Annotated in this window: 50 protein-coding genes and 1 riboswitch (1 of these 51 running past the window's edge); of the genes, 49 read left to right on the top strand and 1 reads right to left on the bottom strand. The window is 72.5% G+C overall.

Features of this window, described 5'->3' with window-relative positions; genetic code table 11:
* Window positions 1-885: 885 nt before the first annotated feature.
* The 13 genes from Manayef4_RS12410 (at window position 886) to nusB (ending at window position 14052) form a co-directional block, all read left to right on the top strand.
* Window positions 886-2343: a replication-associated recombination protein A gene (locus Manayef4_RS12410; protein WP_083282432.1), complete on the top strand. Its 1458-nt coding sequence runs from the start codon at window positions 886-888 to the stop codon at window positions 2341-2343.
* A 144-nt stretch (window positions 2344-2487) separates the two neighbouring features.
* Window positions 2488-3018 (top strand): DUF948 domain-containing protein, encoded by a 531-nt coding sequence (locus Manayef4_RS12415; protein WP_070131704.1) that lies wholly within the window; start codon window positions 2488-2490, stop codon window positions 3016-3018.
* Complete coding sequence (locus Manayef4_RS12420; RefSeq protein WP_011437600.1) at window positions 3019-3375, top strand: hypothetical protein; 357 nt, start codon at window positions 3019-3021, stop codon at window positions 3373-3375.
* Window positions 3376-3498: 123 nt separating this feature from the next.
* Window positions 3499-6144 (top strand): alanine--tRNA ligase, encoded by a 2646-nt coding sequence (gene alaS, locus Manayef4_RS12425; protein ID WP_070131727.1) that lies wholly within the window; start codon window positions 3499-3501, stop codon window positions 6142-6144.
* A complete protein-coding gene (gene ruvX / locus Manayef4_RS12430) occupies window positions 6141-6734 on the top strand; it encodes a Holliday junction resolvase RuvX (RefSeq protein ID WP_070131705.1) in 594 nt (197 codons plus the stop codon). Before alaS ends, ruvX begins: the two co-directional genes overlap by 4 nt.
* 20 nt (window positions 6735-6754) lie before the next feature.
* A complete protein-coding gene (gene mltG / locus Manayef4_RS12435; RefSeq protein WP_070131728.1) occupies window positions 6755-7996 on the top strand; it encodes an endolytic transglycosylase MltG in 1242 nt (413 codons plus the stop codon).
* Between the two features lie 120 nt (window positions 7997-8116).
* Complete coding sequence (locus Manayef4_RS12440; protein WP_108913579.1) at window positions 8117-9088, top strand: shikimate dehydrogenase; 972 nt, start codon at window positions 8117-8119, stop codon at window positions 9086-9088.
* 2 nt (window positions 9089-9090) lie between these two features.
* On the top strand, window positions 9091-9756 hold the full coding sequence (locus tag Manayef4_RS12445) for an A24 family peptidase (RefSeq protein WP_023841493.1): 666 nt from the start codon (window positions 9091-9093) through the stop codon (window positions 9754-9756).
* Between the two features lie 99 nt (window positions 9757-9855).
* Complete coding sequence (aroC, locus tag Manayef4_RS12450) at window positions 9856-11040, top strand: chorismate synthase (protein WP_011437594.1); 1185 nt, start codon at window positions 9856-9858, stop codon at window positions 11038-11040.
* A gap of 42 nt (window positions 11041-11082) precedes the next feature.
* Window positions 11083-11724, top strand: coding sequence for a shikimate kinase (locus Manayef4_RS12455; RefSeq protein WP_023841494.1), 642 nt, complete (start codon window positions 11083-11085; stop codon window positions 11722-11724).
* A gap of 2 nt (window positions 11725-11726) precedes the next feature.
* Window positions 11727-12815 carry a 3-dehydroquinate synthase gene (gene aroB / locus Manayef4_RS12460; RefSeq protein ID WP_070131706.1) on the top strand — a complete coding sequence of 363 codons (1089 nt, stop codon included), beginning with the start codon at window positions 11727-11729 and terminating at the stop codon, window positions 12813-12815.
* A 212-nt stretch (window positions 12816-13027) separates the two neighbouring features.
* Entirely contained in the window at window positions 13028-13591 is a 564-nt protein-coding gene (efp, locus tag Manayef4_RS12465) for an elongation factor P (protein WP_011437591.1), read from the top strand.
* The gene (nusB, locus tag Manayef4_RS12470; protein ID WP_082456765.1) at window positions 13588-14052 is read left to right on the top strand and encodes a transcription antitermination factor NusB; all 465 of its coding nucleotides are present in this window, start codon (window positions 13588-13590) and stop codon (window positions 14050-14052) included. Before efp ends, nusB begins: the two co-directional genes overlap by 4 nt.
* 179 nt (window positions 14053-14231) lie before the next feature.
* On the opposite strand, the gene Manayef4_RS12475 is transcribed toward nusB, so the two are convergent.
* Window positions 14232-14729 (bottom strand): transcriptional regulator, encoded by a 498-nt coding sequence (locus Manayef4_RS12475; protein ID WP_070131707.1) that lies wholly within the window; start codon window positions 14727-14729, stop codon window positions 14232-14234.
* A 427-nt stretch (window positions 14730-15156) separates the two neighbouring features.
* Between Manayef4_RS12475 and pyrR the strand changes: the two genes are divergently transcribed.
* The 36 genes from pyrR to argH all read left to right on the top strand — a co-directional run.
* Entirely contained in the window at window positions 15157-15777 is a 621-nt protein-coding gene (gene pyrR / locus Manayef4_RS12480) for a bifunctional pyr operon transcriptional regulator/uracil phosphoribosyltransferase PyrR (RefSeq protein WP_070131708.1), read from the top strand.
* A 49-nt stretch (window positions 15778-15826) separates the two neighbouring features.
* Entirely contained in the window at window positions 15827-16750 is a 924-nt protein-coding gene (locus Manayef4_RS12485; RefSeq protein WP_023841496.1) for an aspartate carbamoyltransferase catalytic subunit, read from the top strand.
* Window positions 16747-18123, top strand: a complete 1377-nt coding sequence (locus Manayef4_RS12490; protein WP_175443375.1) for a dihydroorotase — start codon at window positions 16747-16749, stop codon at window positions 18121-18123. Before Manayef4_RS12485 ends, Manayef4_RS12490 begins: the two co-directional genes overlap by 4 nt.
* On the top strand, window positions 18120-19175 hold the full coding sequence (locus Manayef4_RS12495) for a hypothetical protein (RefSeq protein WP_070131710.1): 1056 nt from the start codon (window positions 18120-18122) through the stop codon (window positions 19173-19175). Before Manayef4_RS12490 ends, Manayef4_RS12495 begins: the two co-directional genes overlap by 4 nt.
* Window positions 19176-19210: 35 nt before the next feature.
* Window positions 19211-20437, top strand: a complete 1227-nt coding sequence (gene carA, locus Manayef4_RS12500; RefSeq protein WP_175443377.1) for a glutamine-hydrolyzing carbamoyl-phosphate synthase small subunit — start codon at window positions 19211-19213, stop codon at window positions 20435-20437.
* The gene (gene carB / locus Manayef4_RS12505; RefSeq protein WP_070131712.1) at window positions 20424-23831 is read left to right on the top strand and encodes a carbamoyl-phosphate synthase large subunit; all 3408 of its coding nucleotides are present in this window, start codon (window positions 20424-20426) and stop codon (window positions 23829-23831) included. The genes carA and carB overlap by 14 nt, the downstream gene beginning before the upstream one ends.
* The gene (pyrF, locus tag Manayef4_RS12510) at window positions 23828-24652 is read left to right on the top strand and encodes an orotidine-5'-phosphate decarboxylase (protein ID WP_011437582.1); all 825 of its coding nucleotides are present in this window, start codon (window positions 23828-23830) and stop codon (window positions 24650-24652) included. The genes carB and pyrF overlap by 4 nt, the downstream gene beginning before the upstream one ends.
* A 227-nt stretch (window positions 24653-24879) precedes the next feature.
* Window positions 24880-25197, top strand: coding sequence for an integration host factor, actinobacterial type (gene mihF / locus Manayef4_RS12515; protein ID WP_011437581.1), 318 nt, complete (start codon window positions 24880-24882; stop codon window positions 25195-25197).
* A 250-nt stretch (window positions 25198-25447) separates the two neighbouring features.
* Window positions 25448-25993, top strand: coding sequence for a guanylate kinase (gene gmk / locus Manayef4_RS12520; RefSeq protein WP_035733409.1), 546 nt, complete (start codon window positions 25448-25450; stop codon window positions 25991-25993).
* Window positions 25994-26148: 155 nt separating this feature from the next.
* The gene (gene rpoZ, locus Manayef4_RS12525; RefSeq protein WP_023841498.1) at window positions 26149-26433 is read left to right on the top strand and encodes a DNA-directed RNA polymerase subunit omega; all 285 of its coding nucleotides are present in this window, start codon (window positions 26149-26151) and stop codon (window positions 26431-26433) included.
* Between the two features lie 18 nt (window positions 26434-26451).
* Window positions 26452-27762, top strand: a complete 1311-nt coding sequence (gene coaBC / locus Manayef4_RS12530) for a bifunctional phosphopantothenoylcysteine decarboxylase/phosphopantothenate--cysteine ligase CoaBC (protein WP_139140077.1) — start codon at window positions 26452-26454, stop codon at window positions 27760-27762.
* Window positions 27763-27803: 41 nt separating this feature from the next.
* Window positions 27804-29000 (top strand): methionine adenosyltransferase, encoded by a 1197-nt coding sequence (gene metK / locus Manayef4_RS12535; RefSeq protein WP_070131714.1) that lies wholly within the window; start codon window positions 27804-27806, stop codon window positions 28998-29000.
* Window positions 29001-29128: 128 nt separating this feature from the next.
* A complete protein-coding gene (locus Manayef4_RS12540; RefSeq protein WP_023841499.1) occupies window positions 29129-31375 on the top strand; it encodes a primosomal protein N' in 2247 nt (748 codons plus the stop codon).
* 293 nt (window positions 31376-31668) lie between these two features.
* The gene (gene fmt / locus Manayef4_RS12545) at window positions 31669-32682 is read left to right on the top strand and encodes a methionyl-tRNA formyltransferase (RefSeq protein ID WP_070131715.1); all 1014 of its coding nucleotides are present in this window, start codon (window positions 31669-31671) and stop codon (window positions 32680-32682) included.
* Window positions 32679-34154 carry a transcription antitermination factor NusB gene (locus Manayef4_RS12550; RefSeq protein ID WP_011437574.1) on the top strand — a complete coding sequence of 492 codons (1476 nt, stop codon included), beginning with the start codon at window positions 32679-32681 and terminating at the stop codon, window positions 34152-34154. The genes fmt and Manayef4_RS12550 overlap by 4 nt, the downstream gene beginning before the upstream one ends.
* Window positions 34155-34187: 33 nt before the next feature.
* Window positions 34188-34898, top strand: coding sequence for a ribulose-phosphate 3-epimerase (gene rpe / locus Manayef4_RS12555; RefSeq protein WP_070131716.1), 711 nt, complete (start codon window positions 34188-34190; stop codon window positions 34896-34898).
* A gap of 69 nt (window positions 34899-34967) precedes the next feature.
* Window positions 34968-35097, top strand: a riboswitch (FMN riboswitch).
* Window positions 35098-35224: 127 nt separating this feature from the next.
* A complete protein-coding gene (locus Manayef4_RS12560; protein ID WP_070131717.1) occupies window positions 35225-35932 on the top strand; it encodes a riboflavin synthase in 708 nt (235 codons plus the stop codon).
* On the top strand, window positions 35929-37449 hold the full coding sequence (locus Manayef4_RS12565; protein WP_070131718.1) for a bifunctional 3,4-dihydroxy-2-butanone-4-phosphate synthase/GTP cyclohydrolase II: 1521 nt from the start codon (window positions 35929-35931) through the stop codon (window positions 37447-37449). The genes Manayef4_RS12560 and Manayef4_RS12565 overlap by 4 nt, the downstream gene beginning before the upstream one ends.
* Complete coding sequence (gene ribH, locus Manayef4_RS12570) at window positions 37446-37928, top strand: 6,7-dimethyl-8-ribityllumazine synthase (RefSeq protein WP_011437570.1); 483 nt, start codon at window positions 37446-37448, stop codon at window positions 37926-37928. Before Manayef4_RS12565 ends, ribH begins: the two co-directional genes overlap by 4 nt.
* A 731-nt stretch (window positions 37929-38659) precedes the next feature.
* Complete coding sequence (locus Manayef4_RS24215) at window positions 38660-40234, top strand: hypothetical protein (RefSeq protein WP_175443376.1); 1575 nt, start codon at window positions 38660-38662, stop codon at window positions 40232-40234.
* A 10-nt stretch (window positions 40235-40244) separates the two neighbouring features.
* The gene (locus Manayef4_RS12580; RefSeq protein ID WP_011437568.1) at window positions 40245-41138 is read left to right on the top strand and encodes an SseB family protein; all 894 of its coding nucleotides are present in this window, start codon (window positions 40245-40247) and stop codon (window positions 41136-41138) included.
* 343 nt (window positions 41139-41481) lie between these two features.
* The gene (gene infC, locus Manayef4_RS12585) at window positions 41482-42072 is read left to right on the top strand and encodes a translation initiation factor IF-3 (protein WP_083282430.1); all 591 of its coding nucleotides are present in this window, start codon (window positions 41482-41484) and stop codon (window positions 42070-42072) included.
* Between the two features lie 97 nt (window positions 42073-42169).
* Window positions 42170-42364 carry a 50S ribosomal protein L35 gene (gene rpmI, locus Manayef4_RS12590; protein ID WP_011437566.1) on the top strand — a complete coding sequence of 65 codons (195 nt, stop codon included), beginning with the start codon at window positions 42170-42172 and terminating at the stop codon, window positions 42362-42364.
* A gap of 125 nt (window positions 42365-42489) precedes the next feature.
* Window positions 42490-42870, top strand: coding sequence for a 50S ribosomal protein L20 (gene rplT / locus Manayef4_RS12595; protein WP_011437565.1), 381 nt, complete (start codon window positions 42490-42492; stop codon window positions 42868-42870).
* Window positions 42871-42962: 92 nt separating this feature from the next.
* A complete protein-coding gene (locus Manayef4_RS12600) occupies window positions 42963-43784 on the top strand; it encodes an RNA methyltransferase (protein ID WP_235187097.1) in 822 nt (273 codons plus the stop codon).
* The gene (locus Manayef4_RS12605) at window positions 43784-44929 is read left to right on the top strand and encodes a PAS domain-containing sensor histidine kinase (RefSeq protein ID WP_011437563.1); all 1146 of its coding nucleotides are present in this window, start codon (window positions 43784-43786) and stop codon (window positions 44927-44929) included. The genes Manayef4_RS12600 and Manayef4_RS12605 overlap by 1 nt, the downstream gene beginning before the upstream one ends.
* A 165-nt stretch (window positions 44930-45094) precedes the next feature.
* The gene (gene pheS / locus Manayef4_RS12610; RefSeq protein ID WP_070131730.1) at window positions 45095-46198 is read left to right on the top strand and encodes a phenylalanine--tRNA ligase subunit alpha; all 1104 of its coding nucleotides are present in this window, start codon (window positions 45095-45097) and stop codon (window positions 46196-46198) included.
* A gap of 3 nt (window positions 46199-46201) precedes the next feature.
* Window positions 46202-48748: a phenylalanine--tRNA ligase subunit beta gene (gene pheT / locus Manayef4_RS12615; protein WP_070131720.1), complete on the top strand. Its 2547-nt coding sequence runs from the start codon at window positions 46202-46204 to the stop codon at window positions 48746-48748.
* 64 nt (window positions 48749-48812) lie between these two features.
* A complete protein-coding gene (gene argC / locus Manayef4_RS12620) occupies window positions 48813-49841 on the top strand; it encodes an N-acetyl-gamma-glutamyl-phosphate reductase (protein ID WP_070131721.1) in 1029 nt (342 codons plus the stop codon).
* A 140-nt stretch (window positions 49842-49981) separates the two neighbouring features.
* Window positions 49982-51148 (top strand): bifunctional glutamate N-acetyltransferase/amino-acid acetyltransferase ArgJ, encoded by a 1167-nt coding sequence (argJ, locus tag Manayef4_RS12625; protein ID WP_070131722.1) that lies wholly within the window; start codon window positions 49982-49984, stop codon window positions 51146-51148.
* Complete coding sequence (argB, locus tag Manayef4_RS12630; protein ID WP_070131723.1) at window positions 51145-52260, top strand: acetylglutamate kinase; 1116 nt, start codon at window positions 51145-51147, stop codon at window positions 52258-52260. The genes argJ and argB overlap by 4 nt, the downstream gene beginning before the upstream one ends.
* Window positions 52257-53591, top strand: a complete 1335-nt coding sequence (locus Manayef4_RS12635) for an acetylornithine transaminase (protein ID WP_083282431.1) — start codon at window positions 52257-52259, stop codon at window positions 53589-53591. The genes argB and Manayef4_RS12635 overlap by 4 nt, the downstream gene beginning before the upstream one ends.
* Window positions 53588-54610 carry an ornithine carbamoyltransferase gene (gene argF, locus Manayef4_RS12640; RefSeq protein ID WP_070131724.1) on the top strand — a complete coding sequence of 341 codons (1023 nt, stop codon included), beginning with the start codon at window positions 53588-53590 and terminating at the stop codon, window positions 54608-54610. The genes Manayef4_RS12635 and argF overlap by 4 nt, the downstream gene beginning before the upstream one ends.
* On the top strand, window positions 54607-55257 hold the full coding sequence (argR, locus tag Manayef4_RS12645; protein ID WP_070131725.1) for an arginine repressor: 651 nt from the start codon (window positions 54607-54609) through the stop codon (window positions 55255-55257). The genes argF and argR overlap by 4 nt, the downstream gene beginning before the upstream one ends.
* Window positions 55258-55422: 165 nt before the next feature.
* Window positions 55423-56625, top strand: coding sequence for an argininosuccinate synthase (locus Manayef4_RS12650; RefSeq protein ID WP_070131726.1), 1203 nt, complete (start codon window positions 55423-55425; stop codon window positions 56623-56625).
* Between the two features lie 77 nt (window positions 56626-56702).
* A protein-coding gene (gene argH / locus Manayef4_RS12655; RefSeq protein WP_070131732.1) for an argininosuccinate lyase crosses the window boundary here: on the top strand, window positions 56703-57671 show its 5' portion. It continues 426 nt past the right edge of the window; the window shows 969 of its 1395 coding nt (coding positions 1-969); its start codon is at window positions 56703-56705; its stop codon lies off the right edge, out of view.

Below are 57671 nucleotides of genomic sequence, written 5' to 3' on the forward strand. Positions count from 1 at the left end.
CCCCGGGCGGGCCAGCCGAACCGGATGCCCGGTCGGCTCGGCTGATGCGATCGGAGCTTCGGGTATCGCGCTGTTCTTGTCGAAGCGGTGCCCGCGTGATGCGGCGGCACGGTTTCCGAGGGCGCGGGGCGGCTGTAGCACGGTCATCGGATGACACCTCTCCGGGGCAGGGTTTCGGTCTCCGGGTGAGCTGGTCGGTTCTGACGGTGTGGTGTGGCTGTGCCGTGGCGAGGGTGGGTTCTGCGGGCACCCGCCCCGGGTGAGGGGCGGTAGCCCGTCGTTGCGATCTGGGCTGGTCAGGGCGATTTCGTAATCCGGCCTGGTTTCGGGCGCGGTTCCGTCCGGAACACCGTGCATTACCACGAAGGCGGCACATGTGCTCAGTCGAGCAGCTGAACGGACTAGCTGAATGATAATACGCGCGCCATTGAGGTCCGGTGTCCGACGTGAACGAAGSGTGGTCTCTCGGGGGATTGTTCCGGATGGCGCGCGGTGCACTACCCGTTCGCCGCGCGTTCCGGCGCATTGGCCGCGTTCCGGTGCATCGGCAATGAAGCTCTGGTGGTCCGAGTGTGGTCGGGGGAATGGGCGTAGGCTTAAGGGCCAATTTAAGACACTTATACCGTTGTATGTAATATGCCTGCTTCGGTGAGCCGCCGTCGGAGGCCGCCGTCGGAGGCCGCCGTCTGCCGTGCTCCGGGCTGATCGTGCCTCCCAGCGGTCGTACGACGGTCGTACGGTGAACGGGTGAGCCTGTTCGACGCCGATCTCTCCGATGGTGCCGGGGCTGGTGCCGGGGCGTCCGACGCGTCGGAGGCCGGGACGGCGTCCCGCTCCGCCTCGGGGTTCGCCGCTCTCCGGGATCGGCGTGGYGGCGGTCCGGGGGTGGACCGCGCGGCTCCGCTCGCCGCCCGGCTGCGGCCACGGACCCTGGACGAGGTCGTGGGCCAGCGGCATCTACTCGGGCCGGGAAGCCCGCTGCGCCGGCTGGTCGAGGGGGGCGCAACCACCTCGGTCGTGCTGTGGGGACCGCCCGGCACCGGCAAGACCACGCTGGCGCACATCGTGTCGAGGGCGACCGGGCGACGCTTTCGGGAGTTGTCCGCGGTCACCGCCGGCGTGAAGGATGTCCGCGCCGTCATCGACGAGGCTCGCGAGACGCTGTCAACGTCCGGTGCGCGCACGGTGCTGTTCATCGACGAGGTGCACCGGTTCACCCGGACGCAGCAGGACGCGCTGCTGCCCTCGGTCGAGCGCGGCTGGGTCACTCTGGTCGCCGCCACCACCGAGAACCCCTTCTTCTCCGTGGTCAGCCCCCTGCTGTCCCGGTCGTTGCTGCTGACGCTGGAGCCGCTGACCGACGACGACATCCGCGGGGTGCTGACCCGGGCGCTGYGCGACCCGCGTGGGTACGACGGGCGGCTGTCGGTGTCCGACGAGGCCCGCGAGCACGTGGTCCGCCTTGCCGGAGGTGACGCCCGCCGGGCCCTCACCACCCTGGAGGCCGGGGCCGAGGCGCTGCTCGAAGCCCATGAGTGTGAGTCCGGACCGGGTGGGAAGGCCGGAGCGGGTGYCGATGCCGGGGCAGACGCCGAGGCGTTCGTCAACCCGCGGCCACGGCTCGATCTCGACCTGCTGGAGCGGGCYGTCAACCGAGCCGCAGTGCGCTACGACCGGTCCGGGGACCAGCACTACGACGTGATCAGTGCCTTCATCAAGTCGATGCGGGGCGGCGACGTCGACGCGGCCCTCCACTACCTCGCGCGGATGCTGGAGGCCGGCGAGGATCCCCGGTTCGTCGCCCGGAGGATGATCATCCTTGCCAGTGAGGATATTGGCATGGCCGATCCGGGCGCGCTCGGTGTCGCGGTCGCGGCCAGTCAGGCGCTGGAGTTCGTTGGCCTGCCCGAGGCCCGCCTGGCGCTCGCGCAGGCGGTCATCCACCTGGCGCYGGCGCCCAAGTCGAACGCGGTGATCCGGGCGATCGACGCCGCCACCTCGGATGTTCGTGCCGGGCGGGCCGGACCGGTGCCCGCGCATCTGCGCGACGCCCACTACCGCGGCGCGCGGCGGGTCGGCCACGGCGCGGGCTACCGGTACCCGCACGAGGCCCCCGGCAACGTCGTGCGTCAGCAGTACCCGCCGGACGGGCTGACCTCGACCGACTACTACCAGCCGAGCGGTAACGGCTTCGAGCGCCGCGCGGCCGATCGGGTCCATGAGCTGCGTGGCGTCGTGCGCGGTGACCCACCGCCGTCCCCGGGCTCGTCCCCACCGCCCTCCCCACCGCCCTCCCCACCGCCCTCCCCACCGCCCTCCCCACCGCCCTCCTCGCCGTCCTGACTCCTCTCGTGGGGGCTACCCGTGGCCCCGGTAGCCGTCTCGGTAAGGTCACTCCAGGAGCGTCGGCTGGGTGGCGCCCGCGGCACGGCGGATCGAATCGGGTGGGGTGGGACCGGCCCAACGACGATGGAGGCAGGAGCACATATGTCCGGTGGTGCGGTCGCGGGCCTGATCGCGTCGGGCGCGTTCGCGGTGCTCGTCCTCTTCGGCTGTTACGTCCTGCTCAAGCTCGGTAAGATCTTCGATGAGGCCGCGGCCMGGGTACGTCAGACCGGTCTCGCCCTCGACGAGGGAACCGCCCGGGTCAGGCAGGCCGGCGCGACGGTCGACGAGGTCAATCTGGCGCTCTCGCATGTCAACAAGGAACTCGACCGGGTCGACGCGATCACGGCGAACGTGCAGTCGATCACGACCAACRTCTCCTCGCTGACGTCGTTGTTCGCGGCGACGCTCGGCGGCCCGATGGTGCGCGTCGCGGCGTTCAGCTACGGCGTGCGCAAGGCGGCGGCCAAGCGGACCCGCTCGGAGGTCGAGTCCCGGGTGACGGCCCAGATGAAGGCCGAGAAGGCGGCGCGGCGGCCGGCCGGGCGCGGCGGCCCGCAGCCCGCGGGCGAGAAGACCCCGTCGGTGTCCACGGCCGCCGGCGCGGCGGGCGGGCGTCGGGGAGGCCGGTAGATGTCGAGGATCTTCTATCTCGCTTTCGGGGCGGCGGCCGGCGTCGTGGTGGTGCGCCAGGTGGCTAAGGCCGCAGCCTCCCTGACACCGACGAGTCTGGCCGGCTCTCTCGTACAGTCGGTACAGGAGTTCCTCGCGGACGTGCGCGAGGCCGCGGCCGAGCGGGAGGAGGAGATCCGTGTCGCGCTCGGCCTCGACGGTGATCCGGACGAAGCGGATCGAGGCGACGCGGTCGGGGCTGCCCCGCCCCGGGACACCGCGGCGCGGGTCGCCGGCTCCGGCGCGCCGCGTTACCCCGCTGACCTCGACGACGCCGAACGCACGATGCGGCTCGTCCCCGGCGCCCGGCGGCCCTGAGGACTCCCTTGCCCGCGGGCCGGGGGCACCCGCCCTCACCGCAGCCCGGAAGGCGCGCCCGACCACAGCACGCCACCCCGGGATGTCGAACCTCTTCCCACGAGTCTGGACGACGTGAACCCGATGGACACGGCCGARATCCGTAGCCGCTTTCTCAACCACTTCGCCCGGCGCGGGCACACCGTCGTCCCGAGCGCCTCACTGGTGGCCCAGGATCCGACGTTGCTGCTGGTCAACGCCGGCATGGTGCCTTTCAAGCCCTATTTTCTCGGGGATCTCCCGGCGCCGTGGCCGCGGGCGGCCAGCGTGCAGAAATGTGTCCGGACGGTCGACATCGAGAATGTCGGGCACACCGCGCGGCACGCCTCCTTCTTCCAGATGTGCGGCAACTTCTCGTTCGGCGACTATTTCAAGGCCGAGGCGATCCCGTTCGCCTTCGAGCTGCTCACCGAAGGGTTCGGCTTCAAGGCCGACGACCTGTGGGCGACGGTCTACCTCGACGACGACGAGGCCGAGGGGATCTGGCGCAAGCTGCTGCCCGCMGAGCGCATCCAGCGCCGCGGCAAGGAGGACAACTTCTGGTCGATGGGCGTGCCCGGGCCGTGCGGGCCGTGCAGCGAGATCTACTTCGACCGCGGCTGCGCCTATGGCCGTGAGGGCGGTCCGATCGCGGACGAGGAGCGCTACCTCGAGGTCTGGAACCTCGTCTTCATGCAGTACGAGCGGGGCGAGGGCGCCGGGTACGACTATCCGATCGAGCGTGAGTTGCCGGCCCGCAACATCGACACCGGGATGGGCCTGGAGCGGATGGCGACCATCCTCCAGGGTGTCGACAACCTCTACGAGATCGACATCTCCCGGCCGGTGCTCGACGCCGCCGGCCGGCTGACCGGGCGGCGCTACGGCGCGGACCCCGCCGATGACGTGCGGTTGCGAGTGATCGCCGACCACACCCGCACCGCCGCGATGCTGATCTCCGACGGCGTCRTCCCCTCCAACGAGGGGCGCGGCTACGTGCTGCGCCGCATGCTGCGCCGGGCGATCCGTAACGCCCGGTTGCTCGGTGCCCACGAGCCGGTGATGAGCGAGCTGTTCGCGGTCGTCGGGTCGGCGATGGGGACGATCTACCCCGAACTGCTCGACAATGCCGAGACGATCACCGGGGTCGCCGTCGCGGAGGAGCAGGCGTTCGCCGAGACGCTGCGCACCGGTACCACGATCTTCGACACCGCGGCGCGCCAGGCCCGATCCCTGGGCTCGACCACGCTGGGCGGCGAGGCGGCCTTCAAGCTGCACGACACCTACGGCTTCCCGATCGACCTGACACTGGAGATGGCCGCTGAGGCGGGCCTTTCCGTTGACGAGGCGGGTTTCCGCCGGCTGATGGACCGCCAGCGGCAGGCCGCGAAGGCGGACCGGGCCGCGCGGCGGATCGGCAACGTCGACCTGTCCGCGTTCCGGCCGATCCTGGCCCGTTCCGGCCCGACGACCTTCACCGGGTACGAGGAGCTCAGCCGGACCTCCGGCGTGGTGGGCCTCGTCGRCATCGCCGACGGCGCGGGGCTGGCGGCGGCGGGGGAGGACACCGAGGTCGGGGTCGTGCTCGACGCGACCCCCTTCTACGCCGAGAGCGGCGGCCAGGAGCCCGACCTCGGTCGGCTGCGTTTCGACGGCGGCGAGGTCGAGGTGCTCGACGTCCAGCGGCCCGTGCCCGACCTGGTCCTGCACCGGGTGCGGGTGCTCGGCGGCGAGCTGCGGCTCGGCGTGGAGGTGTTCGCGGAGGTGGATGCCGATCGTCGCCGCGCGGTGTCCCGGTCGCACACCGCCACCCATCTCGTGCACACCGCGTTCCGTCGCGCGCTGGGCGAGGGCGCGACCCAGGCCGGTTCGCTGAACTCCCCGGGCCGGCTGCGGTTCGACTTCCACGCCCTCGGCGCGGTGCCGCCGTCGGTGCTCGCCGACGTCGAGGACGAGATCAACGAGGTTGCCCTGCGTGACCTGCCGGTGCGGGCTTTCGTAACCACGCAGGAGGAGGCCCGCCGGCTCGGCGCGATGGCGCTGTTCGGCGAGAAGTACGGCGACGCCGTGCGGGTCGTCGACGTGGGCGACTACGCCCGCGAGCTGTGCGGTGGCACGCACGTCGCGAGCTCCGCGCAGCTCGGCGCGGTGAAGCTGCTGTCGGAGGCGTCGATCTCCGCGGGCACCCGCCGAGTCGAGGGGCTGGTCGGCCTCGACGCCTTCCGCTACCTGGCGCGCGAGCATCTCCTGGTGTCGCAGCTGTCCACCGCGCTGAAGGCCCGTCCGGATGAGCTGGTGGACCGGGTCACCGACATCGTCGGCCGGCTGCGCGACGCCGAGCGGGAGCTGGAACGACTGCGGGCCGCCGCGGTACTCGCCGGGGCCGGGGCGCTGGCCGAGGGTGCCGAGGAGGTGGCTGGCGTCGCCGTGGTCACCGCCGAGGTGCCCGCCGGCACCGCCCCCGACGACGTGCGGCTGCTGGCGCTGGACGTGCGTGGGCGGCTGGCGGGGCGGCCCGCCGTCGTCGCCGTGGCCAAGGCCGACGGGTCGTCGATCGTCGTGGTGACCGACGACGCCGCGCGCGGCCGGGGGCTGCGCGCCGGTGACCTGGTGCGGCAGTCCTGGGCGAGCCTGGGTGGCAAGGGTGGCGGCAAGCCGGACGTGGCCCAGGGCGGCGGGGGGAACCCACAGCTGGTGCCGGCGGTGTTCGCCAGGCTGCGGGGGCTGGTGGCCGAGCACGCCTCGCGGTGAGCGGCTCGGGCTCCCGGCCCGGGGATTCTCGGCCCGGGGATTCTCGGCCCGGGGTGCGGATCGGGGTCGATGTCGGCTCGGTGCGGGTCGGGGTCGCCGCGAGCGACCCGGGCGGCGTGCTCGCGGTTCCGGTGACTACCCTGGCCAGGGACAGACGGGGTAATGCGGACATAGATCAGCTCGTCCTCATCGTCCGGGAGCGGCAGGCTGTAGAGGTCGTGGTCGGCCTGCCCAGACAGATGTCCGGGCAGGAAGGCCGGGCGGTCCGGCTGGTGCGGCAGTACGCCGAGGTACTCGCCGAGCGGATCGCACCCGTCCCCGTGCGTTTTGTGGACGAGCGGCTCACCACGGTTGCGGCTCATCGCAGGATGGCCGAGCGTGGCGTTCGTTCGCGTGCCCGCCRGAGTCTCGTGGATCAGGAGGCAGCCGTGCAGATCCTGCAGCACGACCTGGACAGCCGCCGGGGGAGYGCCGCGCCCGGCGTGATCGGGTGTGCCGCCCCGGCCGCGGGTCCGGACGGCGTGGTCCGGGCTCCGAGAGACGGCCCCCGGGCTCCGGACGGTGTTGTCCCGCCGTCGGACGAGAGGTGACCGGCGGCGACCTCGACGAGATGCTCGACGAGGACCCCTACTCGCGTCGCCGTCGGGCCCGCCAGCGCGGTGATCGTTACTCGGATGAACACTACGCCGATGATCAGTACCCGGACGACCGTGCCGGGGTCGACTGGGACCACCGCGCCTGGGACGACGGCGGCGGCTGGGACGAGCCCGGTCCCGACGGCGGCCGGCGCGGTCGCGCGCTGCCGAAGCTCATCGCGGTGCTTGTCGTGGTCGCCGCCCTGCTGGGACTGGGGATCTACGGGGTGGGGAAGGTCGTCGGGCACATCTCGGCTGGCGAGCCCGCCGACTACTCCGGCTCCGGCGAGGGCATCGCGATGGTCCAGATCCCGGCCGGGGCGAGTACCCGGGAGATCGCCGGGGAGCTGCACGACGCGAACGTGACCGCGAGTGTCGCCGCGTTCGTCAAGGCCGCCACCGCGAATCCGAAGTCGCTGGGCATCCAGCCGGGCACCTACCGTCTGCACACCAGGATGAGCGCCGCCRCGGCGCTCGAGGCCCTGCTCGACCCTGCCTCGTCCGCGCCGTTCAAGTTCGTCATCAAAGAGGGCATGACCGTCCGTGAGGTCCTCACAGCACTGCATGAACGCCTCCCGGGCACGTCGATGGCGGACCTGGAGGCGATCGCGAAGAACCCCGCCCAGCTGGGCCTGCCGTCCTACGCGCCGCCGAACCTGCTGGAAGGCTATCTCTTCCCGTCTACCTACGACCTCGTGCCCGGGGCCACGCCCGAGCAGTTGCTGCGTTCCTTCGTCGACCGCTTCAAGCGGGAGACCGCGGCGATCGATCTGGAGGGYAGGGCCGCCGCGCTCGGGGTCCCGCCGAAGGACATCGTCACCATCGCCTCGATCATCGAGAAGGAGGTGGCCAACCGCGACGAGGGTCCGAAGGTGGCCCGGGTGATCTACAATCGGCTCAGGGACACATCGGGAAGATTTGGCCGGCTCGACATGGACTCGACCACCCGCTACGCCACGGACGGGTACGAGGGGCCGTTGACCAAGGAACAACTCGCCCAGAACAACCCGTACAACACGCGGGCCGTGAAAGGGTTGCCGCCGGGCGCAATCTCCAACCCCGGCGTCTGGGCGCTGCGGTCGGCACTGGAACMGGCCGACGGATCGTGGTTCTATTTCGTCTCCATGCCGCAGAGCAAGGTGACGGTCTTCGCCACCACGGAGCGGGAGTGGGAGCAGGCAGAGGCCCAGTACCGRCGTGAAGGAGGTCGTGAGTAGTGCGAGGGAAGCCGCGAGCATGAGGCCCGCAAGCATGAGGAGGGCCCGGTAGTGCCGGAGATCGTTCCCGCCGGCACTACCCCGGCCCGCCGTCGRCCCCCTGAGTGCCGTCGTCGGCCCATGGAACCGCCGGCGACCGTCGCGGCCACCGCGCCGCCGTCGGGCCCCACCCGCGCCGCCGTGCTCGGGGCACCGGTGGACCATTCGCTCTCCCCGCTGCTGCATGCCGCCGCCTACGCCAAGCTCGGTCTCGCGGTGACGTACACCGCCGTGCACTGCGACGAGACCGGGCTCGCCGCGATGCTCACCCGGGTCCGCACGGATCCGGGCTGGGTCGGGCTGTCCCTGACCATGCCGCTCAAGACCGTCGCGCTCGACCTGCTCGACGAGGTGGACGCGACGGCGGCGGTCATCGGCGCCGTCAACACGGTCGTCGTCGGGCCCGCCGGCCGGTTGCGTGGCTACAACACCGACGTGGACGGCATCGGCATGGCGCTGCGCCGGGTGATGCGCGGCGCGGTCCCAGGCCAGCCGCTCGTACTCGGTGCCGGTGGCACGGCCCGCGCCGCGGTCGCGGCGGTCGCCGCGGCGGGCTGCACCCGCCTCGGCGTCGTCGCCCGCCGGCCCGCCGCCGTGGCGGAGGTGGCGGAGATCGGGTCGCGGCTGGGCGTCGAGGTCACCGCGCTGCCCTGGGAGCTGCTGGCCGCGGGCCTGCCTGCCGGTCCGGATCTGGTCATCTCCACCACGCCCGCCGGCGCGACCGACGGGCTCGCCACCGGACCGTGGCCGCCAGCCTGCCAGCTCGTAGAACTGCTCTATCATCCCTGGCCCACGGCGCTGGCCGCCGCGGCCTACCGGGCCGGTGCCCGGGTCGCAGGTGGCCTGGAGATCCTCGCCGCCCAGGCCGTGGGGCAGGTCGAGCACTTCACCGGGCAGGTGGTTCCCACCAGCGTTCTGCTGGCCGCGGGTCAGGCCGCGCTGGACGAGCGGACGCGGGGGAACAGGCCCCCGGCGGTGGAGGTCGGCGTGCCGGGCGGCCACGGTCTCGCGGGGAGCGGTCCCCGCGGCCGCGGTGGACCTGCCGGCGGATAGCGGTGCCGGGAGTGGTGCCGGGCGGCGCGCTCAGCACGTTGATCGCCCTTCCTGCGCTCGCCGCCCTGCCGTTCGGTCGCCGGATCGTGGCCGGCGTGCCGGCGCTGCCCGGGCAGGCCCCGCACCGGGAGGCGCCCGGGGCGGCGGCGCTCGGTGCCGTGACGGTGCTGGTCGCCGCGGCCGTGACCGTCGCCCTGCACGATCATCCGAGCTGGTTGCCGGCCTATGTGTATCTGGCGGTCGTCGGGGTCTGGCTGGCCGTGATCGATCTTCGGGTGCACCGCCTGCCCGACCATCTGGTACTGCCGTCCTATCCGGTGCTCGCCGGGCTGTTCGGCCTCGCCGCGCTGCTCACCGGCGAGCCCGGCCGTCTGCTGCGCGCCGGGATGGCCGCGGCTGCCGTCTGGGTGATCTTCCTGGGGGTGCATTGCCTGCCGAGGGCGGGGCTCGGGCGCGGGGACGTCAAGGTGTCCGGCCTGCTGGGCGGTGCGCTGGGCTGGCTCGGCTGGCCGAGTGTGGTGTTCGGGCTGTTYGCCGGCATCGTCCTCGGGGGGCTCTGGGCGAGCGCGCTGCTCGTGGCGGGCCGGGTCGGCCGGCATGACCGCATCGCCTACGGTCCCTTTCTGCTCGCCGGGACGCTGCTCGCCGTCCTCGGTCGCGCCGGCTGATCTCGTTTGTCCTACTTGATACTGATAGTTCCGTTTGATTCCGGTTGTCCTGCCTGAGCGCGGTCGTGACAGGGGCGGTGAGCGTGAAAGACTGGGGTCATGGTGCGTTGGCTGACGGCGGGGGAGTCCCATGGTCCCGCCCTGGTGGCGACGGTCGAGGGGCTGCCCGCCGGGATCCGGATGACCAGTTCCGACATCTCCGCCGAGCTGGCCCGCCGCCGGCTCGGGCACGGTCGCGGCGCGCGGATGAGCTTCGAGCGTGACGAGGTCGAGCTGCTCGGTGGAGTCCGCCACGGYGTCACCCTCGGCGGCCCGGTCAGCGTGGTCGTCCGCAACACCGAGTGGCCCAAGTGGGAGCGGGTCATGTCGCCCGACCCGGTCGATCCGGCGGCGCTGGCGGGCCTGGGCCGCGCAGCCCCGCTGACCCGGCCCCGGCCCGGCCACGCCGATCTCGCCGGCATGCAGAAGTACGGGTTCGACGACGCCCGGCCCGTGCTGGAGCGCGCCAGCGCCCGGGAGACCGCCGCGCGGGTCGCGCTCGGCACCGCGGCCAAGGCACTGCTGCGGCAGGCCTACGGCATCGAGGTGATCTCGCATGTCGTCGCGATCGGCGCGGTCGAGGTGCCCCCGGGGGTGCCCGCCCCGACGTCGCTGGCGGCGGTGGACGCGGACCCGGTCCGCTGTGCCGACCAGGCGACCAGCGTGCGGATGGTCGCCGAGATCGACGTGGCCCACGCCGACGCGGACACCCTCGGCGGCATCGTCGAGGTGCTGGCGTACGGCTGCCCGCCCGGGCTCGGCAGCTACGTGCACGGCGACCGGCGCATCGACGCCCGGATCGCGGGCGAGCTGATGGGCATTCAGGCGATCAAGGGCGTCGAGTTCGGGGACGGTTTCACCACCGCGCGGCGGCGGGGTTCCGGGGCGCACGACGAGATCGAGCCGGCCGGTGCCGGCAGCCGGCGGGTGCGGCGGGCGACTGACCGGGCCGGCGGGGTCGAGGGCGGCATGACCACGGGCGAGCCGTTGCGCGTGCGGGTGGCGATGAAGCCGATCTCCTCGCTGACCAGGCCGTTGTCCACGGTGGACGTGTCCACCGGCGAGGCGGCGGTCGCGATCAACCAGCGGTCCGACGTGTGCGCGGTGCCCGCGGCCGGGGTGGTGACGGAGGCGATGGTCGCCCTCGTGCTCGCCGACGCGGCGCTGGAGAAGTTCGGGGGGGACTCGGTGGAGGAGACCCGGCGTAATTACGAGGGGTACCTGAAGTCCCTGGTCATCCGCTGATCGGCGGCGGGAATCGGCAGGCGGCGAAGACAGAGGATCATCGTGGGGGAGCCGGCGACGGACGCGTGGACGGGGCCGATGGCCTGGACGGGGCCGATGGTGGTGCTGGTCGGAGCGCCCGGAGCGGGGAAGACGACGGTGGGCACCCAGCTGGCGCGGCGGTGGGGGGTGGGTTTCCGCGACACCGACGCCGACATCGAGGCGGCGCTCGGCACCACCGTCGCGGACATCTTTCTCGATCATGGTGAGGAGTACTTCCGGCTGGCCGAGCGCCGGGCGGTGGCGGCCGCGCTCGCGGATCACCGGGGGGTCCTGGCCCTTGGCGGGGGAGCGGTGCTCGACGCCGAGAACCGGACCCTGCTGGCCGGGCACCGGGTCGTCTATCTTGAGGTGGGAGTTTCCGACGCGGTGCGGCGGGTGGGCCTCGCCCGGGACCGTCCACTGCTGGTCGAGGGGCCCCGCACGCGGCTCGCCGCCCTGCTCAGGGCGCGCCGGCCGCTCTACGCCGAGGTGGCGACGGTGGTCATCGACACCGCGGGGCACGAGCCGGACGAGGTGACCGACCTGCTGGCGGCGGCCCTGGGCCCGCTGCTCGCGGGGGGCAGCGAACCGGACGAGGCGGCGGACGCCGCGGGGGGCAGCGAACCGGACGAGGCGGCGGACGCCGCGGGGGGCAAACGGTGAGTATGCAGGTGAAGGCCTCCGACATCGTGCGGATCCCGGTACGGCCGGGCGGCGGGCGTCCCTACGACGTCGTGCTCGGGGTGGGCCTGCTCGGCGAGCTCGCCGAGACCGTCGTCGGGCGGACCCGCGCCGCGGTGATCCATCCCGGGGCGTTGCGGGCCACCGCGGACGCCGTCGTCGCCGACCTGCGGGAGAACGCGGGCGTGGAGGCGCACGCCATCGAGGTGCCCGACGGCGAGGAGGCCAAGCAGCTGCGGATCGCCGGCTTCTGCTGGGACGTGCTCGGCCGGATCGGCTTCACCCGGGACGACATGGTGATCGGCCTCGGCGGCGGCACCGTGACAGACCTGGCCGGGTTCGTCGCCGCGAGCTGGCTGCGCGGGGTGGACGTCGTCCAGGTGCCGACCACCGTGCTCGGCATGGTCGACGCGGCGGTCGGCGGGAAGACCGGCATCGACATCGACGCGGGCAAGAACCTGGTCGGGGCCTTCCACCAGCCGCTCGGCGTGCTGTGCGATCTGGCGGCGCTGGAGTCTCTGCCGGCCGTCGAGGTACGCGCCGGGCTCGCCGAGGTCGTCAAGACCGGTTTCATCGCCGACGCGGCGATCCTCGATCTGCTCGACGCCGATCCGACCGGCGCCGCGCATCTGCCCGAGCTGATCGAGCGGTCCATCCGGGTCAAGGCCGAGGTGGTCTCCGGCGATCCGCGGGAGGACGGCCGGCGGGAGATCCTCAACTATGGTCACACCCTCGGTCATGCCATCGAGAAGGTCGAGCACTTCAGCTGGCGGCACGGCGCGGCGATCTCGGTGGGCATGGTGTTCGCGGCGGAGCTGTCCCGGCTCGTCGTCGGCCTCGACGACGCCACCGCCGACCGGCACCGTGAGCTGCTGACCCGCATCGGCCTGCCGGTGACCTACCGGGACGACCGGTGGGCGGCGCTGCTCGACGCGATGCGGGTCGACAAGAAGGCGCKGGGACGGCGGATGCGTTTCGTCGGCCTCGAGGCGCAGGGCCGCACCGTCATCCTGGACAATCCGGACGCTGGCCTGCTGATCGCGGCGTTCACCACTGTCGCCGAGGGTCGGTAGACTCGTCGCGGCGGTTTGTAGGATCGCCGCCACGTCCGCGCCCGGTGTCCGCGCCCGGTGCGTTCGCCCGGTGGCGGGGTCCGGAAGCGGCCTGAGGATGGAAGCGGCCTGGGGATGGCCTGGGGAGAGAGCACCGCGGTCCTCGCACGAGGGTCCGGGGAACGACCACACCCGCCGTCGGCGTACGGCGATGGAAACGGAGAACGCGCGCAGTGGCGACCACCAACGACCTGAAGAACGGCATGACGCTCGACATCGACGGGGTGTTGTGGAACGTCGTCGGCTTCCAGCACGTCAAGCCGGGTAAGGGTGGGGCGTTCGTCCGCACGACCCTGAAGAACGTGCTCACCGGGAAGGTCGTCGACCGCACCTTCAACGCCGGGGTCAAGGTTGACGTCGCGACCGTCGACCGCCGCGAGATGACCTACCTCTACCGGGACGGTGCCGATTTCGTCTTCATGGACAGCGAGTCCTACGATCAGATCCCGATCCCGCCGGATGTCGTCGGTGGGACGGCYGACTACATGCTGGAAAACACCGTGGCCACCGTCGCGCTACATGACGGCGCCCCGCTCTATGTCGAACTGCCGGCCAGCGTCGAGCTGACCATTTCGCAGACCGACCCGGGGGTGCAGGGCGATCGCTCGACCGGCGGGACGAAGCCGGCCACCCTGGAGACGGGCGCCACCATCAACGTGCCGCTGTTCATCACCAGTGGGGAAAAGGTCAAGGTCGACACGCGTGACGGCCGGTACCTGGGCCGGGTGACGAGCTGAGCGCCAGGTCCAAAGCCCGTAAACGGGCGCTGGACATCCTCTACGAAGCGGACGTGCGCGCGAGCGCCGTGCCGGAGATCCTCGCTGCCCGGCTGGCCCAGTCCGATCCACCGGTGTCGGAATACGCCGTCGAGCTGGTCGAGGGGGTCGTCGAGCGCCGCGGGGAGATCGACGAGCGGATCGCCCGGTACGCCGAGGGTTGGACGTTGGAGCGGATGCCGCCGGTCGACCGCAACATTCTGCGGATTGCCGTGCTGGAACTGCTCTGGCGTCCCGACGTCCCGGATCGGGTCGCCATCGACGAAGCCGTGGAACTGGCGAAGAACCTCTCCACCCACCGGTCGCCGGCGTTTGTCAACGGGCTGCTCGCGAGTCTGGTCGAGGGAAAGGGCCTGGCCACCCCGGCCGAGTCGACCGGACGGGGATCGGCGGTGGATTCAATTCCCGGCCAGCCGTCGTAGCGGCGGTCCACCGGGGTTGCCCGGTTGCCGGGAGGGAACCGGGATCGGCGTTCCCGGTACGTCGCCCAGGCGACGTACCGGGTCCTTCCCCGGATACGTGTGCCGCGGGTGGCGCGGATGCGAGCCGGCGGATTGTGGTACCGGTATCGCGGTACCGGTACCGCGATACCGGAGCGAGGCTAGACGTCGGTCGCCGCGGCGTCCGCGCCCTGCTCCGGAGACAGCACGCCCCAAGAGACGAGCTGCTCGGTGAGCTTGCTCGGCGAGGTGTCGTAGATCACCGCGAGCGAGCGCAGGTCCTCGTACCGGATCGAGAGCACCCGGCCGTTGTAGTCGCCGCGCTGGCTCTGAATGGTCGCCGCGTACCGGGCGARCGGACCACCCTGCTCCTTGGGAACCTGGGAGAGACGCTCGAGGTCGAGAACGATCCGAGGAGACTGCTCCAGCGGAGCGACGGTGGAACCCTCGGGAAGAAGCTCCCCCACCGGAACGCCGTAGAACTCCGCGAGCTCGGAGAGGCGCTGCACGGTGACGGCGCGGTCCCCACGTTCGTAGGAACCCACGACGACGGCTTTCCACCGACCGTGCGACTTCTCCTCGACGCCATGAAGCGAGAGCCCCTGCTGGGTGCGTATCGCGCGCAGCCGAGCACCGAGCGCCTTCGCATAGTCGGACATCGGAGTGCCCACTCCTGTCGTGGTCGATCAGTTGGAACCGGGGCTCGTGCCGCCGGCGGTTACCGATAGTAGTGCCCGCCGGGTTGACGCTCGACACCCGGGGGGTCGTGTCGCCTCTTTCTTTGTACCACTTTCTGTAGCCCTCTGGTTGCGCCCTACGCCTGAGCGGTGGGAACTTCCGGATGCCGCCACCGCTGTGGCGACGGCATCGAACCCAGTGACAAGTAGTGACAACATGATGCTGCGTGGTTGGCGCGGCAATAACGTCCCGCGCTGTCCGGACCGGTGGGCGACCCGTCGTCGCGCCGGGCGCCAGGGGCGTCGGCGTCCGGCGGCGAGATCCTCACACGTCCTGAGGGCCCTGGTAACGTCGCTGGGACCACTCCTTTAAGGACCGTCCCGTGAGGCGGGGAAGGAGGGATGCCGCGTGGCCCCGGCTGCCGCGAGCGACCCCGCATCGCGCCGTCCCGGCACCGCCCGGGCAGTACTGTCCGCAGACGACATCACCCGGATCGTCAGCCGGATGGCGCATCAGATTCTCGAGAAGACCTCCGGTGGCGCCGGGGTYGTCCTGCTCGGAGTACCCACCCGAGGGGTACCCCTTGCGCACCGGCTGGCACAGCGGGTGCAGGCCGTCGAGGGGGTGCGTCTCCCGGTTGGCYCCCTTGACCCGACCATGTACCGCGACGATCTGCGACTGCGCGGCGTGCGTCCCCTCGAGGTGACCGACATTCCCGAGGGTGGTGTCGACGGCCGCGTGGTGATCCTCGTCGACGACGTCCTCTACTCCGGGCGCACGGTGCGGGCGGCGCTGGACGCCTTGGCCGCCTACGGCCGGCCGCGTGCCGTCCAGCTCGCGGTCCTGGTCGACCGGGGCCATCGCGAGCTGCCGATCCGCGCCGACTACGTCGGGAAGAACATGCCGACCTCGCGCCGGGAGTCGGTGGCAGTCCGGCTGCGGGAGATCGACGGCGCCGACGGCGTGCTGATCCTCTCGGCCGCCGGGGGGGACGGCGCCGACGACGCGCCCCCCGGGAACCAGCCATGATCGGGGGAAGTGCCGTGTGGGGAGCACAAGCCGGGTTCGGGGGACGGGCGTGAACCGCCATCTCCTGTCGACTGAGGATCTCGACCGGGACGACGCGCTGCTGGTGCTGGACACCGCCGAACGGATGGCGCGGGTCGCCGAGGCGTCGGTGCGCAAACTGCCGACCCTGCGGGGCCGCACCGTCGTCAACCTGTTCTTCGAGGACTCCACCCGCACCCGTACGTCCTTCGAGGTAGCCGCCAAGAGACTGTCGGCCGATGTGATCAATTTTTCGGCGCGCGGGTCAAGCGTGTCGAAGGGCGAAAGTCTGAAGGACACGGCGCAGACCCTTGAGGCGATGGGTGCCGACGCCGTGGTCTGCCGGCATGCCGCGAGTGGCGCGCCGCACCGACTGGCCTCCTGGGTACGCGGCAGCGTGGTGAACGCGGGAGACGGCACTCACGAGCACCCGACCCAGGCCCTGCTCGACGCCTTCACCATGCGCCGCCGGCTCGGCCGGATCGACGGCCTCGCCGTCACCATCGTCGGCGACGTGCTGCATTCCCGGGTGGCGCGATCGAACGTGTGGCTGCTCGCCACGCTGGGCGCGACGGTGACCGTCGTGGCCCCGCCGACGTTGGTGCCCCTCGGAATCTCCTCGTGGCCGGTCGAGGTGTCGTACAACCTCGACGCCGTGCTGCCCAAGAGCGACGTGGTGATGATGCTGCGGGTCCAGCGGGAGCGGATGTCCGCGGCCTTCTTCCCGACCGAACGGGAGTACAGCCGGCGCTACGGGCTGGATGCCGACCGGGCGGAGATGTTGCCCGACCACGCCCTGGTGATGCATCCCGGCCCGATGGTACGCGGGATGGAGATCGCCTCTCGGGTCGCCGACTCCGCCCGGTCGACAGTCGTGGAACAGGTTGCGAACGGGGTGAGCGTGCGGATGGCCGTGCTGTACCTGCTGCTGGGTGGTTCCGGGGAGGTCTCATGACGACGCCCGCGGCGGAAACGTCGGAGGAAACGCCGGTGGGGAGGTCGGCGGGGACCTCCTGGGTCCTGCGGCGGGTCCGCCCGCTCGGCGGGGACCCCGTCGACGTCGTCCTCGCGGACGGGGTGGTGGCCGCCTGGCGACCGGCCGGCTCCACGCACGCCGGGGCCGGGGGACTGCCCGCCGGCACCACCGTGCTGGACACGGACGGGCTGATCCTGCTCCCCGGCCTGGTCGACCTGCACACCCACCTGCGGGAACCCGGCCGGGAGGACGCCGAGACGGTCGCCTCCGGCACCCGCGCCGCGGCCCTCGGTGGCTACACCACCGTGTTCGCGATGGCGAACACCAATCCGGTCGCCGACACCGCGGGGGTCGTCGAGCAGGTGTGGCGGCTCGGCCTGGACGCGGGTCACTGCGATGTCCGGCCGGTCGGCGCGGTCACCGTCGGACTTGCCGGCGAGCGGCTCGCCGAACTCGGCGCCATGGCCTCCTCCGCGGCGGGCGTGCGGGTCTTCTCCGACGACGGGCACTGCGTGTCGGACGCGCTGCTCATGCGCCGGGCGCTGGAGTACGTCAAGGCGTTCGATGGGGTGATCGCCCAGCATGCGCAGGAACCGCGGCTGACCGAGAACGCCCAGATGAACGAGGGCACGGTGGCTGCCAGGCTGGGGCTGCCGGGGTGGCCCGCGGTCGCCGAGGAGGCGATCATCGCCCGGGACGCGCTGCTGGCCGGGCACGTCGGCTCCCGACTGCACGTCTGTCACGTCTCCACCGCCGGATCGGTAGAGATCATCCGGTGGGCCAAGGCGAAGGGCTGGAACGTCACCGCCGAGGTGACCCCGCACCACCTGCTGCTCACCGACGACCTGGTCTGCTCGTTCGACCCGGTCTACAAGGTCAACCCGCCGCTGCGCACCGCCGAGGACGTCGCCGCGCTGCGCGCCGGGCTCRCCGACGGCACGATCGACTGCGTCGCCACCGACCACGCTCCGCACGCGCTGGAGGACAAGGAGACGGAGTGGGCCGCCGCGCGTCCCGGCATGCTCGGTCTCGAGACGGCGCTGTCGGTGGTCATCGAGACGATGGTCATCCCGGGCCGGCTGGACTGGGCCGGGGTCGCCGAGCGGATGGCACTGGCCCCGGCAAGGATCGGTGGCCTGCCGCGAACCGCGGCCGAGGTGTGGAGTTCCATAGCAGTGGGCGCGCCCGCGACCGTCACCCTGCTTGACCCGGCGCCGTGGCGGATGGTCGAGCCGGACGCGCTCGCCAGCCGCAGCCGCAACACGCCCTATGCGGGCCGGTCGCTGCCGGGAACGATCCGCGCCACGTTCCTGCGGGGACGGCCCACCGTGCTCGACGGGAAGATCGTATGACTGTTTCGCGCGCCGCCCTGTCGGCCGCCGGGCCCGCCGTCGCCCTGGACCGGGCGCCGGATCGCCTGGGGCTGCACCTGCTTCTCCTGCTTGGCCTGTTGCTGGTGTTCGTCGCGGCGGTCGGTTCGATGCGACGGGCGTGGCGCAACCGGGCCGAGCGTCAGGAGGAGGACCTTCCCGAGCTGCCCGTCCCGCCGGCGGAACCAGGCACGGTGTTCGCCGCTCCGCTGCGCGGGATGTACCTCGGCACCGTCGACGCCGGGCACTGGCTGGAATGGATCGCCGCCCGCGGGCTGGGCGGGCGGGCCGGCGGCTACGTCAGCGTGTACGAGACCGGGGTGCGGGTGGACCGCCCCGGCGAGGCGTTCTGGATCCCGCGCGAGGCCGTCCGCGGTGCCCGCCTGGAGYGGGCGCACGCCGGCAAGGTCTCCGCCCCCGGGCGTCTGATCGTCATCGCGTGGTCGTTCGGCGGGCACGAGTTGGAGACCGGTTTCCGCGGTGAGGACCGTGCCCGCCAGCCCAAGGTGGTGCGCGCCGTCCACGACCTGATCGGCCCCCCGCCCGCGCATCTGGCACCGGGCGACGTCACCTCGCCGCACGCGGTACCGCGGATCCGCCCGCGGATCCGGCCCCGGGCCGTCGCGCCCGGCCCCGGGCCGGTGGGCCGGTCCGGGCAGCGGCCGGGTTCCGGACAACCGACCGAGGAGATGCCGGCGATCCGGACCGGCCCTCGGCTGCGTTCCCGGGGGGAGCGGGCCCAGGCCCGCGGCGAGCGGGCGGTGCCCGCCGACCGGCGGCTCTACGCGGAGCGGTGGCGCTCGGACCAGCGACTCCCCGATCGGCGACAMCAGGATGAGGGTCACCCCGACCCGCGCCGCTCCGACCCGCGCCACCCCGAGCGGCGTCATCCCGATCAGTGGCCGGCGGATCCGGAATCGGACCCCGGGTGGGTGGACCCGGGACAGCTTGATCAGTCTGACCCCGGCTGGTCGTCGGTCGACCCGTTGACCTCACCGCTCGGTGAGGTCAACAGGCTGAAGGAGGATCGGTGAGCACTCCCACCACGACGCCGACGCGAGCGGTCCTGATGCTGGAGGACGGTCGCAGCTTCGTCGGCGAGGCGTACGGGGCGATCGGCGAGACCTTCGGCGAGGCCGTGTTCTCCACCGGGATGACCGGCTACCAGGAGACGCTGAGCGATCCGTCGTTCCACGGCCAAGTCGTCATCATGACCGCCCCGCACATCGGCAACACCGGCGTCAACGACGAGGACTACGAGTCCGAGCGGATCCAGGTCGCCGGGTTCGTCGTGCGTGACCCCGCCCGGCGGGCCTCCAACTGGCGCGCCCGGGGCACGCTCGACGACGAGCTGGCCGCGGCCGGTGTGGTGGGGATCAGCGGGATCGACACCCGGGCGCTGACCCGTCACCTGCGTGAGCTCGGCTCGATGCGGTGCGGGATCAGCAGCGTGCTCGACGCCGACGCCGACGCCGACGCCGACGGTGGCCCGGTCGGCCCGGGCCCGGGTTCCGGCGCGGACGGCGAGCGGGCGGCGGCGCTCGACGCCCTGCTCGACCGGGTCCGCGCCTCCCCGGAGATGCTCGGCGCGGATCTCGCGCCCCGGGTCTCCACCCCTACCCCCTATGTGGTGGAGGCGGTGGCGGGCGCCGCGCTGTTCAAGGTCGCCGCGCTCGATCTCGGCATCAAGCGCGCGACGCCGGCCGCCATGGCCGCGCTGGGCTGCGAGGTGCATGTGCTGCCGGCCCGCACCACCGGCGAACAGCTGCTGGCGCTGGAACCGGACGGGGTGTTCCTGTCGAACGGTCCCGGCGATCCGGCGGCGGCGGACTATGCGGTTGACGCGCTGCGGACGGTGCYGCGGGCCGGTGTCCCGGTGTTCGGGATCTGTTTCGGGCACCAGCTGCTGGCCCGCGCTCTTGGCTTCGAGACGTACAAGCTCACCTACGGCCACCGCGGCGTGAACCAGCCGGTCGGGGATATGGCGACCGGGCGGATCGCGGTCACCAGCCAGAACCACGGCTTCGCCGTGCGGGCGCCGCTCACCGGGGTGACCGACACCCCGTTCGGCCGGGTGGTGGTCAGCCACCGCGGCCTCAACGACAACGTCGTCGAGGGATTGGAGTGTCTGGACGTGCCGGCCTTCAGCGTGCAGTTCCATCCGGAGRCCGCGCCGGGGCCGCATGATGCCTCCCCGTTGTTCGAGCGGTTCCGCGCTTTGATGGCGGACACCCGGGAGGGTGGCCGGGAGCGGAGTGAGCGATCTGTGCGGGAGGCCGGTCATGCCGAAGCATGAGGATCTGAGCAGCGTCCTGGTCCTCGGCTCCGGGCCGATCGTGATCGGCCAGGCGTGCGAGTTCGACTACTCGGGTACCCAGGCCTGCCGGGTGCTGCGCGCGGAGGGCCTGCGGGTCATCCTGGTCAACAGCAACCCGGCGACAATCATGACCGATCCGKAGATCGCGGACGCGACCTACGTCGAGCCGATCACCTCGGACATCGTCGCGAAGATCATCGAACGGGAGCGGCCCGACGCGATCCTGGCCACCATGGGTGGCCAGACCGCGCTGAACACCGCCGTCGCCCTGCACGACGCCGGTGTCCTGGACCGCTTCGAGGTCCGTCTGATCGGCGCGAATATCGACGCGATCCGCGCCGGGGAGGACCGTCAGGCGTTCAAGGACATCGTCGCCGCGGTCGGCGGCGAGACCGCGCGCAGCGCCATCTGCCACACCGTCGCCGAGTGCCTGACCGCCGGGGAGGAGTTCTCCTACCCGGTGGTCGTGCGACCCAGCTTCACCCTCGGCGGCGCCGGCAGCGGCTTCGCCCATGATTCCGGCGAGTTGCGCCGGATGGCGGCGGACGGACTGGCCGCGAGCCCGTCGACCGAGGTGCTGGTGGAGGAGTCGGTCCTCGGCTGGAAGGAGTACGAGCTCGAGCTGATGCGCGACCGCGCGGACAACGTGGTCGTGGTCTGCTCGATCGAGAACGTCGACCCGATGGGGGTGCACACCGGCGACTCGATCACGGTGGCGCCGGCGATGACCCTGACCGACCGCGAGTACCAGCGCATGCGGGACATGGCGATCGCGGTGATGCGGGCCGTCGGCGTCGACGCCGGCGGCTGCAACATCCAGTTCGCCGTCGACCCTGCGACGGGCCGGCAGGTGGTCATCGAGATGAACCCCCGGGTGTCGCGGTCCTCGGCGCTGGCGTCGAAGGCGACCGGCTTCCCGATCGCGAAGATCTCGGCGAAGCTCGCGCTCGGATACACCCTTGACGAGATCCCCAACGACATCACCCGCACCACGCCCGCGGCCTTCGAGCCGGCGCTGGACTACGTCGTGGTGAAGGTGCCGCGGTTCGCGTTCGAGAAGTTCCCCGGTGCCGACCCGACGCTCACGACGACGATGAAGTCYGTCGGCGAGGCGATGGGGGTTGGCCGCAGCTTCGCCGAGGCGCTGCAGAAGGCGCTGCGCTCGATGGAGGCCCCGGGCTCGGTGTTCTCCTTCGTCCCGCCCGAGGCGGACGCCGCCGACCTGCTGGAAGCCGCGCGGGTTCCCCACGACGGCCGGTTGCGTACCGTCCAGCAGGCGCTGCTTGCCGGCGCGGATCCCGACGAGGTCACCCGGGTCACCGGGATCGACCCGTGGTTCGTCGACCAGCTCGTCTTCCTCAACGAGACCGCGGCGATGATCAGCCGCAATCCGGCGGGCATCCGGCGGGCCAAGCGAGCCGGGTTCTCCGACGTCCAGCTCGCCGAGATCCTCGGCACCTCCGAGGACGTGGTCCGGGCGTTCCGCCACCGCACCGGCATCCGGCCGGTGTTCAAGACCGTCGACACCTGCGCGGCGGAGTTCGCCTCCGAGACCCCGTACCACTACTCCGCCTACGACGCCGAGACCGAGGTCGCGCCGAGCAAACGGCCGCGGGTGATCGTGCTCGGCAGCGGGCCCAACCGCATCGGCCAGGGCATCGAGTTCGACTACGCCTGTTGTCATGCGGTGATGGCGCTTTCCGACGCCGGCTATGAGACCGTCATGGTCAACTGCAACCCGGAGACGGTGTCCACCGATTACGACACCGCCGACCGGCTCTACGTCGAGCCGTTGACGGTCGAGGACGTGCTTGAGGTCGTCCACGCCGAGCAGCAGGCCGGGCCGCTCGCCGGGGTAATCGTCCAGCTCGGCGGGCAGACCCCCCTCGGCATCGCCGCGGCGCTCGCCGAGGCGGGCGTGCCCGTCGTGGGCACCCCGCCCAAGGCGATCCATCTGGCCGAGGACCGTGGGCTGTTCGGGCGTGTGCTGGCCCGGGCGGGCCTGCCCTCGCCGCCGCACGGGGTGGCGACCTCCTTCGCCGAGGCGCGCACGGTGGCCGAGCGGATCGGGTACCCGGTGCTGGTGCGGCCGTCCTACGTGCTCGGCGGGCGTGGCATGGAGATCGTCTACGACGACACGATGCTGCGCGACTACATCGATCGGGCCACCGCCATCTCCCCGGAACATCCGGTGCTCGTCGACCGGTTCCTCGACGACGCGGTGGAGATCGACGTTGACGCCCTCTACGACGGGGAGACGCTCTACCTCGCCGGGGTGATGGAGCACATCGAGGAGGCCGGGGTCCACTCGGGCGACTCGGCCTGCGCCCTGCCGCCGATCACGCTGGGCCGTTCGGAGCTCGACCGTATCCGGACGTCCACCGAGGCGATCGCGAAGGGCGTCGGGGTGCGGGGTCTGCTCAACGTCCAGTACGCCCTGCAGTCCGATGTGCTCTACGTCCTGGAGGCCAATCCCCGGGCGTMGCGGACCGTGCCGTTCGTCTCCAAGGCCACCACGGTGCCGCTGGCCAAGGCCGCCGCCCGGGTGATGCTCGGCGCGACCATCGACGAGCTGCGGGCCGAGGGCCTGCTGCCGCGCTCCGGBGACGGTGGCACCCTGCCGCTGGACTCGCACATCTCGGTCAAGGAGGCCGTGCTGCCCTTCGGGCGCTTCCGTGACGCCGGTGGCCGCGGCGTCGACACCGTCCTCGGGCCGGAGATGAAGTCGACCGGTGAGGTGATGGGCATCGACGACGGCTTCGGCACKGCGTACGCCAAGTCCCAGGCCGCCGCGTACGCCTCGCTGCCCACCTACGGCCGGGTGTTCGTCTCCGTGGCCAACCGGGACAAACGGGCGATGGTTTTTCCGATCAAGCGGCTCGCGGATCTCGGTTTCGTCGTCTACGCCACCGAGGGGACCGCGGACGTGTTGCGGCGCAACGGGGTCAAGGCGGTCGTCCTCGGCAAGCACTGGGCCCCCACCGAGGGGCTACTCGACTGTGTCGAGATGATCACATCCGGGCAGATCGACCTCGTCATCAACACCCCGTGGGGCGTCGGCCCGCGCCTGGACGGCTATGAGATCCGCACAGCCTGCGTGAGTGCCGGGGTTCCGTGCATCACCACGATCCAGGGTGCGGCGGCCTGCGTGCAGGGCGTGGAAGCGCTGGTACGGGGGGAGCTGGGGGTCCGATCGTTGCAGGAATACCACGCGGCGCTGCGGCAGGCGTGGGGCGGGGGACAACCGGGCGGCTCGCCGCCCGAATCCTCCGGCTCTGCGGCGTCTGAGTCCGCGGCGTCTGAGTCCGCGGCGTCTGAGTCCGCGGCGCCTGAGTCCGCCGTGTTCGGACCGGCGGCCAGGAGGAGCGGATGAGCGCCGGCCGGAGGAGCTCCGGCGGGAGGAGCGCGGCCGCGCCCCGCTTCACCCCGCCGCGGGGCCGGGCGCCGCTGGCGGTCGCGCTGGATGCCCCGGACGCCGCGACCGCGCTGCGCTGGGCCGCCGCGGTCGCCCCCACCGTGGCCGTGCTGAAGATCGGTCTGGAGCTGTTCTACCGGGAGGGCCCGGCAATCGTGACGGCGCTGCGCGCGGCCGGCGTGCTCGCCGGGGCCGGCGGCGCGGCGGTCGCCGCGGGCGGCACCGGGAGTGCCCCGGAGTTGTTCCTCGATCTCAAACTGCACGACATTCCCGCCACGGTCGCCGGGGGAATGCGCTCAATCACCCCGTTGGGCCCTCGTTTCGTGACCGTGCATGCGGCTGGGGGGGCGGCGATGATACGTGCGGCGATCGAGGCGGCCCCGGATGTCGAGGTAGCCGTCGTGACCGTACTCACCTCGCTGGATGTGGCGGCGCTCAGCGCGATCGGGCTCGCCGGACCCCCTTCCGACGCCGTCCGCAGGCTCGCCGTGCTTGCGGTCGAAGCCGGTGCGCGCACCCTGGTGTGCAGTCCGCGGGAGGTTCGAATGGTCCGTATGGAGCTTGGTAGCAATGTGACTCTCATCACTCCAGGCGTGCGACCGGCGGGGTCGGAAACCGGCGATCAGGCCCGAACCGCGACGCCGGAAGCTGCCCTTGTGGGGGGTTCTGACCTGGTCGTGGTGGGTCGCCCGATCACCGGTGCGCCCGACCCCGGGGTCGCCGCGAGGGCCATCGCCGCAGGTCTCAGCGCTGCCGGCAGGGCTGCTGACCTGCTGTGACGCCGATGGGACCAGGGTGTGTTCGTCCTGGTGCGGTACGAAGCGGTACGGTGGGGCCGCCGTAGACCGAAAGGGTGCGGCACGAGTGGGCCACCCCTTTCGTCCGTCAAAGCCTTCTCTTGTGCTGACAATATGTTCGCATCAGAGTGTTATGGCCAAGGCTGGACTRAGGAGTCCCTTCCTCGCTAGTTTGCGCGGCGCGATCACCGAATTGAGGAGGCGTACCCGTGCCCCTGCCGCCCCTAACGCCCGARCAGAGGGCCGCCGCCCTCGAGAAAGCAGCGTTGGCTCGTAAGCAGCGTGCGGAACTCAAGGAGCGGTTGAAGAAGGCGGAGACCACGCTGGCCGCCGTCCTGGAACAGGCCGAGGCTGATGAGGTCGTCGGCAAGATGAAGGTTTCGGCTGTTCTTGAGTCGCTTCCCGGAGTGGGGCGCGTACGCGCCCAGAAGATCCGGGAACGGCTCGGGATCAGTCCGACCCGCCGACTGCGAGGACTCGGCGCCAAGCAGCGTGCCGCACTCCTCGAGGAGTTCGGCATGGCCTGATCCGGTGGAGTGGGAAAACCACTCCGCCAGCCCGGATCATGGTTACGGCGGGTAGCGGCGTTGACGGGAGGGTGGCGTCACTCACATTCTTCCGGCGATGTTGCCCTTCCTTCCGGTCGGATCGGGGGGCGGCATTTCTTTAACCTCCCCCGATCCGGCCGTCCCCGGGAAACCAGTCCCGTCCTCGTGTCCTCTGGGGACTGATGACCGGGTGCGCGCCGACTGACTGAGAGGTCCTATCGTGGTGCCCATGGGTCTTACAGTGCTGTCCGGGCCGTCCGGAGTCGGGAAGGACACCGTCGTCGCGGCAGTCCGGGAACGTCACCCCGAGGTCTGGGTCTCGGTCAGCGCCACCACGCGGCCACCGCGTCCGGGTGAGACTGACGGTGTCGAGTACCACTTCGTCGACGCCGAGGAGTTCGCCCGGATGGTCAAGGCCGGGGAGTTCGTCGAGCACGCGATGTTTGCCGGACACGCCTACGGCACCCCCCGCCGTCCGCTTCTCGAAAGGCTCGCCGCGGGTGTGCCCTGCCTGYTGGAGATCGAGCTGCTGGGCGCCCGGCAGGTGCGCTCGGCGATGCCACAGGCCCGTTTCGTCTTCCTCGCCCCGCCCACCTTCGACGAGCTCGTCCGTCGGCTGACCGGTCGGGGGACCGAGTCACCCGAGGTCATCGCCCGCAGGCTGGACCGGGCGCGCATCGAACTCGCGGCCGAGACGGAGTTCGACGACGTGATCGTGAACGACGACGTGCGGTCCGCGGCAGCCCGCTTGGTAGCATTGATGATCGGCTCGTAGGTCCGGCCCACCGGTCGCCCGCGCAGCCGGCATCTCCGTACAGCCCACATGCCGTACAGCCTCCTCCGCGCAGCCCGCCCTGCCCCCGCGTAGCCTGCGCTCCGCACTGTCCGGACGGCGCAGCCGCCTTGGACGTCCCATTCCGGAAGGACATCGTGGCCGGTACCGCCGCCCATCCCGAAGGCATCACCAACCCCCCCATCGACGAGCTCCTCGAGGCGACCGACTCGAAGTACAGCCTGGTCATCTACGCGGCGAAGCGAGCTCGTCAGATCAACGCCTACTACTCGCAGCTCGGCGAGGGTCTGCTGGAGTACGTCGGCCCGCTGGTCGAGACGACCAACGCGCAGGAGAAGCCGCTGTCGATCGCGTTGCGTGAGATCAACGCCGGCCTGCTCACCCACGAGACCGTCGCCGACAGCCTCCCGCCGGTCTCCTGATGTAGGACGATGACCGAGATGCCCGATGCGGAGCGCTCCGGCACCGGGTTGTCCGACCCTCGGCGTCCCCGGGTCGTGCTCGGTGTGGCGGGCGGCATCGCCGCCTACAAGGCGGTGGAGGTGCTCCGCCGGTTCACCGAGTCCGGCCACGAGGTCCGGGTGGTGCCCACGCCGTCGGCGCTGCGGTTCGTCGGCGCGACGACTTGGGCTGCGCTGTCGGGAAACCCGGTCACCACGGACGTGTGGGACGATGCGGACGAGGTCGCCCATGTCCGGATCGGCCGCGAGGCCGACCTCGTCCTCGTCGCGCCAGCCACCGCGGACCTGATGGCCCGCGCGGCCGCCGGGCGCGCCGACGACCTGCTCACCGGCACCCTGCTGACGGCGACCTGCCCGGTCGTCTACGCGCCGGCGATGCACACCGAGATGTGGCAGCACCCGGCCACCCGGGCGAACGTGGCGACCCTGCGGGCGCGGGGAGCGGTGGTGGTTGAGCCGGCGGTGGGCCGGCTGACCGGCGCCGACTCGGGTCCGGGTCGCCTGCCAGAGCCAGCGGAGATCGCCGCGCTCGGCATGGCGGTGCTGGCCCGGGGTGCGGCCGGGGTGCGGCCCGATCTTGCCGGCCGGCATGTCCTGGTCACGGCCGGCGGCACCCGGGAGTACCTCGACCCCGTCCGGTTCCTCGGCAACGCCTCGAGCGGCCGTCAGGGGTACGCCGTGGCCAGGGCTGCCGTGGTGCGGGGAGCCTCCGTCACGGTGGTGGCGGCGAACGTCGCGCTGCCCGAGGTCGCCGGCGCCCGCACGATCCCGGTCACCTCCGCGGCGCAGCTGCGCGATCGGGTCCACGAGGTCGCGCCCTCGGCGGACGTGGTCGTCATGGCGGCCGCGGTCGCTGACTTCCGCCCCGGGGCGCCGCAGGCCTACAAGATCAAGAAGGAGTCCGYGGCCCCGGGCTCCATCCCGCTCGTGGCGAATCCCGACGTGTTGGCCGAGCTGCTGGCGAACCGCCGGCCCCGTCAGGTCCTCGTCGGTTTCGCGGCCGAGACCGGCGGTCCCGGCGGTGGGGTACTCGACCACGCCCGGGCCAAACTGRCGCGCAAGCCGGTCGACCTGCTCGTGGTCAACGAGGTCGGCGCCGGCCTCGGATTCGAGGTGGAACACAACGCCGCCGTGGTACTGGACCCCCGCGGTGGCGAGACGGCGATCGAGCACACGAGCAAGGACCTCCTCGCGCATCGGATCCTCGACCTCGTGGTCGGCCTCACGGCCGATCGGACCGATGGAACGCCCGCGGAGGCGCTACGTGTACCCCTCGCGGCACCTCGGTAAGCTTCGTCGGAATCAGCCGGATCACCCAGGGGGTTAGTCCAGTGGCGACGCGCCTGTTCACGTCCGAGTCCGTCACCGAGGGGCATCCGGACAAGATCGCCGATCAGATCAGCGACTCGATTCTCGATGCCATGATCAAGGATGACCCGAAGAGCCGGGTCGCCGTGGAGACGCTCATCACGACGGGTCAGGTCCACGTCGCCGGCGAGGTCACCACGAAGACCTACGTCGACATCGCCTCCGTCGTCCGCGAGCGCATCCTGGAGATCGGTTACGACTCCTCCAAGAAGGGCTTCGACGGCGCGTCCTGCGGCGTCAGCGTGTCGATCGGCGCGCAGTCCCCGGACATCGCCCAGGGCGTCGACACGGCGCACGAGACTCGCGTCGAGGGTTCCGCCGACGACGAGTTCGACCGGCAGGGCGCCGGCGACCAGGGCCTGATGTTCGGGTTCGCCTGCGACGAGACCCCCGAGCTCATGCCGCTGCCGATCGCGCTGGCGCACCGCCTCGCCAGGCGGCTGTCCGCGGTCCGCAAGGAGGGCCAGATCGGCTACCTGCGCCCGGACGGCAAGACCCAGGTGACCATCGAGTACGTCGACGGGAAGCCGGCCCGGCTCGACACGGTCGTCGTCTCCTCGCAGCACGCCGCCGACATCGACCTGGACACCCTGCTCGCGCCGGACATCGCCGAGTACGTCGTCGAGCCGGAGCTGGCCCTGCTCGAGATCGCCACCGAGGGTCGCCGGCTGCTGGTCAACCCGACCGGCCGGTTCGAGATCGGCGGCCCGATGGGTGACGCCGGCCTGACCGGCCGTAAGATCATCGTCGACACCTACGGCGGTTACGCCCGCCACGGCGGTGGTGCCTTCTCCGGCAAGGACCCATCCAAGGTCGACCGCTCCGCCGCGTACGCGATGCGCTGGGTCGCCAAGAACGTCGTCGCCGCGGGTCTCGCCAGCCGCTGCGAGGTCCAGGTGGCGTACGCGATCGGCAAGGCGCAGCCGGTCGGCCTGTTCGTGGAGACCTTCGGCACCGGAACCGTCCCGGACATCCAGATCCAGGACGCGGTGACGAGCGTGTTCGACCTCCGTCCCGCCGCGATCATCCGGGATCTGGACCTGCTGCGGCCGGTCTACGCCCAGACGGCCGCCTACGGCCACTTCGGTCGCCCCGAGCTCGATTTCACCTGGGRGTCCACCGCACGCGCCGAGGCTCTCCAGCGCGCCGTCAAGGGCTGACCCGACGCTCCTCCCTCGGCCCCCGTGGGATCTCCCCGGCCCCTCCCGGGGCCCCTGTCCCGCCGGTCGCTGTTCCGGCGAGGGAACGGGGATGGAGGATGTCGTAGGCGGCTGGTACGAATGCCGTCATGACCGAGCACCCCGGCACCCTCCCCGGCCTCAGCCCGTCAGAGGTCGGCCGGGCAGAGGTCGGCCGGGCAGAGGTCGGCCGGGCAGCGGCCGGCCGGGCAGCGGCCGGGCCGGGGGGTGCCCGGTCGGGGGTTTCGCGCTCCGCGGGTTCCGGTTCGCCGCGGCCGCTCGCCGCGCGGCTGCCGGTGGCGCGGGTTGCCGTCGACACTGCGCTCGCCCATCTCGACCGTCCCTTCGACTACCTCGTGCCGGCGGACCTGGCTGACCTGGCGGTGCCGGGATCCCGGGTCCGGGTCCGGTTCGCGGGCCGGCTGGTCGACGGGTTCGTGCTGGAGCGTCGCGAGAGTTCCGACCATTCCGGTCAGCTTGCGCCGCTGGCCCGGTCGATCTCGCCGGAGCCTGTGCTGTCCGAGCCCGTCGCGAAACTCGCCCGCGCGGTTGCCGATCGTTACGCCGGCACGCTGGCCGACGTCCTCCGGCTCGCCGTGCCTCCCCGCCACGGCCGGGCGGAGGCCGCCTCACCGAGGCCCGAGGTCGTTTCGCCGGGGCCTGCGGCTGTCTCACCGGGGCTTGAGGCCGTGCCGCCGGAACCCGGCGAGTGGGGCCGCTATCCCACGGGGCCGTCGCTGCTCACCGCCCTGGCGGCGGGCAGGTCACCAAGGGCGGTCTGGTGGGCCCCGCCCGGCCCCGCCTGGCCGGAGATGATCGCCGCCGCGGCCGCCGCCACGGCGGTGTCCGGTCGCGGCGTACTCGTCGTCGTACCCGATCATCGTGATGTCGACCGGGTCGAGGCGGCGATGGTCGCCGCGGTCGGTCGGGAGACCACCGTCGCACTGCGGGCCGATCTCGGCCCGGCCCGGCGATATCGCGCGTTCCTCGCGGTCAGCCGCGGACAGGCGCGGGCGGTGGTGGGTACCCGCGCGGCGATGTTCGCGCCCGTGGCCGAGCTTGGCCTGGTGGTGGTGTGGGATGACGGTGACGACCTGCATGCCGAGCCGTTGGCCCCGTACCCGCACGCCCGAGACGTCGCCGTCCTGCGCTCCCGGCTCCAGGGGTGCGCGCTCGTGATCGGCGGGTTCTGCCCGTCGACGGATGCCGAGGCGCTGGTGCGCACGGGGTGGGCGCACCCGGTGGTGCCGCCCCGGGAGCAGGTGCGCGCGCTGGCTCCCCGGGTCGAGGCCACCGGCTCCGACCTCGAACACGCCCGTGACCCCGCCGCCCGGGCGGCGAGGCTGCCCTCCCTCGCGGTGCGGACCGCCCGGGATGCGCTGGCGGCCGGTCTGCCGGTACTGGTCCAGGTGCCGAGGAGGGGATACCAGCCGTCACTGGCCTGCGCGGACTGCCGACGGCCCGCCCGGTGCCCGCACTGTCAGGGGCCGCTGGGCCGGGCGGCGGGCGGCGGTGCGCTCTCCTGCCGGTGGTGCGGCCGTCCGGTCGCCGCGGCGGTCTGGCACTGCCCGTCCTGTTCGGGCCCGCGGCTGCGCGCCTCGGTAACGGGAGATCGTCGCACGGCGGAGGAACTGGGGCGGGCCTTTCCGGGCGTTCCGGTCCGCACCTCCGGCCGGGGCGGGGTGCTCGCCACCGTGCCCGCAGAACCGGCCCTTGTCATCTCGACCCCGGGGGCGGAGCCCGTGGCGGACGGCGGCTACGGGGCGGTGCTGCTCCTCGACGGCTGGGCTCTGCTGGGCCGTCCCGACCTGCGCGCGGGGGAGGAGACTCTGCGCCGGTGGACCGCCGCCGCCGCGCTCGCCCGGCCCGCCGCTCGCGGGGGGCGGGTCATCGTCGCGGCCGATGCCGGACTAGGGCCGGTCCAGGCGCTCGTCCGTTGGGATCCCGGCACGTTCGTTGCCCGGGAAGCCGACGAGCGGGCGGAGCTGGGGTTCCCGCCGGCGACCCGGATGGCGTCCGTAGCGGGCACCGCCGCGGCGGTCGCGGAGCTGCTGGCCGCCGTCGAGCTTCCCGACGGCGCCGATGTGCTCGGGCCGGTACCGCTGCCCCCCGCACCGTCCGCGCGGGCCGTTCCCGACGGCGCGAACCAGGGCGATTCGTCTGCCGTGGGTGCCGGGCGGCGCGGCCCCGACGGCGCCACCTCCGGCCCCGAGGAGATCGAACGGGTCCTGATCCGGGTCCGGCGCGAGCGCGGTGCGGCCCTCGCGGCCTCGCTGCGATCCGCTCGCGGCGTCCTCGCGACCCGGCGAACCACCGGCCGGTTACGGATCCAGCTCGATCCCCTGATCCTCGGGTAGCGCCGGCATGGTCTGGTTCGCACCGCATGGCGTGGCCCCGCATACCACGGCCCGGGTACGCGTCATGGATCATGATCTTCGGCCGCGGGCCCGGTCCGGACCGCGGCCGTCCGCCACCTCCGAGCGTCGGCGGGGTACGGTCGTCGGCGGCGACAGGCCTGTGGACGTCAGCCCATACTCCCCGGCCGGAGAACGGCGGGATGCTCCCGGCCCGGTCGGACACCTCGGATCGATGACCCCCGGAGACGGTCACGGCGTCGGCAATGACGTCGCGACGGATCGGTGCTTCGCGTATGCGTCTTGTTTTCGCCGGTACCCCGGCGGTGGCTCTGCCCAGCCTGCGGGCGTTGATCGACAGCCCGCGCCATGACGTGGTCGCGGTTGTCACCCGGCCCGATCGGCCCTCCGGGCGGGGGCGGAAGGTGAAGCCGCCCCCCGTCCACGTCCTGGCCGACGAGGCCGGCATCCCGGTGCTCAGCCCGGACCGGCCCCGGGACCCGGAGTTCCTGGCCACGCTCGCTGGCCTCGCGCCCGACTGCTGCCCGGTGGTGGCCTACGGCGCGTTGCTACCGCCCGCGGCGCTCGCCATTCCCCGCCACGGTTGGGTGAACCTGCACTTCTCCCTGCTGCCGGCCTACCGCGGGGCGGCTCCGGTGCAGCGCACCCTGCTCGCCGGGGACGACCTGACCGGCGCGAGCGTCTTCCAGATCGAACCGGCGATGGACTCCGGTCCGGTCTACGGTGTCCTCACCGAGCGGGTTCGGCCGACGGACACCTMCGGTGACCTGCTGGACCGGCTCGCCGAGGCCGGCGCCGGGCTGCTGGTCGCGGTGATGGACGGCATCGCCGACGGGACGGTGCGGCCCGTGGCCCAGCCCGCCGAGGGGATCTCCTTCGCGCCGAAGCTGACCGCCGAGGAGGCCCGGATCGACTGGACGAAGCCGGCGATCGCGGTGGATCGGCTGGCGAGGGCCGCCACTCCCGCGCCGGGAGCCTGGACGACGTTTCGCGACCGGCGGCTCAAGATCGGTCCGGTGCGCCTCGGTGCGGTGTCCGGTCGGCCGGCCGGGCCGGTAGCGCTGCCCGCCGGGCTGCCGGCGGGGGGGCTGCCGGCGGGGCAGATCATGGTGCTCCCCGGCGGGGACGTGGCGGTCGGCACGGGCACGAGCCCGGTGCTCCTCGGTGAGGTGCGTCCCGAGGGGCGAGGCCCGATGGCGGCCGCGGCCTGGGCCCGCGGGGTCCGGATCGCCAAGGGGGAGACCCTCGGCGCGATCGGCGCGATGCCGGTCAGTGGAGGAACGTCGTGAGATCGGCCGGTTCGCCGGGCACCCGTGGGCCCCGGCCAGCGTCAAGCGTCGACCGGCCGCGGTTGCTGGCCTGGGAGGTGCTGCGGGCGGTGGACGAGCGCGGCTCCTACGCCAACCTGCTGCTGCCGTCCCTGTTGGCGGGCAGCGGGCTGTCCGCCCGGGACCGCGGGTTCGTCACGGAGCTCGCCTACGGCTCCCTGCGTGCGCAGGGCACCCTCGACGGGGTGCTCGACACGGCGACGAGTCGACCCGTCCACACCATCGACCCGCCGGTGCGCGACGCGCTGCGCCTGGGCGCCTACCAGCTGCTGCGGACCAGGGTCCCGGCCCACGCGGCCGTGGCCAGCACCGTCGAGCTGGTCCGCACGACGAGTGGCGAGCGCCCGGTCCGCTTCGCGAACGCCGTGCTGCGTCGGGTGGCCGCCCGGGTGGCCGAGACCGGCGGCGATCTCGCCACGATGCTGTCCGCACCGCGGTTCGACGTCGACCCTGTCGGTCACCTGGCGGTCGTGACGACGCATCCCCGCTGGATCGTCGAGGTCGTCGCGGAGGCCCTGGCCGGCGACCTCACGGCGACCCGCGCCGCGCTGGAGGCAGACGACGTCCGACCCGCGGTACACCTGGTCGCCCGTCCGGGCCGGGTCGACCGTGACCGGCTGCTCGCCGAGGCCGCGCAGGCAGGTCTGACCGCCCGAGTCGGCCCCTACTCGCCGTATGCGGTACGCCTCGACGGCGGGGACCCGGCGGGGTTGCCCGCCGTGGCCGCGGGCGCGGCCGCCGTGCAGGACGAGGGCAGCCAGCTCGTCACCCTGGCCCTGGCCCGCGCGGCGACGGTGGGCCGTGACCTCGGGCTGACCGTCGACCTGTGCGCGGGCCCCGGCGGGAAGGCGGCCCTGCTCGCCGCGCTGCTCGGCGGCTCCGCCCCATCGGACGGGCCGGGTCTGCCGGACAGGCCGGGTCCACCGGACAGGCCGGCCCTGATCGCGGTCGAGCCCCGGGCGACCCGGGCGGCCATGGTGGCCCGGTCCCTGGGCGACGCGGCGCGGGCCTGGACGGTGCGCGCCGACGGCCGGGCGGTGCCGCTGCGGCCCGATGGAGCCGACCGGGTGCTGGTCGACGTCCCCTGCACCGGCCTCGGAGCACTGCGGCGCCGGCCGGAGGCCCGGTGGCGGCGGACCTCGGCCGATGTGGCCGCGCTCGTCCCGCTCCAGCGTGCGCTGCTCGTCGCCGCGCTCGACCTGGTCCGCCCGGGCGGGGTGGTGGCGTACGCGACCTGTTCCCCGCACCCGGCCGAGACCGTCGAGGTGGTGCGTGGCGTGGCCGGACAACGCGCCGACACCTCCATCCTCGATGCCCGCCTGACCCTGCCGGAGGTCGACCGGCTCGGTGACGGCCCGTTCGTCCAGCTCTGGCCGCATCTCCATGGCACGGATGCGATGTTCGTCGCCCTGCTGCGCCGGGTCGACAGCTGAGGCGTCGGACCCGGGAGCCGATACCCTCGCGAAATGGCCACCGCGCAGATCTACCCCAGCCTGCTCGCCGCCGACTTCGGCCGGATCGCCGACGCGGCCCTGGCGGTCGAGGGGCAGGCCGACTGGCTGCACGTCGACGTGATGGACTACCACTTCGTCCCGAACCTGGCGTTCGCGCCGGACACGGTGACGGCCCTGCGCGCGGTGACGGATACTCCGCTTGACTGCCATCTCATGATCGACGATCCCGACCGCTGGGCGGCCGGGTACGCCGAGCGCGGCGCGGCGAACGTCACCATTCACGCCGAGGCCGTGTCCGACCTGCCCCGCACCACCAGGGCGATCCGGGCGGCCGGGGCCCGCACCGGCCTCGCTGTGAAGCCGAACACCCCGGTCGAGCACTATCTCGACGACCTGCACCGGTTCGACCTGCTGCTGCTGATGACCATCGAGCCGGGTTTCGGCGGTCAGACGTTCATGACCGAGGTGTTGCCGAAGATCGAGGCCGCCCGGCGCCTGCTCGACGCCCGTGGGCTGGACCTGTGGCTGCAGATCGACGGCGGGGTCAACGCCGGGACGATCGAGCGGGCCGCGGTGGCGGGTGTGGACGTGTTCGTCGCCGGCACGGCCGTCTTCGGGGCGGCCGATCCGGGCCAGGCCGTCGAGCGGCTGCGTGAGCAGGCGCTGCGGGCGGYGCCCCGGCTGTCCCCGCCCGCGCCACGCTCGGCGGTCGGGCCGGCGTGACCGCGTCCGGTGGCTTCACCGGCGTCCGGCGGCTTCATATGCCAGACTTGAGGCAGTACAACCAGCAGCACGCGCGCTCCGGGGTCGGTGAAATTCCGAACCGGCGGTGACAGTCCGCGACCCGTCCGCAGGTACTGGGACGGCTGACCCGGTGGAATTCCGGGACCGACGGTGAAAGTCCGGATGGGAGGACGCGCGCGGGCCGAGTGCCCGCGGTGGTCGTTGACCGCTCGCGGGCGCGTGTCGGCGTGAGCGTGCCGGCGTGGTCCCGCGTGGTTTTTCCTCGCCCAGGGTGYGGGTGCCCGGGAGCGAGGGGCACGGGTCGGATGTTTACCGGCATCGTTGAAGAACTTGGCGTGGTGACCGCGGTGGATGYGCGGTCGGAGTCGGCGGCACTCACCATCGCCTGTCAGACGGTTCTGGGTGATGTGAGTCACGGCGCGTCCATCGCCGTCAACGGTGTCTGTCTCACGGTGACTTCCTTCGCCCGCCCGGGGCTCGACGGGGGCGCCGAGACCGGTACGGCCGGCGGMCCACCCGGCCCACCCGGCACAACGGACGGCCCGTCGGCGTTCACTGCTGACGTGATGCGAGAGACGCTGGTGCGTTCCTCTCTTGGGAAGCTCGCCGTCGGTGACCGGGTGAATCTCGAACGTCCCGTCCGGCTGGCGGACCGGCTGGGAGGCCACCTGGTCCAGGGGCACRTCGACGGCGTCGGCACGGTCCTCGACCGGCAGCCCGGTGAGGGCTGGGAGTTCGTGCGCGTCGCGCTCCCCGAGGGGCTCGACCGCTACCTCGTGGCGAAGGGCTCGGTGACGGTGGACGGGGTGAGCCTGACCGTCGTCGACATCTCGCCGGCCGGTGGCGACTCACCGGCCACCTTCAYGGTCAGCCTGATCCCCACCACGCTCGAACTGACCACGCTGGGTCGCCGTGCGCCGGGTTCCCTGGTCAACATCGAGGTCGACGTGCTGGCCAAGTACGTCGAGAAGCTGCATGCCGGCCCCATCGAACCGAACGGACGACACCGATGACGACATCCGCGGCCGGCGCCTCCTCGACGGCCACCCTTCCCGCCGGTGCCCTTCCCGCCGGCTACGCCGACGTGCGGTTCGCCGCCATCGAGGACGCGCTCGCCGAGATCGCCGCCGGCCGCCCGCTCGTCGTCGTCGACGACGCCGACCGGGAGAACGAGGGTGATCTGATCTTCGCGGCGGAGGCCGCGACACCCGAGCTGGTCGCGTTCATGACGCGGTACACCTCCGGTGTGATCTGCGTGCCGATGGACGCCGCCGACACCGACCGGCTCGAACTGGACCAGATGGTCCCGCACAACACGGAGCGGATGGGCACCGCGTTCACCATCACCGTGGACGCCCGCGACGGCGTCTCCACCGGGATCTCCGCCGCCGACCGGGCCCGCACCATCCGGTTGCTGGCCGACCCGCGGACCACGCCCGGCGACCTGAGCCGGCCGGGCCACATCTTCCCGCTGCGGGCCAAGGACGGCGGGGTGCTGCGCCGCCCCGGCCACACCGAGGCCGCGGTCGACCTGGCCCGGCTCGCCGGGCTGCGGCCGGCCGGTGCGATCTGCGAGATCGTGAACGACGACGGGACGATGRCCCGGCTTCCCCGGCTCGCCGAGTTCGCCYGCGAGCACGGGCTGCTGCTGATCTCCATCGCCGATCTCATCGCTTACCGTCGGCGGACCGAGAAGCAGGTGGTGCGGGTCGCGGAGGCGTCGCTTCCGACGCGTTACGGGGCGTTCCGGGCGGTCGGGTTCCGCAACATCCTCGACGGCGTCGAACACATCGCGCTGATCCGCGGCGAGCTCGGTGACGGCGCGGACGTGCTGGTCCGGGTGCACAGCGAATGCCTCACCGGGGACGTCTTCGGCTCCCGGCGCTGCGACTGCGGAACCCAGCTCGACGCGGCACTGCGCATAATCGCGACCGAGGGACGCGGAGTGGTGCTCTACATGCGGGGCCACGAGGGCCGGGGCATCGGCCTGATGCACAAGCTGCGGGCCTACCAGCTGCAGGACGCCGGCCACGACACCGTCGACGCCAACCTCGCGCTGGGTCTGCCGGCCGACGCCCGTGACTACGGCACCGGGGCCCAGATCCTGGTCGACCTCGGCGTGCGCGGCATCCGGCTGCTGTCCAACAATCCGACGAAGCGGGYCGGGCTGGAGGGCTACGGCCTGCGCATCGTCGAACTCATCGGGATGCCGGTCACCCAGACGCCGGAGAACCTGCGCTACCTGACCACCAAGCGGGACCGGATGGGACACGTCATTCCCGGTCTGCCCAGCATTCCCGGTCTGCCCAGCATTCCCGGTCCGCCCGGCCTTCCGGGTCCGCCCGGCCTTCCGGGTCCACCCGGCCTGTCCGATCTGCCTAGGGCCGTGGGCGAGGACGAGCCGGCCGGCTCGCGCTGGATCCCGGGGGCGCCGAGGGCGCCGAGGGTACCCGTCACCTCCGGCTGCACGGCCGTCGCGGGCCCGGGTACGTCCGCCGGGGTCGACTGTGCCGAGGGGGAGGGTCTGTGAGCGGCCTCGGGGCTCCCGCGGAGGTGCTTCCGCCCGTCGCGGGCATGCGGTTGGCGGTGGTCGCCACCCGGTGGCACGCCGAGATCACCGATGCGCTGCTCGCTGGCGCGCTGCGCGCCGCGAAGGACGCGGGCCTCGCGGCGGCACCCGCCGTCGTGCGGGTCTCCGGTGCGGTCGAGCTTCCCGTGATCGCCGCCGCGTTGGCTGCGCGGCATGACGCCGTCGTCGCCCTCGGTGTCGTCATCCGGGGCGGCACCCCCCACTTCGACTACGTCTGTCAGTTCGTCACCGCGGGGCTCGCCCGCGTCACCCTCGACGCCCGCGTCCCCGTCGGCTTCGGCGTGCTCACCTGCGACACCGTCGAGCAGGCCCGGGACCGCGCCGGGCTGCCCGGGTCCAGCGAGGACAAGGGCCGGGAGGCGACCCTGGCCGCGCTGGACACCGCCGCGGTGCTGCGCGATCTGGAACTCGCCGGCTGAGCTCCCACGCCGTCACCGACCGAAACGTTCCGCATCAGGAGTTCACACACACGGTGCGAGGCCGATCCGTCCGCGTGACATGCTCTCGGTATGGTGTTGCCGTCACATGGCGATTCGAAGTGGATCGGGTGTGCCGGTCGTGTGTTCGCTGCTCGTGGCTCTGATTCCGGCTGTCCCGATCAGTCCGGTGCTCTTGTCGGGACGGCCGGTTACACGAGACTGTGGTCTCACGTCGTATCGGTGCCCTTGCGCTCTGGCGTCATACTTCGCGGTGGGATCGGCGGAGGTCCCGTCGGCCGGCACACATGGGGGCGGGGGTGGCGCGGATGGTAAGTCACGGTGGGAGTTGGAACGGTGACGAGGCGTCGGCGTCGACCGGCCCGGTCGGGGGGAATCCGGAGGCCGGGGAACGGGTCGCGGCCGGCCCCGGCCGGCGGGATCCCGACGCGACCGAACCGGGTGGTGGCGGGGACGCGCGCCCCATCTCGCTGCTTGGCCTACGACTGACCGAGCCTCAGGCGCCCCATAACGCGCTGGTTACCCGTCGTCCCGCCCGATCACGTCCGGGCGGGACCCGTTCGGAGCCCGCTACCGGTCGGACAGGGGGCCCCTCCGGGGGGCGCGGGAGCACGGCAGCCCCGCCGCCCACCCCCGTGCCACCGGCCCCGCCGCCCGCGCCACTGCTCCCGCCGCCCGCGCCACTGCTCCCGCCGGGCCGGAGCGCGCCCCCCGTGGGCCTTCCATTGACCGCGCCGCCCGGCCCGAGCTCCGCCTGGCCCGGTGCCTCGCTCACCGTGTCCGGCGGAGCGGGGTGGACGCCCGACCTCGCCGCCGCGACGTCGGCGGCCGGGCCGCCGGACCCGGACCCGACCGGTCCGGATCCGTACCCGGTGGACCCGTACCCGACGCCACCGGATCCACCGCCCGGTGCGCCGCCGCCCCCGGCGGTTTCCCCACCGCTCCCGGCCGTCCCGCCGCCCGGGGAGACCTGGGAGAACATCGCGGTGCTGGTCCCCGCGGCCGGGCAGCCGGTGAACCTCCCGGATGGAACGCCGGTCGTCCCCGTTTCCCGGGCCGCCACCGCGCCGCCCCCCGACGGCTCGCCCGGTGCCGGGCCCGTATCCGGGCGGCTTCCCCCGTCCGCGGCGGCTGACCCGGGTTGGCCGGTGCCGGAGGCGTGGCCCGACGCCGACTCCTTGGGCGGACCCACGGTCGGCCGACAGGCGGTCGAAACGCCTGGTCTGGAGCCAGCCTGGTCCATCCCGGTCCCCGCGAACCTGCCGGCGCGGCGGTCCGGCTTGGCCCCTTCCCTGCCCGTCCGGGCGGCGGTGGCCGCGGTGACGCCGTCCGGTGGTCGGGCGGTGGTCCCGGCCGTCGCGGGAACGGGCGGTTCGTCGGTCGCGCGGGCGCGGGCCGGTGGGCGGCGGGTGCTGGTTGGGGGATTCGGTGGCGGAGGCGGCCGGACGACGGTCGCCGCGGGTCTGGGACTGGCGATCGCGGAGCACCACGGTCATCGGGTGATGGCCGTGGACGCATCCCCGGACCAGTCCGGGCTGCTTGCGCACCGGGTCGGCCTCATGTCACCGGGCGTGGGGTTGCGGGAGCTGGCCACGGCGCGGCCACCGGTGTCCTCGTTGGAGGACGTGCGCCGGTTTGTCGCCTCCGACGGCTCCGGTGGCCTGGAGGTGCTGGCCGGACTGCGTGATCTTACCGGGCCGGGGTTGCTTCCCGAGGAGCTGGCGTGGGCACTCGACCTGCTCGGACACTGGTATCCGGTCGTCGTCGCGGACGCCCCACCGGGGTGGAGCCAGCCGGTGCCGRCCACCCTGCTGGCGCGGGCGGACCTCGTCGTGTTGACGATCCGGGCCGGCGAGACGGAGATCGCCGGTGCGGACGACGCGTTGAGCGCGTTGACCGCGGCCGGTCGGCCAGATCTCGCTGCCACCGTCATCGTGGCCGTCGTCGAGACGTATCCCTCCCGGTTGAGCCGCGGGGCGCGGCTGCGTCTCGAACATCTCGAGGACCGGGCCTACATGACGGTGCYGGTGCCGTTCGACGCGGCGCTCGCCGACAGCCGTCCGATCAGCTGGTACCGCCTGCGTCGCCGGACCAGGTTTGCCTTCCAGCGTCTCGCCGGGGCGGTCGCCACCGCCCCGCTTCCCGGGTCGCAACCGGCCACCGTGCTGGCCCGGCCCGCCATCGCAGCCCCCGGTCGGGGCCCTCAACCATGGCCCGGGCCCGTCCGGGCCATGGTGAACGCCACGGACCCGATCCGGTACCGGCCCGCCGCGCCGCCTGGGCCCTAGGCTGGCGAGAATGGCACGCGATCTGCTGACTCCGTCTGGTCAGGGCGATGACGGCCGCGCCGACGAGTCGCTCACCCGAGCGCTCGCCGCCAACCCGGTCGACCCCGCCGTTCTGACCGCCGCGCTGCGCCAGGCCCGGGTCTTCGTCGGAGTCGAGGCTCGGCTCACCGCCGCCGACGCCGTCACCGGTGCGGACAAGACCAGCGAGATGGCGCTGACGACCCTGCGCACCCCGTCCGGCGCGACCGCGCTACCGATCTTCTCCAGCGTCAGCGCGCTCACCGCCTGGCGCTCCTCGGCCCGGCCGGTTCCGGTCGCCGCGGTGGACGCCTGCACGGAGGCGGTCCGGCTGGGGCTCGGAGCGGTGGTGATCGACGTGGCCGGTCCGCGCTCGGCCAGTCTGGACGTCGGCCCGGGCGGTCCCGCGCCGGTGCCCGGCGGATCCGGCTCCGACGCGCCGTCCGGAACCCTCGACACGCCGCGCGTGACCGAAGCCGCGGACCTCGACAAGCTGAGGGTGACCGCCCTGCGCCGTCCGTCCGATCCGGATGGTCCGTTATCCCGGCGGCGGGTTCGGGAGGCGTTGCGGACCGTGACTGAGCGGGTCGAGGTGTGGCCGGCGGAACTGCTCCTCCCGGGTGCCGGCGCCCCACGCCCGGTGCTCGCCGTCGCGGTACGTCAGGGCGGAGATGCGGACGCGCGGTCCGGGGAGTTGCTTGCCCGGCGGTTGTCCCGGCTGCTCGCCACCGATCCGGCCCCGGCCCCGGCCCCGGCGCGGGAGCAGGAGCGGGCCTCGGGCCCGGCCGTGCTGCTCGTGAGCGCGCGGGAGGCCGAGGCGGTGCGCCGCCATCTGGGGCGGGGCCTGCGCCCGACGCGCCGATGGCCGGTGCGGTTCGCGAGGTGAGCGCCGCCGGCCCTTTCGGAGCGCCCGGACGATGATGTGATCGTCGTGTCGCCCGGTCTGGTGCTACGCTGGGCCGCAGACCGCCTGCCGGCTGGTTTTGTTCCGTCCGCTGGCGTTGCCGTTTCCAGGCAGCCAGGGCACGGCGCGGAGCCTGATCGGCAGGACCAAGCGGGGGTTYGCCCTCCACCCGATGTCAGCACTGATGTCGCCACCCCGGGACGTCAGCAGGTCCTCAGGCCGGAGTTCCGGCTGGGGGCCGCGGTGGCCGGGTCGCCGGTCGGCCGAGCCGTTTCCGCGGTCGTCGGCCGGGAGCCTGGTGTACCAGGCTCGGTGCTCCGCTGCGGTGAGGTCATGCCCGCGCGTCGAGCAACGGAGGAAACACATCAGCACAGAGTCCCGTATCAACGACCGGATTCGCGTCCCCGAGGTTCGCCTCGTCGGCGCGGAGGGTGAGCAGATCGGCATCGTCTCGATCGGTGAGGCCATGCGTATGGCGCAGGAGGTCGATCTCGACYTCGTCGAGGTCGCGCCGACCGCTCGTCCCCCGGTCTGCAAGCTGATGGACTACGGAAAGTTCAAGTACGAGTCCGACCAGAAGCGTCGGGAGGCTCGGAAGAACCAGGTCCAGACCGTCATCAAGGAAATGAAGCTGCGGCCGAAGATCGATCCGCACGACTACGAGACCAAGAAGGGTCACGTCGTGCGTTTCCTGCGGGCCGGCGACAAGGTCAAGATTACGATCATGTTCCGCGGTCGGGAGCAGTCCCGGCCCGAGCTCGGCATCCGCCTGCTCCAACGGCTGTCCGCCGACGTGGCCGACCTTGGTTATGTCGAGGCTCAGCCCAAGCAGGACGGCCGGAACATGACCATGGTCATGGCCCCGCACAAGGGCTCGAAGCCGCAGCGGGTGCCGGAACCGGCCGGCCACGTCTGACTCGAGGGCGGGCAGTCCGCGCGGTGGCGCCGCCACCGGTTCCGGATCTCGCCACGCCGGTTGTTCGATCACCCACGTAACCCGTCAGGATGTCAACATGCCCAAACAGAAGTCCCACAGCGGTGCGAGCAAGCGGTTCCGGGTCACCGGCTCCGGCAAGGTGCTGCGCCAGCGGGCCAACCGCCGCCACTACCTGGAGCACAAGACCAGCCGCCTCACCCGCAGACTGGATGGCGTGGTGCCGTTGACGAAGGCGGACAACCGACGCGTCAAGCGCCTGCTCGCCCGCTGACCGTGGCCCGCTGACGACTCCGGCCCCGACTGCGGCGGGCCCGCCGGTCGCGGTCGGCCCGCCGTTGGCGGCCGACTCCGGCCCGGGCCGCCGGACGCACCCGAACGAAGGAGACAGGTGCCCTCATGGCACGCGTGAAGCGGGCGGTCAACGCCCAGAAGAAGCGCCGTACGGTCCTCGAGCAGGCCAGCGGCTACCGGGGCCAGCGCTCGCGGCTCTACCGCAAGGCCAAGGAGCAGATGCTCCACTCGATGACCTACTCCTACCGGGACCGCCGCGCGCGCAAGGGCGACTTCCGGCAGCTGTGGATCACTCGGATCAACGCGGCGGCGCGGGCGAACGGTCTGACCTACAACCGCTTCGTGCAGGGTCTGAAGCTGTCCGGCGTCGAAGTCGACCGCAAGATCCTGGCCGACCTCGCGGTCAACGACGCGGTCGCGTTCACCGCCCTGGTCGAGGTGGCACGGGCCGCGCTGGCGGCGGCGCCGGAGCCCACCGCCGCCTGAGCCCGTCGCGACGTCGGCCCGTGCCCGCCTCCCGCGTGTCCTCCACGACCGACGCCCCTTCGCCGGACGCCCCTTCGCCGGGGCCGGCGCCGATCGCCGGAGCGCGCTCCGGGCGGGTCGGCGCCGCGCGTCGCCTCAAGCGGCCCGCGGCCCGGCGCGAGCAGGGCAGGTTCCTGGTCGAGGGGGTGCAGGCGGTGGGCGCGGCATTGGCCGTCGGCGAGCTGCTTGAGGTGTTCGTCGGAGTCTCTGCGACTCCCCGGCACGAGGAGTTGCTGAGGGCGGTCCGGGTGCCGGTCCGGGTCGTGACGGACGAGGCCGTGGCGTCGCTGTCGGAGACGGTGACCCCCCAGGGCCTCGTCGCGGTCGCGGCCCTGCCCGCTCATCGGCTCGCCGACCTGCACGCCCCCCGGCTGGTCGCGGTGTGCATCGGCGCGGGCGATCCGGGTAACGCCGGCACGGTGATCCGCAGCGCGGACGCGGCCGGAGCGGACGCCGTCGTCTTCACCGGGAGCGGTGTCGACCCCTTCGGGGGCAAGTGCGTGCGCTCCTCGGCCGGCAGCCACTTTCACCTCCCGGTGATCGTGGAACCAGCCTTGGCCGGGGTGCTGGACCGGCTGCGGGCCCGGGGTTGCCGCATCGTGGCGACGTCCGGAGCCGCGGATCGCGACATTGACACCGCCGTCGCGGCCGGTGAGCTCGACGGGCCGACGGCGTGGCTGTTCGGTAACGAGGCACATGGGCTGGCTTCGGCTACTCTGGCCGCCGCGGACGCGGTTCTGCGGGTACCGGTGTACGGTCAGGCCGAGTCCCTGAATCTTGCGGTTGCGTCCGCCCTGTGCCTTTACGCGTCGGCGCGGGCGCAGAGAACGGGCAGGTCCGGTACTGACGGCACCGGAGGAGGTGGTCGACGGTGATGAACATTGTCACGTCGCCATCCGGGCAGGTGCCGCCCTCCGGCCCCGGCTGCGCGCCCGATGCCACCGATTCAGCCGTGTCGGCCGCGCAGGACGGCCCACTGCCTGCCGCCGCCTTCGACCTGCTACCGGATTCGGTGATCGTGACCGACGCCGCCGGCGTCGTCGAGGTGTTCAACCGGGCGGCGGCGAAGCTCACCGGGGTGGATGGACCGTCCGCGATCGGCCGGCATCTGACCGAGGTCCTCCCGTTGCTGGACGAGCGGGGCAACGACTGGTGGGAGTGCTCTACAGCCAGCCGGAACCTGCCGCGGGTCACCGGGCAGCCGGAGCGGCGCCTGACCTACGCGGGTCCAGTCCACGACCGTGACTTCCACGTCACGGTGCGGTTCAACCGGGTCGCCGGTCGGYTGGTGCGGGTGTCGCTGTCCCTGCGCGACACCCTCAGCCGCGAGCGGCTGGAACGCAACCGGGCGGACCTGGTCGCGACCGTGGCGCACGAGCTGCGCTCGCCGCTGACCAGTGTGAAGGGATTCACCGCGACGCTGCTCGCCAAGTGGGACCGGTTCACCGACGAGCAGAAGAAGCTCATGCTGAACACGGTCAACACCGACGCCGACCGGGTCACGCGCCTGCTCACCGAGGTGCTGGACGTCTCTCGGATCGACTCCGGACGCATCCAGGTCCGCAAGCAGATCGTCGACCTGCCCGCCCGGGTGCGTTCGGTGGTGGACGGCAAGGTGGCCTCGGGCGCGGCGGGCGCCGACCGGTTCTTCATCCGCGAGGAGGGCGAACTGCCCGAGATGTGGGTCGATCCGGACAAGATTGAACAGGTACTGCACAACCTCGTCGACAACGCCCTGCGGCATGGTGCGGGTACTGTGACGGTACTGCTGCGTGGCAGGGACAGCGGCACGGAGGTAAGCGTGGCCGACGAGGGTGAAGGCGTGTCCGAATCGAACGCCGCGCGCGTGTTCACGAAGTTCTGGCGGGGCGCCAGCCGCGGGAACGGCACCGGCCTCGGGCTCTACATCGCCAAGGCGCTGATCGAGGCGCACGGCGGCACCATCTCGGTCGGCCGGGCCCCGGGTGGCGGCGCCGAGTTCCGATTTTTCGTGCCCGCCGGTGGCCCGGTGTTCGGCTGACGCCGAGCACCGCGAACCGACCGGTGGGCGCCCCGGGCGGCCAGGCGCGCGCCGCCGCCCCAGGACCGGACACCCCAGGACCGGACGAACCCCGCCGCAGGCCGGACGACCCCGGCTTCCCGCCGGGATGACCCTGCTTTTCACCCGATGACGAGGATGAGCATCGTGCCCGCCCCTGGAGAGACTGTCGACCCGTCCCGGGTCCACGCCCTCGACCCCGATCAGCTCGACGCGGCCGTCAACGCGGCGCGGGAGTCGATCCGCGCCGCCGCCGATCTCGACGCGCTGGCAGCCGTCCGTACCGCCCACATCCAGGGTGCCTCCGCACCGCTGGTGCTGGCCCGCCGGGAGCTCGGTGCCCTGCCCCGTGCGGAGCGTGCCGACGCCGGTCGCCGGCACAACGCCGCCCGCACGGCCGTACAGGCCGCCTACGACGCCCGGCTGGCCGAACTCACCGCCGAACGCGACGCCCGGGTGCTGCGCGAGGAACGGGTCGACGTGACCCTGCCCGTCGACCGCCGCCGCCGTGGTGCCCGCCACCCGCTGACCGCCCTGTCCGACCGGCTTGCCGACGTGTTCGTGGCGATGGGCTACGAGGTCGCCGAGGGACCCGAGGTCGAACACGACTGGTTCAACTTCGAGGCCCTGAACATGGCGCCCGATCACCCGGCCCGCAGCGAGCACGACACGCTCTACGTCGCGCCGACCGGGGCGGGCCGGGTGCTGCGTACCCACACCTCCCCGGTGCAGATCCGCTCCCTGCTGAACCGCCCGCTGCCCGTGTACGTCGTGTGCCCGGGGCGGACATACCGCAACGACACCATCGATGCGACGCACTCGCCGGTCTTCGGCCAGCTCGAAGGTCTGGCCGTGGACAGGGGCATCACCATGGCGGACCTGCGCGGCACCCTGGAGGTCTTCGCCCAGGCGTTGTTCGGGGCGGGCCTGTCGRCSCGGCTGCGCCCGTCGTTCTTCCCGTTCACCGAGCCGTCCGCGGAACTGGACGTGCAGTGCTTCGCCTGCCGCGGGGAGGCGGCCCRCCAGCCCTGTCGGGTCTGTTCGGACGAGGGCTGGATCGAGGCCGGCGGCTGCGGCATGGTCGACCCGCACGTCCTGCGGGCCGCGGGGGTCGACCCGACCCGGTACAGCGGTTTCGCGTTCGGGATGGGGCTGGAACGGGCCGCGATGGTCCGCCATGGCATCCGGGAGATCCGCGATTTCGTCGACGGTGACGTCCGGTTCAGCCTGCCGTTCGGAATCGAGGACTGACCCATGCTGATCGTGATGTCCTGGCTGCGGGAGTATGTGGCGGGGCTGCCGCCCACGCGGGCCGTCGCCGACGCGTTGATCCGGGCCGGTTTCGAGGTCGAGGGACTGCGTAGCGTCGGGGGCGAGTTCTCCGGCGTGGTCGTCGGGGAGATCGTCGACTTCGAGATCGTCGAGACGAAGAAGAAGGCCGTCCGCTGGTGCCAGGTCCGGGTCGCCGAGAGCGCCGGAGCCGAGGATGCCGGAGCCGAGAGCGCCGGATCCAGGGGCGAGGGCGTGCGCGGCGTCATCTGCGGGGCGCACAACTTCRYCGTCGGCGACYGGGTGGCGGTCGCGCTGCCCGGCGCCGTGCTGCCCGGCGGGTTCGAGATCACCGCGCGGAGGACCTACGGCCATGTCAGCGAGGGGATGATCTGCTCGGCCCGGGAACTGGGCCTCGGCGAGGAGTCCGACGGCATCCTGGTGCTCGCGCCGCGGGCGCCGATCGGCGCCGACGTCGCCGAGCTGCTCGATCTCGCCGACGAGGTGCTTGACATCGCGGTCACCCCGGACCGGGGCTACGGTCTGTCGGTGCGGGGGATCGCCCGGGAGGCGGCGACCGCCTTCGCGCTGCCGTTCACGGACCCGGGCGCGCCGGCGGACCCGGCAGCCGTCCCGGGGCCCGCCAGGGAGGCCTATCCGGTCGTCGTCGAGGACACCGCGGCGTGTGACCGCTACGTCGCCCGGGTGGTGACCGGGGTCGACTCGCGGGCCACCACCCCGCTGGGGTGGCAGCGGCGGCTGTCGCTGTCCGGGATGCGGTCAATCTCGGTGCCGGTCGACGTCACCAACGCCGTGCTGCTGGGCCTCGGCCAGCCGTTGCACGCCTTCGACCGGGCGAAGCTGGCCGGCGCGATCATTGTGCGCCGGGCCGTCGCCGGAGAGACGCTGCGCACCCTCGACGGGGTCGACCGCACTCTCGACCCCGAGGATCTGGTCATCGCCGACGACACCGGTCCGATCGCGCTCGCCGGGGTGATGGGCGGGGCCAGCACGGAGGTGTCCGCGACGACCACCGACATCGTCCTCGAGGCTGCGCACTTCGACCCGATCACGGTGGCCCGCACCGCCCGCCGGCACCGGCTGTCCTCGGAGGCGTCGCGGCGTTTCGAACGCGGCGTCGACCCGGCACTCGCGCCGGTCGCCGCGGCGCTGGCCGTCGACCTRCTCGCCGAGCTCGCCGCCGCCCGTCCCGAGCCCGGCGTGACCGACCTGGACCACCGCCCCGCCCCGGCGCCGGTGACCCTGCCGCTGACGGAACCGGAACGCCTCGCCGGCCGGCCCTACCCCGCCGAGGTGGTGCGGCGCCGGCTCGTCGACGTCGGCTGCGCGGTGGCTGACGGGTCGGCGACCGAGGACCTGCCCGGTGTTCTGATCGCGACGCCGCCGTCCTGGCGTCCCGACCTGACCCGGCCCGCCGATCTCGTCGAGGAGATCATGCGGCTGGAGGGGTACGACACCATCCCGGTGACCCTGCCGTCGCTGCCCGCGGGGCGCGGGCTCACCGCCGCGCAGCGGATGCACCGCGCGGTGGGCCGGGCGCTGGCCCATGCGGGGTTCGCCGAGGTGCTTACCCTGCCGTTCGTACCCGAGGACGCCGCCGACGCGCTCAGCCTGGCCGCGGCCGACCCGCGGCGTGCGGCGGTCCGGATCGCGAACCCGATCGCCGAGGACGCCGGCTACCTGCGGACGACCCTGCTACCCGGACTGATCGCGGCGGCCGTGCGCAACATCGGCCGGGGGCAGCGCGATCTCGCCCTGTTCGAGAGCGGTCTGGTGTTCCGGGAACGCGAACGGATCCCGACGGACGTCGTCACCCCGCCGGTGGATCGTCGGCCCTCCGCCGCGGAGATCGCCGCTCTGGACTCGACCCTGCCCGGCCAGCCCCGCCACGTCGCCGCGCTCCTCACCGGGCGCCGTGAGCCAGGTGGCTGGTCCACGCCGGCCCGGGACGCGGACTGGGCGGACGCGGTGGACGCCGCGCACGTGGTCGCCGAGGCGGTGGGCGTGACCCTCACGGTCAGAGCCGGCAATGTCATGCCCTGGCACCCGGGCCGCCTCGCGGAGCTCTCGATCGACGGCCGGGTCGTGGGCCACGCGGGTGAGCTGCACCCCCGGGTGCTCAGCGACGTCGGGCTTCCGCCTCGGGCCGGCGCGATGGAACTGGACCTCGATGCCCTGATCGAGGTCGCGTCGGCGGCGCCGCCGATGATCGCGCCGACGATCTCCACCTATCCGCCCGCCGACCGGGATGTGGCGCTCGTCGTGCCGATCGAGGTGCCGGTCGCCGATGTGACGGCGGCACTGCGGGCCGGAGCCGGTGACCTGCTGGAGTCCCTGACCCTCTTCGACGTCTTCGAGGGCGCCCAGGTCGGGGTCGGTCAGCGCTCGCTGGCCTTCGGCCTGCGGCTGCGCGCCGGGGACCGGACGCTGACGGCCGCCGAGGCGAACGCGGTGCGGGACGCGGCGGTCGCCCGGGCGGCGGAGCTTACCGGCGCGTCCCTGCGCGCCTGAGGCCGAGACGGGTTACGCCAGCATCATTGCATGATCATGAGTTGGCGTGTATAAAATTGCAATCATGGGTGTGACGGTAGCAGTTGCGGGGGCGAGTGGGTACGGCGGCGGAGAGCTGCTGCGCCTGCTCCTCGCCCATCCCGAAATCAAGATCGGTGCGCTGGCCGCGAACGCGTCCGCCGGCCTGCCGGTGACGGAGGTGCATCCCCACCTGCCCGACCTGGAGGGCCGGGTGTTCACGGACGCGGCCGCGCTGGCCGGGACCGACGCGGACATCGTTTTCCTGGCGCTGCCGCACGGTCAGTCGGCCGCGGTGGCGGCCACCCTGCCCGACACCGTGCGGGTCGCCGATCTGGGTGCCGATCATCGGCTCGTCGACCCGGAGGCGTGGCGGCGCGCCTACGGGGGGGAGCACGCCGGGACCTGGACCTACGGCCTGCCCGAGCTCCCCTGGGCACGGGCGGAGATCGCCGCGAGCCGGCGAGTGGCGATTCCGGGCTGCTATCCCACGGCGACCTCTCTCGGGCTCGTGCCGCTGCTGGTCGGCGGCCTCGTGGAGCCCGCCGACCTGGTCGTTGTCGCGGCGAGCGGCACGTCCGGCGCGGGGCGCTCGGCCACGGTGAACCTGCTCGGCAGCGAGGTGATGGGTGACCTGACCGCCTACAAGGTGGGCACCCACCAGCACAGACCCGAGATCACGCAGACCCTCTCCCGGGCCGCCGGTATGACCGTGACGGTGTCCTTCACCCCGGTGCTCGCCCCGCTTCCCCGCGGCATCCTCGCGACCAGCACCGGCCGGGCCACCCCGGGCACCGACGCGGACGCCGTGTACGAGACGCTGCGGGCCGCCTACGCGGGGGAGCCGTTCGTCCGGKTGCTGCCGCCGGGGCGCTGGCCGCACACCGCGGCGACGCTCGGCGGGAACGCCGTTCATGTGCAAGGGACCTTCGACCCGGAGACCGGCCGGGCGATCGTCGTCACCGCGATCGACAACCTCGGCAAGGGCGCGGCCGGCCAGGCGCTGCAGTGCGCCAACCTGATGCTCGGCCTGCCCGAGACCGCCGGGCTGACCGCTCAGGGCATCGCCCCCTGACCGTTTTCGGCCCGGTAGATCGGTAGGTCGGTAGATCGGTCGGTAGATCGGTAGGTCGGTAAGGACGCGGGAGCATCGATCAGCAACATCGATCAGCAACATCGATCAGCAACGCGGCCAGGAGACAGGAGAGGGTTGAGTTGAGCGTTACCGCCCCACGGGGCTTCCGCGCCGCCGGAGTGGCGGCCGGGTTGAAGCCGTCCGGCCGTCCGGACGTGGCGCTCGTCGTCAACGACGGGCCGTCCGACGCCGCCGCCGGGATCTTCACCGCCAACCGGGTTCAGGCGGCTCCGGTGCTCTGGACCCGCCAGGTCCTCGCCGACGGCCGGCTGCGCGCCGTCATCCTCAACTCCGGCGGGGCGAACGCCTGCACCGGTCCGGCCGGATTCGCCGATACCCATGCCACGGCCGAGCACGTCGCCGGGGCGCTCGGCCTCGGTGCCGGCGACGTCGCGGTCTGCTCGACCGGTCTCATCGGCGTCCGCCTGCCCATGGACAACCTGCTCGCCGGCGCCACCAAGGCGGTGGCGGACCTCGCTGACACCGACACCGCCGGCGCCGCGGCTGCGGAGGCGATCCGCACCACCGACACCGTCGCGAAGGCCGCGGTCCGCACCTCGTCAACGACCCCGGGTGTCACCATCGGCGGGATGGGTAAGGGCGCGGCGATGCTGGCGCCGTCGCTCGCGACGATGCTCGTGGTGGTCACCACCGACGCCGTCGCGGACGCCGCCACCCTCGATCGGGTGATCCGGGCGTCCTCGCGGGTCAGCTTCGAGCGGGTCGATTCCGACGGCTGCCTGTCCACCAACGACACCGTGCTGCTGCTGGCCTCGGGCGCCGCCGGGGTGAGCCTGCCCGAGGCGGAGCTGACGGGGCTGGTCACCGAGGTGTGCATCGACCTCGCCCARCAGATGCTCGGCGATGCCGAGGGTTCGACGAAGACCATCGCCATCACCGTGACCGGAGCCGCGACCGAGGACGACGGGCTGGAGGTCGGCCGGGCCGTCGCCCGCAACAACCTGCTCAAGTGCGCTCTGTACGGCAAGGACCCGAACTGGGGACGGGTGCTCGCCGCGATCGGCACCACGAAGGCCGTCTTCGAGCCCGACGCGCTGGACGTGTCCATCAACGAGGTGCGGGTCTGCCGGGCCGGGGCCCCCGGCGAGGACCGCGACCTCGTCGACCTGTCCGGCCGTGAGGTGCGCATCGGCGTCGATCTGCACGCCGGCGATGCCGAGGTCACCGTCTGGACGAACGACCTGACCGACGGGTACGTCTACAAGAACTCGGCGTACTCGACATGAACGCCCCGACCCGGACGCCGCCGCCTTCGAACGGTGGGCACGGCAGCACCGGCAGCACCGGCAGCACCGGCAGCACCGGCAGCACCGGCAGCACCGGCGACGCCGCCCCGGGCGGGGGCACCGGGCGGGGCCCGGCCGCCACCGCCCGCGGCCATGCGGCGCTCGCGAAGACCCAGGTCCTCATCGAGGCGCTCCCGTGGCTGTCGCGGTTCCAGGGCGCGACCATCGTCGTCAAGTACGGCGGCAACGCGATGACGGAGCCGGCGCTGCGCGAGGCCTTCGCCGCCGACGTCGTGTTCCTGCGCCACTCGGGGCTGCGGGTGGTCGTCGTGCACGGCGGCGGTCCGCAGATCACCGCGCATCTGGAGCGCCTCGGTGTCCCCTCAACGTTCGTCGGCGGCCTGCGGGTCACCACCCCACAGACCATGGACGTCGTGCGGATGGTCCTGCTCGGCCAGGTCAATCGGGACGTCGTGGGGCTCGTCAACGACCACGGCCCGTTCGCCGTCGGGCTGTCCGGTGAGGACGCCAACCTCTTCACCGCGCGGCGCCGCCCGGCGATCGTCGATGGCCGGGAGGTCGACGTCGGCCTGGTCGGCGACATCGTCGAGGTCCGACCGGAGACGATCAACGCCCTGCTCGGCTCYGGGAAGGTGCCGGTGGTCGCGTCGGTCGCCCGCGGCGTCGACGGCGGGGTCTACAACGTCAACGCCGACACCGCCGCCGCCGAACTCGCCGTCGCGCTCGGGGCTACGAAGCTCGTCGTCCTGACCGACGTCGAGGGCCTCTACGCGGACTGGCCGGCGAGCGACGAGGTGATCAGTGAGCTGAGCATCACCGAGCTCGAACAGCTCCTCCCCTCGCTCACCGCCGGCATGATTCCCAAGATGGAGGCCTGCCGGCGGGCGGTGCGTGGCGGTGTTCCGCAGGCGCACGTGCTCGACGGACGGGTGCCGCACGCGGTGCTCCTGGAGATCTTCACCGACGATGGCATCGGCACCTTGATCATGGCCGAGTCGGGCACCTCGCCTGAGCCGGGTACGCCCCCCGCACCCRCCGCGCGCCCGGCCGGGATCGTTCCGGCCGGCGAACCGACCGGAGGAACGCCATGAACGCCGAGATCGCTGAGAACCCAGTGAACCCAGTGAACCCAGTGAACGCCRAGATCGCTAAGGACGCCGATCTGATCGCCCGGCGGGACGCCGTCGTGATGGCGACCTACGGCCGACCCGCGATCTCCCTGGCCCGGGGGGCCGGCAGCCGGGTGTGGGACCATGACGGCCGCGAATATCTCGACCTGGTCGGCGGGGTAGCCGTCAGCGTGCTCGGTCACTGCCACCCGGCGGTCCGGGACGCCGTCGTCGGCCAGCTCGGCGCTCTCGGCCACGTGTCGAACCTCTATGCCAACGAGCCTCAGGTGCTGCTGGCCGAACGGCTCGTCGAGCTGCTGCGGGTCGGCGCACCGAGCCCCGGGCTTCCGCCCGAGGGGGCGAAGGTCYTTTTCTGCAACTCGGGGGCGGAGGCCAACGAGGCAGCAATCAAGATCGCCCGCCGGACCGGCCGTCCGGAGATTATCGCCACCGAGGGCTCGTTCCACGGTCGGACCCTGGGCGCGCTGTCCATTACCGGTCAGCCGGCCAAGCGGGCACCGTTCGAGCCACTGCTGCCCGGCGTCCGGTTCGTGCCCTATGGAGACGGCGCGGCCCTGCGCGCCGCCGTCAGCGAGGCGACCGCGGCGGTGTTCCTGGAACCGACCCTCGGTGAAGGCGGTGTCGTGCCGCCGCCGACCGGCTACCTCGCCGCCGCGCGGGCTGTCTGTGACTCCGCCGGCGCGCTGCTGGTCCTGGACGAGGTACAGAGCGGCATCGGCCGGACCGGCTCGTGGTTCGCTCACCAGGCCGAGGGCGTGCTGCCCGACGTGATCACCCTGGCCAAGGGACTCGGCGGTGGCCTGCCCGTCGGCGCCTGCGTCGGCATCGGCGCGGCGGGGACGCTGTTGCGCCCGGGGGATCATGGCAGCACCTTCGGCGGCGGCCCGATCGTCTGCGCGGCGGCGCTCGCGGTGCTCGACACGATCGCCGCCGAGGGCCTGCTTGAACACGCGTCGCGGCTCGGGGAGCGGCTGGCCGCGGCGATCCGGGCGGCGGGCGTGCCCGGCGTGGCGGGGGTCCGGGGACAGGGGCTGTGGCGGGCGATCGAGCTCGACGGCCCGTTCGCGCCGGCGGTGGAGAAGGCCGCCCGCGAGGCCGGTTACCTGGTGAACGCCGTCGCCCCCGACGCCATCCGGCTCGCCCCACCGCTGATCCTCACCGCCGCCGAGGTGGACGCCTTCGTCGCGGCCCTGCCCGGCATCGTCGGCGACGCGCTCGCCGCCCGGGTTCCGTCGGCGCAGTCCGCGTCGGCGCAGTCCGCGTCAGCCCCGGGCTCTAGGGTCAGCGCATGACGGTCCGACACTTCCTTCTCGACACCGACCTGACCCCCGCGGAGCAGACCGCTCTGCTCGACCTCGCCGACGGGTTCAAGGCACGCCGCCGCGTCACCCGGCTGACGGAGCGTCCGCTCGCCGGGCGCTCGGTGGCGCTGCTGTTCGAGAAGCCGTCGACGCGCACCCGACTGTCGTTCGACGTGGGCGTCGCTGAGCTCGGCGGCCACCCGGTGGTGATCGACGCGGCGAGCGCGCAGCTTGGCCGGGGGGAGACCATCGAGGACACCGCCGCCGTGCTGAGCCGGTACGTCGACGCGATCGTCGTGCGTACCTTCGCGCAGGAGCGGCTGGAGCGGCTGGCGGCGGCGGCCACCGTTCCGGTGATCAATGCGCTGTCCGACCACGCCCATCCCTGCCAGGCCCTGGCCGACCTGCAGACGATCCGGGAGCGGCGGGGCCGCCTGGCCGGGCTGACCCTGACCTACCTGGGCGACGGCAACAACGTCGCGCACTCGCTGCTGCTCGCCGGCGCGTCGGCCGGCATGCGGGTGCACGTGGCCTCGCCGCCCGGCTATGAGCCGTTCGAGCAGGTGGTGCGGCACGCCAATGAGATCGGCATGGTGACCGGGGGGGAGGCGCTGGTGATGCACGACGCGCTGGAGGCCGCCGCCGGGGCAGACGTGCTTTACACCGACGTGTGGGCGTCGATGGGTCAGGAGAGTGAGTCGGACAGCCGCGCGTTGGTGTTCCAGCCGTACCGCCTCGACGAGAAGGCCGTCGAGGCCGCTTCGCCCGACGTGATCGTCATGCACTGCCTGCCCGCGCATCGGGAGCTCGWGATCACCACGTCGGTGATCGACGGACCCCGTTCGGTCGTGTTCGACCAGGCCGAGAACCGGCTGCACGCCCAGAAGGCCCTGCTGTCGATCCTGCTGTCCGAGGGCGTCGGTCCGACCGGCACCGCCGGAAGCGCGTCCGGGGTGGGGGGCACATCGTCGGTGGGGGGCGCATCGTCGGTGGGGGGCACCGGGCGATGACCTCGGAAGCAGGCGCGGAGGCCGCGCGTGCCGCGCCGTTGACCAAGCACGCCCGCCAGGCTCGGCTGGCGGCGTTGATCGGTCAGCGCGGCGTGCGTTCACAGACCGAGCTCGCGCGTCTGCTGGCCGCCGAGGGCGTCCAGGTTACCCAGGCAACCCTGTCCCGTGATCTGGAGGACATCGGGGCGACCAAGGTGCGCGGTCCGGACGGCGGCTTGGTCTACGCGGTCGAGGCGAACCTCGCGCCGGCGGAGATCGTCCGGTTGTCGCTCACCCGGCTCTGCGAGGAACTGCTGGTCTCCGCGGAGGCCAACGGCGACCTGGTCGTGCTGCGCACACCGTCGGGCGCCGCGCAGCTGTTCGCCTCGGTGCTCGACCGGGAGGCGCTTCCGGGGGTCATGGGCACGATCGCGGGGGATGACACGGTGCTCGTCGTCTGCCGGTCGGCTCCCGCAGCCGAGGCCCTGGTCCGTCCGGAGAGCTCGGTCCGTCCGGAGAGCTCGGTCCGTCCGGGAGATCCCGCTGGTCAGGGAGGGCATGCTGGTCCGAGGGGTCCGGCACTCGCCGCTCATCTCCTGTGGCTCGCCGACGGCCGGGCGCGGGGAGCGTCGACGGGATCGTCCGCCGTGCCAGACCAGGATGCGTAGCGGTGCGCCGGCGACGCCGTGAACCGGCCTTCCCGGCATCCTTGATGAACATAGCGCTAATTTTTGCTAAAAATAGCACTCATCGGTTTTTCTTTAACCAGCCTGGCGTGATTTTCAATAATTCAACATGATTCTGATATAAAACGACATAAGGAGATAAGTACTGTGACCGAACGCGTCGTGCTTGCCTACTCGGGCGGCCTCGACACGTCCGTGGCCATCGGTTGGATCGGCGCCGAGACCGGCGCCGACGTCGTCGCGCTGGCGGTTGACGTCGGCCAGGGCGGCGAGGACCTCGAGGCCATCCGGCAGCGCGCCCTCACCTGTGGCGCGGTCGAGTCGATCGTCGTCGACGCCCGTGAGGAGTTCGCCGAGTCCTTCGTCGCTCCGGCGATTAAGAGCAATGCGCTCTACATGGACCGGTATCCGTTGATCTCGTCCCTGTCGCGACCCGTCATCGTCAGGCATCTGGTCGCCGCGGCCCGCGAGCACGGGGCGGACGCCATCGCGCACGGCTGCACCGGCAAGGGCAACGACCAGGTGCGCTTCGAGGTCKGGGTGGCGGCGCTCGCCCCCGGGCTGAGCGTGCTCGCCCCGGTGCGCGACTCGGGGATGACCCGGGACAAGGCGATCGCCTTCGCGGAGGAACGCGGCCTGCCGATCGACGTGTCGAAGAAATCGCCGTATTCCATCGACCAGAACCTGTGGGGCCGCACCGCCGAGTGCGGCGTCCTCGAGGACCCGTGGGCCCAGCCGCCGGAGGATGTCTTCGTCTACTCCGCGGACCCCACCGTCGCGCGGATCCCCGACGAGGTGACCATCTCGTTCATCGACGGTGTCCCGGTGGGGTTGGACGGGCGCTCCCTCCCGCTCGCCGATCTCGTCGCCGAGCTCAACGTCCGGGCGGGCGCCCACGGCGTGGGCCGGATCGACCTGATCGAGGACCGGCTCGTCGGCATCAAGAGCCGGGAGATCTACGAGTGCCCGGCGGCGATCACGCTGCTAACGGCCCACCGGGACCTCGAGGACCTCACGCTTGAGCGGGACGTCGCCCGGTTCAAGCGGGGCATCGACCAGCGGTGGGGTGAGATCGTCTACGACGGTCTGTGGTACTCGCCGCTGAAGAGCGCGTTGGACGCCTTCGTCGACTCCGCCAGCGCCGGAGTGTCCGGGGAGGTGCGGATCCGGCTCGTGGGTGGCGTCGCCCAGGTCGTCGGYCGGCGCAGCCCGGCCAGTCTGTACGACCACGCACTGGCCACCTACGACGCCGGCGACCAGTTCGACCAGCGCGACGCCCGCGGGTTCATCGAGCTCTGGGGTCTGCCGACGAAGGTCTGGGCGGCGCGCGAGCAGCGGCTGAACCCGTGACCGCGACGCACCCGCCCGGCGGGAACGACACGACGCGCAGAGGGCCCGGTGACGGGGCGCCCGGTGACGGGGCGCCGATGCGGCTGTGGGGCGGGCGCTTCGCCGGCGGCCCGGCGGAGGCGCTCGCCCGGCTGTCGATAAGCGTCCAGTTCGACTGGCGGCTGGCGCCCTACGATCTGCTCGCGTCGAAGTCGCACGCCCGGGTCCTGCACCGGGCCGGGTTGCTCGACGCCGACGAGCTCGCGGCGATGCTCGCCGCCCTGGACGAGCTCTCCGACGCGGTCGCCCAGGGCCGGTTCCGCCCGACCGTCGAGGACGAGGACGTCCACACCGCCCTCGAACGTGGTCTGCTCGAACGGCTCGGAACGCTGGGCGGAAAGCTGCGGGCCGGCCGGAGCCGCAACGACCAGGTCGCCACCGACCTGCGGCTCTACCTGCGGGACTCGGCCCGCGAGGTGGCCGCGCGGCTGACCGAGTTGTCCCACGCGCTGGTCGTGCTTGCCGAGCAGCACGTCGACACCCCGGCCCCCGGGATGACCCACCTGCAGCACGCCCAGCCGATCTCCTTCGGTCATCAGCTGCTGGCACACGTGCAGGCGTTCGTCCGGGACATCGACCGGTTGCGCGACTGGGACGTCCGGGCGTCGGTGAGCGCCCTGGGGGCCGGGGCACTGGCCGGTTCCTCGCTGCCGCTCGACCCGCAGGGGGTGGCCGCGGAGCTGGGGTTCGACCGGGCGTTCGCCAACTCCCTCGACGCGGTCTCCGACCGGGACTTCGCCGCCGAGTTCCTGTTCGTGGCGGCCCTGATCGGGGTGCACCTGTCGCGGCTCGGCGAGGAGATCGTGCTCTGGACGACGAGGGAGTTCGGCTGGGTCGAACTGGACGACGCCTTCGCGACCGGTAGCTCGATCATGCCGCAGAAGAAGAACCCGGACGTCGCGGAGCTGGCCCGGGGGAAGTCCGGCCGGCTCATCGGGGATCTGACCGGTTTCCTGGCCACCCTCAAGGGACTGCCGCTCGCCTACGACCGCGATCTGCAGGAGGAC

This window comes from Frankia sp. CgMI4 (assembly GCF_001756285.1).
GTDB lineage: Bacteria > Actinomycetota > Actinomycetes > Frankiales > Frankiaceae > Frankia > Frankia casuarinae.

What these genes read in the sequence shown, in the direction of transcription:
- rpmI (WP_011437566.1), top strand. Translation starts at nt 42,170, where the DNA reads ATGCCCAAACAGAAGTCCCACAGCGGTGCGAGCAAGCGGTTCCGGGTC.
- Manayef4_RS12440 (WP_108913579.1), top strand. Translation starts at nt 8,117, where the DNA reads ATGGAACCGCCGGCGACCGTCGCGGCCACCGCGCCGCCGTCGGGCCCC.
- argR (WP_070131725.1), top strand. Translation starts at nt 54,607, where the DNA reads ATGACCTCGGAAGCAGGCGCGGAGGCCGCGCGTGCCGCGCCGTTGACC.
- pyrF (WP_011437582.1), top strand. Translation starts at nt 23,828, where the DNA reads ATGAGCGCCGGCCGGAGGAGCTCCGGCGGGAGGAGCGCGGCCGCGCCC.
- rplT (WP_011437565.1), top strand. Translation starts at nt 42,490, where the DNA reads ATGGCACGCGTGAAGCGGGCGGTCAACGCCCAGAAGAAGCGCCGTACG.
- Manayef4_RS12580 (WP_011437568.1), top strand. Translation starts at nt 40,245, where the DNA reads ATGGCACGCGATCTGCTGACTCCGTCTGGTCAGGGCGATGACGGCCGC.
- Manayef4_RS12420 (WP_011437600.1), top strand. Translation starts at nt 3,019, where the DNA reads ATGTCGAGGATCTTCTATCTCGCTTTCGGGGCGGCGGCCGGCGTCGTG.
- Manayef4_RS12540 (WP_023841499.1), top strand. Translation starts at nt 29,129, where the DNA reads ATGACCGAGCACCCCGGCACCCTCCCCGGCCTCAGCCCGTCAGAGGTC.